Below are 50,081 nucleotides of genomic sequence, written 5' to 3' on the forward strand. Positions count from 1 at the left end.
TGGATATACTATACAGATTTTTAAACAAAATAAGCATGACTTTCTTCAAGCCAATAAAATGTAGTAAGAAATAAAAACGCCCCCCATCTTACGATGGAGGGCGTTTTATTTTCCGGCTATTGGGTCAGAGCGACCCAATTGTCAGCTATTACAGGGACTCTGCGGTCGCAACCACGTTTTCCACGGTAAAGCCGAATTCCTTGAACAGCAGCTCGGCCGGTGCAGACTCACCGAAGGTGGTCATACCGATGATCTTGCCGCCGAAACCAACGTACTTGTACCAGTAGTCGGCGATGCCGGCTTCGATGGCCACACGCTTGGTGACGGAGGACGGCAGGACGGACTCCTTGTACTCGGCAGACTGGGCGTCGAACACGTCGGTAGACGGCAGAGAGACCACGCGCACGGCACGGCCCTTGGCAGTCAGCTGCTCATAGGCGGCAACGGCCAGTTCCACTTCGGAACCGGTGGCGATCAGGATCAGCTCCGGAGTACCGGCACAATTCTTCAGCACGTAGCCACCCTTGGCGGTGTCGGCCAGCTGCTGGGCAGTACGGTCCATCTGGGCCAGGTTCTGACGAGAGAAGATCAGAGAGGTCGGGCCGTCGGTACGCTCGATGGCGTGTTTCCAGGCGATGGCAGATTCAACCTGGTCACACGGACGCCAGGTGCTCATGTTCGGAGTCAGACGCAGGGAGGCGATCTGCTCAACCGGCTGGTGAGTCGGGCCATCTTCACCCAGACCGATGGAGTCGTGGGTGTAAACGAAGATGGAACGCTGCTTCATCAGGGCGGCCATACGCAGGGCGTTACGGGCATACTCCATGAACATCAGGAAGGTAGCGCCGTAGGGGATGAAACCACCGTGCAGGGCGATACCGTTCATGATGGCGGACATGCCGAACTCGCGTACACCGTAGTGGATGTAGTTGCCGGAGGCATCGTCGTTGGTCAGGGACTTGGAACCGGACCACATGGTCAGGTTGGACGGAGCCAGGTCAGCGGAGCCGCCCATGAATTCCGGCAGCAACTTGCCGAACGCTTCCAGTGCGTTTTGGGACGCTTTACGGGTTGCGATCTTGGCCGGGTTGGCTTGCAGGGTTTCGATGATCTTGGCGGATTCAGCAGCCCAGTTGGCCGGCAGTTCGCCAGCGGTGCGGCGCTTGAATTCGGCAGCCAGAGTCGGGTGAGCGGCTTCATAGGCAGCGAATTTGGCAGCCCAGTCGGCTTCCAGTTTGGCGCCCTTCTCCTGACCGTTCCACTCGGCAGCGATGTCGGCCGGGATAACAAACGGTGCGTGATCCCACTTCAGGAACGCGCGAGCCGCGGCGATCTCGTCGTTGCCCAGCGGTGAGCCGTGGCAGTCGTGAGAACCGGATTTGTTCGGAGAACCGTAACCGATGATGGTGCGGCAGCAGATCAGGGTCGGCTTGCCGGTCTCGGCCTTGGCGGCTTCGATGGCAGCGTTGATCGCTTCCGGGTTATGGCCGTCAACAGCCGGGATAACGTGCCAGCCGTAGGCTTCGAAACGCTTGACGGTGTCGTCGGTGAACCAGCCTTCTACGTGACCGTCGATGGAGATGCCGTTGTCATCCCAGAACGCGATCAGTTTGCCCAGTTGCAGGGTACCGGCCAGAGAGCAAGCCTCGTGGGAGATACCTTCCATCAGGCAGCCGTCGCCCATGAAGGCGTAGGTGTAGTGGTCAACGATGTCGTGACCCGGCTGGTTGAACTGGTCAGCCATGGCCTTCTCGGCGATCGCCATACCCACGGCGTTGGTGATGCCCTGACCCAGCGGGCCAGTGGTGGTTTCAACGCCCGGCGCGTAACCGTACTCCGGGTGACCCGGGGTGCGAGAGTGCAGCTGGCGGAAGTTTTTCAGATCGTCGATGGAGAGGTCATAACCGGAGAGGTGCAGCAGGGAGTACAGCAGCATGGAGCCGTGGCCGTTGGAGAGGATGAAACGGTCGCGGTCGGCCCACTTGGGGTTGTTCGGGTTATGTCTGAGGTGGCTGCGCCACAATACTTCGGCGATATCCGCCATTCCCATGGGGGCGCCCGGGTGACCGGAGTTGGCTTTTTGAACGGCATCCATACTCAATGCACGAACGGCATTGGCAAGCTCTTTACGAGAAGGCATCTGTATCTCCTGCGATTGCTTCATTTGATGGCCAAGATTAAGGCGCGTTATTGTCCCAGCAGGGCGCGCGGCGTGCAAATATTATCTGGACGAATAAAGTGGCTTTGGGAGGACAATCGCTTTTCTTGGCGACGTTTGACCAAACAGAACAACAGCAAACGTTTGATTTTCATCCCCTTGGGGATAGTAAGGAGCCAATAGTGGCCTTCTTGCGACACCGCGACAAAATAGTGCTGGCAATCGGGGGGGGCGCTAACTAAAATAGACGTCCAGATGTAGATACCTCTACACCATCCTATTCATCCGGTTATTGCCGTGGCGATAACCCAGACAAGCTGAGACTCTTATCATGGCAAAGCTGTTTACTTCCGAGTCGGTCTCCGAAGGCCATCCCGACAAGATTGCGGACCAGATCTCCGATGCGGTGCTGGACGCCATCCTCAAGCAAGATACCAAGGCACGCGTTGCCTGCGAGACCCTGGTCAAGACCGGTATGGTCATGGTGGCCGGTGAAGTAACCACCTCTGCTTGGGTTGATATCGAAGAGATCGTGCGTGATACCGTACGTGAAATCGGCTACACCCACTCCGACATGGGCTTCGATGCCGACTCCTGCGCCGTGCTGAACGCCATCGGCAAGCAGTCCCCGGACATCAACCAGGGCGTTGACCGCAGCGATCCGCTGGAGCAGGGCGCTGGCGACCAGGGCCTGATGTTCGGCTACGCCACCAACGAAACCGACGTGCTGATGCCGGCCCCCATCACCTACTCTCACCTGCTGGTGAAGCGTCAGGCTGAAGTGCGCAAGAACGGCACCCTGCCGTGGCTGCGTCCGGATGCCAAGAGCCAGCTGACCTTCGCCTACGACGACGCAGGCAAGATCATCGGTGTGGATGCCGTGGTGCTGTCTACCCAGCACGCTGAATCCATCAGCCACAAAGATCTGGTTGAAGCGGTACGCGAAGAGATCATCAAGCCGGTGCTGCCGGCCGAGTGGGTCAACAAGGACACCAAATACTTCATCAACCCGACCGGTCGTTTCGTTATCGGCGGCCCGATGGGTGACTGCGGTCTGACCGGTCGCAAGATCATCGTCGACACCTACGGCGGCATGGCCCGTCACGGTGGTGGCGCCTTCTCCGGCAAGGATCCTTCCAAGGTTGACCGTTCTGCTGCCTACGCCGCCCGCTACGTTGCCAAAAACATCGTTGCCGCCGGTCTGGCCGATCGCTGTGAAATCCAGATCTCCTACGCCATCGGCGTGGCCGAGCCGACCTCCATCAGCGTTGAAACCTTCGGTACCGCCAAAGTCGCCGAAGATCTGCTGGTCAAACTGGTACGGGAGCACTTCGAACTGCGCCCGTATGGCCTGATCCAGATGCTGGATCTGAAGCGCCCGATCTACCAGGCCACTGCTGCCTACGGTCACTTCGGTCGCAACGAGTTCCCGTGGGAGCAGACCGACAAGGCCGAGCTGCTGCGCTCTGCCGCTGGCCTGTAAGGTTCACGGTTGTGATAAAAGGGGAGCCTGGCTCCCCTTTTGCTTATCCGCCATTTGACGAGAACTCGATGTCTGCCACCGCTACCCGCCTCGATCCCGCCCTGCATCAACAGCTGCTCGCGCGCGTCGACGCCTGCTTTGCACAGGCCGAAGCGCGCCTTGGCCGCACCTTCCCCCGCCCGCAAGTCCATTGCAACATGCGCGGTCGGGCGGCAGGCTCGGCGCGGCTGCAAACCTGGGAGCTGCGCTTCAATCCCGCCCTCTGTCAGGCCAACCAGCAGGCATTTCTGGCCGAGGTGGTGCCCCACGAAGTGGCCCATCTGCTGGTCTATGCCCTTTGGGGTGAACATAGCGGGGAAGGACGCGGCAGATCGCGGGTGCTGCCCCACGGCCGCCAGTGGCAATCGGTGATGCGGGAGGTGTTCGGCCTCGAGCCCAGAACCACCCACAGCTTCGATCTGGCAGTTCTGGCCCAGCGCACCGTGCCCTATCGCTGCCTCTGCCAGCAGCATCAGCTGTCGGTACGCCGCCACAACAAGGTGGTGCGCGGCGAAGCCCGCTATCACTGCCGCCGCTGCAAGCAGCCGCTGGAACGGGAACGGCCGGAGCCCGAACAGTAAGCCAGCCGGTGTCGCGCTCTTGTGGTAGGGTGCCCGCCATCGTTCGTCAATCATCCCGTTTGCAAGGAATCCCATGCGTTTCATCTCCTCCCTCGCCCTGACCCTGCTGGCCGGTTTGCCGCTGCTCAGCGCCCCCCTGCACGCCCAGACCTTTCGCGAAGCCAAGCAGGATCTTGTGAAGCTCTACCGCAGCCAGCCCAATGCCACCACCTTCTACTGCGGCTGCGACATCAACTATCAGGGCAAGAAAATGAGCCCGGATCTCGCCAGCTGCGGTTACGAGCCGCGCAAGCAGCCCAAACGCGCCGCCCGCATCGAGTGGGAGCACGTGGTACCCGCCTGGGAGTTCGGCCATCAGCTGCAGTGCTGGCAGGATGGCGGTCGCAAGAATTGCGAGAAGGTGAGTCCGGAGTTCAACAAGATGGAGGGGGACATGCACAACCTCTTCCCCGCCATCGGAGAAGTGAACGGCGATCGCGCCAACTACCGCTTCTCTGACTGGAACGGCAAGCCGGATCAGTACGGCCAGTGCCAGATGCTGGTGGATTTCAAGGATCGTCGGGTGCAGCCGCCCAAGGGGCCGGTGCGCGGCCAGATCGCCCGCGCCTACCTCTACATGAGCGAGCAGTATGGGCTGCGTCTGGCTGCGCAACAGCGTAAACTGTTCGAAGCTTGGGATCGCCAATACCCGGCAGAGGGCTGGGAGTGCGAGCGCAACCGCCGCATCGGCACGCTGCAGGGCAATACCAATCCCTTTATTGAAAAGCAGTGCCAATAACCCCATTTGACCAGAGAGGGGATCGCCCCCTCTTATCATGAAGCCCTTCCCTACTGCCGCGTGAGCCTTGCTCACCGCCTCGCAGCAGGATATGAAGGGTTTCCAAGCAAGAGATTGACAAGCAGCCATGCGCATTCCACGTATCTATGAACCGGCCACCCTGCAAGTTGGCCAGACCATCGCCCTGTCGGAAGACGGCGCCAACCATATCGGCCGGGTACTGCGCATGCAGCCGGGCCAGCAGCTCGAGCTGTTCAACGGCGATGGCAATCAATATCCCGCCACCATCGCCAGCGTCGGCAAAAAGTCGGTGGAAGTGACCATCGACAGCTGCGATACCCAATCGGTGGAGTCACCGCTGGCCATCCACCTCGGTCAGGTGATCAGCCGTGGCGACAAGATGGACTTCACCATCCAGAAATCGGTAGAGCTGGGCGTCACCTGCATCACCCCGCTCTTCTCCGAGCGCTGCGGCGTCAAGCTGCCGGCCGATCGGCTGGAGAAGAAGCGCGAGCAGTGGCAGAAGGTGGTGATCAGCGCCTGCGAACAGTGCGGCCGCAACGTGGTGCCCATCGTTCGCATGCCGATGGAGCTGGATGCCTGGCTGGCGGAAGAGACCAAGGAGCTCAAACTCAACCTGCACCCGCGCGCCGAGTACAGCATCAACACCCTACCCGTTCCCGAGCACGGCGTGCGCCTGCTGATTGGCCCGGAAGGGGGATTGTCGAGCGACGAGATCGCCCGTACCGTGCAGGAAGATTTCAAAGAGATGCTGCTGGGGCCGCGGGTGCTGCGCACCGAAACCGCCGCCCTGACTGCGATAACTGCGCTGCAGTGCCGCTTTGGCGATCTCGCTTGATACTATCGGCTGCATCGATGCAGCCTCAAGCGGCCGATTACGCTGCGCTAATCGACCCTACAACCCTATCGAGCCATTAAGAAGGAACAGCGGATGACCATTAAACTCGGCATCGTGATGGACCCCATCTCGGCCATCAATATCAAGAAAGATTCCAGCTTTGCCATGCTCGAAGAGGCGCAAAAGCGCGGCTATGAGCTGTTCTATCTGGAGATGAAGGATCTCTACATGGAAGCTGGTCGCGCCTTTGGCACCATGCGCCCGCTCACCGTCAAATATGACTATGCCGACTGGTACACGCTGGGCGAGGTGGTCGATCAGCCCCTCTCCAACCTCGATGTGATCCTGATGCGCAAGGATCCGCCGTTCGACACCGAATTTATCTACGCCACCTACATGCTGGAGCGGGCCGAGGATGAGGGTTGCCTTATCGTCAACAAGCCGCAGAGCCTGCGCGATGCCAACGAGAAGCTCTACACCGCCTGGTTTGCCGAGCATACCCCGACCACGCTGGTGACCCGCCGCGCCGACAAGCTGCGCGCCTTCCACGCCCAGCACAAAGACGTGATCCTCAAGCCGCTGGACGGCATGGGCGGCGCTTCCATCTTCCGCATGAAGGAAGATGACGCCAACGTCGGCGTTATCATCGAAACCCTGACCGCCCATGGCAGCCAGTACTGCATGGCGCAGACCTATCTGCCCGCCATCAAGGATGGCGACAAGCGGGTGCTGGTGGTGGACGGTGAACCGGTTCCCTACTGCCTCGCCCGCATTCCGGCGCAGGGCGAGACCCGTGGCAATCTGGCGGCCGGTGGCCGCGGCGAAGCGCGTCCCCTGAGCGAAGCCGACTGGGCTATCGCCCGTGCAGTGGGCCCGACGTTGAAAGAGAAGGGGCTTATCTTCGTCGGCCTCGACATCATCGGCGACCGCCTGACCGAGATTAACGTCACCAGCCCGACCTGCATTCGCGAGATTGAAGCGGCCTTCGACGTGCACATTACCGGCATGCTGATGGATGCCATCGAGCGCCGGCTGGCCAAGGCCTGAGCCAGCCACAGTTAAATTGCTGCTCGCTGTAGCGAGCGAGTGTTAATGCAAAGAGGCGGCCCCGGGGCCGCCTCTTCTATTTCATGCCTTGCTCATTGGTATGAAGGCTTAACAGCGGAACTGCCCCACCTTCAGCTTGAGATCGCTCGATAGCTGCTCCAGCTCGTGACAACTCTGGTTCATCTCGGAGGCGGCCGCCGTCGACTCGGTCGCTATCTGGGCGATATTGACCACGTTGCGGGTGATATCCTCAGCCACCTTGCTCTGCTCCTCGGCGGCGGTGGCGATATGGGTATTGAGTTCGTTGATCATCTCCACCGAGGTGACAATCTCGCCGAGCGCCTTGCCACAGGCAAGCACGGTACGGTTGGACTCCTCGACCTGCTCCAGCCCGTGCATCATGCTGTTGGCAGCCTCGCTCGCCCCCTGCTGCAGCTTGATAATGGTCTTGCCAATCTCTTCGGTCGAGCGCTGGGTACGTTGGGAAAGCGTGCGCACCTCATCCGCCACCACCGCAAAACCGCGCCCCTGATCCCCTGCCCGCGCCGCTTCGATGGCGGCGTTGAGCGCCAGCAGGTTGGTCTGCTCGGCAATGCCGCGAATGGCATCCATCACGCTGCTGATATCGCGGCTGTCATCGGCCAGCTGGGTGATCATCGCCGCCGTGGTCTGGATATGGGAAGAGAGGGAGGACATGTGCTGGATGGCATCTTCAACCACCTGATGACCGTGACGGGCACTCTGGTCGGCCACCCTGGCCGCATCGGCCGCCCCGGACGAGCTGTTGGCCACCTCGGCCACGGTCGCGCTCATCTGGTTCATGGCCGTCGCGCTCTGATCGGTCTCGGCTTGCTGCTGGGCAAAGCGCTGGCGGCTCTCGACCCCAATATGGGCAAGACGGGCCGACTCTCTGGCCAGATGCTCGGCCATCTCGTTGATCTGGTTCAGCAGGTTGCGAAAATGGCGGATCACGTCGTTAAGGGAATTGGCCAGCGACCCCATCTCGTCCTTGCGCAGCACAGGTGCCTGCTGGCTCAAATCAAGATCGGTCTGCATACCACGCAGCACCTGACTCATGGCCGCCAGCGGCTGGCTCACGCTGCGACCGGTCCACATGCCGAAGAAGAGCACGCAACCGCCCCCGATCAGAAACAGCAGGAGAAAGAGCTGGAAGAGGCGATCCTTGAGCTGGGTCAGCTCGGTCATGCTCTGTTCGGCAGCGGTCAGCTGATACTGCACCAGACCGCTGACCGTATCACTGAGGGGATCGATCGCGCCATAGAGGGGCATGATCCGGGCGCCAAGGTGAGCACGTACCTCATCCGGCCCGCCATCAAGCACCTGCAACACGGCGGCAATCTGCTGATCGGCCGCAGCGAAGAGCATCTGAACCCGATCCGCCTCCTGCGTCTCCCCCTGATCCATCGCCATGTTGCGGTAGTGCTGCCAACTATCTGCCACATCACGCTGGGCCTGAGTGATGGCCGCCTTTGCCTTGTCCGGGGTAAAGCCCCCCACATTGGCCTTGTTGGTCGCATCAATGACGTTGACGGCGTAGAGATCGGCAATGTGCTTGAGCTCCTTCAGTTGCACCACCTCCCCCTGATACATGGCGTTCATGCCCGCCATCAGCTGGGACATCGCCTGAGTTGCCCCCACCAGCAAGGCCAACAGTGCCAGCAGAGGCACCACGCACCCCAGGATCAACTTCTGTCTGATTGAAATCCCTTCCATGGTTTTCTCCCTACCCGGATAAATGGCGGGCCTGCGCGCCTTCGATAAAAAGCGGTTTTGCCTACAGAGTCGAGCTGCCATAATTGCCGCAAATACCTTTGCAATATCTGGCCCATATGCAAACACTGCAAAATCACTTTCTTCTTGCCATGCCAAGCCTCTCGGACCCCTACTTCGAGCGTTCGCTGGTCTACTTGTGCGAACACAACGAAGAGGGCGCCATGGGGCTGGTCGTCAACATCCCGGTCGACATGTCCGTTGAGGCCATGCTGACCCAGCTCAAGCTCACGCCCCCGACCGTTGCGGAACTCAAGCAGCCGGTGGTTCAAGGGGGGCCGGTGCACGCCGATCGTGGCTTTGTACTGCACAGCTTCCGCCCCGGTTTCGGCTCTACCCTGCAGGTTGGGGACGAAATGATGGTGACTACTTCAAAGGATATACTGGAAACCCTGGGTACGAGTGAGGCTCCCGATCACTGGCTGGTGGCGCTTGGCTACGCTGGCTGGAGTGCCGGACAGCTGGAACAGGAGCTGGTTGATGGCGCCTGGCTGGTGATCCCGCCCAATCCTGACCTTATCTTCAAAACCCCCATCCACAAGCGTTGGCAGCAAGCGGCCGCCAGCATAGGGGTTAACCCGATCCACTTATCCAGCGACGTCGGCCACAGCTGAGCCGCTGGCGAACCCCGTTTTATTTCGAGGATTTTTTCATGTCATCACGCAGCATCATGGGCTTTGACTACGGCACCAAGAGCATTGGCGTTGCCATCGGCCAGGAGCTGACCGGCACTGCCCGCCCCTTGCGCGCCCTCAAAGCCAATGACGGCATCCCCAATTGGGACGAAATCGAGAAGCTGCTCAAGGAGTGGCAACCGGACTTGCTCATTGTCGGCCTGCCCCTGAACATGGATGGCACCGATCAGGAGATCACAGTTCGTGCCCGCAAGTTCGGCAACCGCCTGCACGGCCGCTTCGGCAAACCGGTCGAGTTCAAGGATGAGCGACTCACCACCACGGACGCCCGCGCCCGCCTCTTCGAACAGGGTGGATATCGAGCTCTGGAGAAGGGCAGCGTGGACGGCGTATCGGCGCAGCTGATCGTCGAAGCCTGGATGGAAGAGCAGTACAACTAAGCCATAAACAACAAGGCAGGGGCTGTGCCCCTGCCTTGTTTGCATCTATCTCCCCGTCACGCCTGTGACTGCGGCGCCAGCAACCCCTCTTCCTCCTGTGGTGTGGCATTCATCATCCGGTTCAGCCAGGGCACCATCAGGCCCATCACCACGGCGATAATCAGGGTCGCTATCCCGATCTTGCCAAACACGCCAGTATAGATGGGCAAGGTCAGCAGCGGATCCGTTACCCCTTGCGGTACGGCGGTGAAGGTGGCGACATAACCCCCAAGCAGCGATGCCATCGCCTGGGTCAGGAACCACATCCCGAGGATAAAGCCCATCAGGCGTTGCGGCACCAGCGCGGCCACCATGGCCAGCCCCAGCGCACTGATCATCAGCTCGCCGATGCTCTGGAACAGGTAAATAAGCACCATAAACCAGGGGGAGGTGAGCCCCTGCTCATCGGCAAACCACCAGCCGGAAGCAGCGGCGGTCAGGAAACCGAGCGAGCAGAAGAACATCCCGAGGGTAAATTTGAGCGGCATGGTGAGATCCCGCCCCTTGCAGCCCATCCGGGTATAGATCACCGCCAGCACCGGGCTACCCACCACCACCCAGAAGGGGTTGAGCGCCTGGAAGCTGACCGGGTTGACGCTCATGCCCAGCATCTCGTGATGCATGTTGTTGATGGCAAAGAAGTTCAGTGAAGTCGGCATCTGGGCGTACAGCACATAGAAGAGCACCGCCTCCAGCATCAGCACGAAGGCCACATACATCTTGTTGCGACCCACGGTGTCGAGCTTGAACGCCTCGCGAAAGAAAAAGATCACCACGGCAATCGTCACCGTCATCAGCACCATGTTGGCGATCACCACGTGGTGCATCAACCAGGCACAGAAGAAGACCATGACCACCGAGCCAGCCAATACCATCAGCAACTTACCGTAGTTGAGGGGCAGATGATCAGGCTCTGAGCCGATATCTTTCACCATATTGCGGCAGGCAAAGAAGGTGAGCAGCGCAATAATCAGTCCCACCCCGCACAGGTTATAAGTCACTGTATAGCCATAGTGATCGGCAATCACCGGTGCCAGCGAGAGGGAAATAAGGGAACCGATATTGATCGACATATAGAACAGGGTAAAGGCACCATCCAGCCGCGGATCCTTCGGGGCATAACATTTGGAGAGCAGACTGGCCGGGTTGGCCTTGAACAGGCAGTTGCCGACCGCGATGGTACCGAGCGCATAGAAAATCAGGTCAGGATTGTAGATCGACATGCCGGTCATGAAATAGCCGATAACCAGTACAACCGCCCCCAGCACCATGGTGCGCTTGGTACCGAGAATATGGTCGCCGACATAACCACCGATCGAGATAAGGCCATACACCAGCGCCGAGAAGGCGCCGAAGGTGATAAACGACTGCTCCTGGGAAAAACCCAGTTGCTGTACAAAGAAAACTGCCAGGATCCCCTGCACGCCGTAATAACCGAAGCGCTCCCAGAGTTCGACAAAAAATATCATGAAGAAGGGTTTGGGCTGTTGTAACAACCCGGTCGGTGCTGTTGCTGGACGCATAGTAACCTGCCTTGATAGCTGCTTATTGTTATTAATCTGATGGCGGTGAGCCCATGGGATGAAATACCTGCCAAGCCACCCGAACTGCGACCTTGCCCTGTGCCGGCAAGCCGCCGCTCGATATCTGGCAACAGATGTTTCATTCGTCATCTTCAAGGTGATGAGTGGGGCAAGAAGCGACACTGATGCACCGCAAAGGGGCTAGCAGAAATAAGGGGGGTATGCCCCGTTATTTCAAGGTTAGGCATGTTATGTCACTGGTAATCAACTGACTTAATGGTTGATCACACTTTAAAATCCAACTTTCATGATGTTTTCTAATGAAACAGGATTACAATTTCTCTTGCGAAGAGTGTCACTCGAGACGTGATTTATCTTCAATTCTGTGTATTAAACGACAGCAAATGGCTCTCTTCGCTGCTCTCGCAGACTCAGGACAACTGGCAGGTACAAAAAAGCCGGCGCAGATCCGCCGGCTGAATTCAGGTAGCCCCTTGGGCTGGCGCTCGCTGATAGAGCCGCCTTATCTCGTTGCGCAGCCACATTACCTTGGCATCCTGATTGTGCCGCTTGTGCCAGAGCAGGATAAAAGCGATCTCCAACTGCTGATAGAGCTTCTCCGGTAGCGGCAACGGCATGGCGATCAAGTTGTCATGGTGTCTGGCCGCATAGCCACCGCAATAGGAGGGGGCTACCGCGATCAGCTCGTGACTTGACTGGGCGGCAATGTGCAACGCCTGTTCAAAGCTGGAGACCATGATGGGCACCTGCCGCTGCAACCCCTCCTCATCCAGCAAGTTGTCGAGTGCCCAAGTATCGTTAGCCTCCCACACCATGCTGACCTGGGGACATGCCAAAAAGTTCTCCAACGACCACTTCTGCTGGAGCAGGGGGTGATCCTTGCGCAAGAAAGCGACTGGCCGATCGCTGAACAGCACTTCGTGATCGATGTAATAGGGCAGCCGGTTGACCTTGGCCCGGGAGCGGGAATAGGTCTCCCGGGCACAGAAACCGAGATCGGCATCGCCGTTGACGATGTCGTTGAGGGAGTGATGATCCCAACCCAGCATTCTGACCACAGAGTTGGGGTACTTTTCGTAGATGGTCATCGGCAGATCGCTCAGGAAGCTGATGTAGAAGGGGGATTCCATCACCAGACTGAAGCGGGCGCCATCAGGGATCGCCTCGCTATTGAGCGAGGTGATGCTGTCGGTCAGCTGATACCAAACCTTCAGCTCCTCTTCCAGCGTCAGGGAAAGATTGGTCGGCTGCAGCCCCTGCCGTACCCGGACAAAGAGGGGATCGTCAAACCACTCCCGCAGCTTGGCGAGGGACTTGCTCACCGCCGACGGGGTGACACAGAGCTTTTTCGCCGCCCCAGCCACACTGCGCGCCTGCATCAGATACTTGAAGACAATCAGCAGGTTCAGATCGAGCTCAACCAGCGTACGCATATCCCTCCTCATTCCCGTTTATCCCCGCGATTGCGCTTCGCGAACAGCAAACCATGGTACCAGCCCTTTCACCCCTAGGTAACTGAGCAACGTCAGCAGCAGGGAGCAGAAGAGCATAGCCAGCGGGGAAAAGCCCAACTGCCCCATCAGCCAAATATAGAGACCGGACAGGCTGATCTGCATGACGCAGAGCACCGCGCTGGCGAAGGCCACATTATGCTGACAGCCATCCAGCGCTTTTCCCATGGCCACCCCGAACCCGCAGGAGAAGCCGACACAGACCAGTGCAAAACCGGCCAGCAGCAGCGCGACATCATTGCCCCGCAACCAGCAGCCCAGCAGAAGGCATGCCGCCAGCAGGTAGGCAAGATGGGAGAGCGCCAGCACTCTCTGCTTGCCCAGCCAGCGCAGCAGCAGTGGCGTCAGAAAGGAGGTCGACATGCTCACCCCCGCCATCACCATCATGACGACGGAGTACTGCTCGGGTGAAAAACCATACTCCTGCATCAGGATCAGGGGAGAGACACTGACGTAGACCAGAATGGCGGTCACGCTGGTGCTGGTCAGCAGAGAAATCAGCATAAAGCGCGGGGAGCGCAACAAGGCAACAGGCAAGCCACTAGCACCGCCCAGCCTGTTTTCCGGCCGGGTCTCCTTGAGCCGCAGGAAGTTGATCAGACCGGTCAATGCCGCCACCAGTGCCATCGTGACGAAGATCCCCTGCCATTGAAAACGGGAGAGGATGAGGTAGCCCAACACCGGCGCCAGCACCGGAATGACGCAGATAACCCCGTTGATCATGGAGAGGGCCATCGCCAGCCGCTCTTCGCTCAGCACATCCCGCAACACGGTAAAAGTCATGATATAGAGCGCCCCCGCCCCGACCCCCTGCCAGAATCGCCCCAGATAAAACTGGGTGACATCGGCTGAATGGGCCGCCACCAGCGAGGCGGCAAGAAAGATGATGGCGCCACCCAATACCACGGGGCGACGGCCATAACGATCGGCAATCATGCCTCCCAACAGGACTGTCGCTGCCATGCCGAAGAGATAGATGGAGAAAGCGGTGTGGATCTGAGCCTCGTTCGCCTGCAGGCTCTCGGCAATCCGGGGGACGGCGACCAGATAGAGATCGATGCCGACCGGATAGAGGATGATCATCAGAAAGGCGCACAGCAGAAAAGTTCTCATGGAGGCTCCGTAACAAAAATCTGGCCCCTGTTCTGCCAAAAGTGCGGCAAACAGCAGGCAAGCGGGTGACTATGCGGAGCACTATAGGGGGGGGCTACCACCACACCTAGTGAAGAGATGGCGATCGATACATTCCAAAATGGAAATATTGTTTCTACCGGTGTGCGATTAAGGCAACTGGATGGACAAGCCGCCAGGCAGAAGAACACCGTGAGCTGAGTAAAAATAAACGCAATAAAAGTGCGCCGGGCAATCCCGGTGCACTTGCTTTCAGTAAAACGCTACGCCCGTGATTAGTCGGCCAGCTTGCTCAGAATGGCGTAGGCCGCCTTGACCCGGACATCGTTGGGATAGTTGCGGTTGGCCAGCATGACGATGCCAATACCCTTGGCCGGGACAAAGGCGACATAGGCGCCAAAGCCGTTGGTCGATCCCGTCTTGTTGTAGAGTCGCTGTTCCCCCATATCTTTGGGCGCGGCAAAGCGTTCCACCGGATTGGCCTTGTAGCTCACCGCCGGCGAGTTCCCCGCCAGCAGCACCTGTTCGGTCACCGGATAGGCATAACTCTCCCAGCCCAGCCCCTGAGTCATCTCTCCTACCGAGAAGAAACCGGTATGAGTCATGGCAATGGCCTGCTGCATGGCGGCATCACCCCGCTTGGTCATGTTGGCCTCGACAAACTTGATGAAATCCGCCGAGCTGGTCTTGATGCCATAGGCCTCGTCCGCCAGCACTCCCGGATTGACCCGGATCGGTTTCTCCTCTTTGGCATAGCCGTAGGCGTAATCGCCCATGGCTGCCGCAGGCACCTTGAGGTAGGTGTGGGCAAGGCCGAGCCCCGGCAACAGAGTCTGGCTCATCAGTTGCTCGAAGGGTTGGCCCAGAGAGCTCGCAGCCAGATAGCCGAACAGACCTATGCTGGGGTTGGAGTACTCCCGTTGGGTACCGGCGGCAAAGAGCGGCGTCCACTGGCGGTAGTAGACTTGCATCTTCTCTGCCGAGTCTACCGCATCGGGGAACTGCAGTGGCAAGCCCCCTGCACTGTAGGTGGCAAGATCGGCCATTGTCACACCATCAAAGGCAGACCCTTTCAGCCAGGCTGCGTGCTGGCTCACCTTGTCATCCAGCTTGAAGCCCCCCTTGACCACGGCGTAGGCACCGAGGGTCGCGGTCAAAGTCTTGCTGACCGAGCCGATTTCAAACAGGGTCTGCTCGCTGACGCGCTGACCGCTCTCGCGGTTGGCAACGCCGTAGTTGAAGTAGTGGGCCTTGCCATCTTTCAGTACGGCGACCGCCATCCCCGGGATCCGGTACTCCTTGAGCACGGGTTGAATGGCGCCATCCACGATGGCGGTAAGAGGAGCATCCTGCTCGGCAGAAGCGAATGAAGAGATCAGCAGGGAACCCAGCGCCAACCGCGAAAGAGTTGTTGGTTGTTTCATGACATCTGTCTTTTGATGAGTTGAGAAGTGCATCATAAGGAAGCTTGGTGAGCTGAGCGTGAACAACCGTGAAGTCGGTGTGAAGTCATTGAAAAAACGGGCCATTTCAATGGTTTTACGGCGTACTGAGCCCGCCCTGAGTGACTGGCGTATAAGCTGTAGGTGCCAAAAGAGAGAAGCAAGATACGGACAAGCCGAAAGCGGGAGGAATAGTGAAATCACAGGAACAGATCACGGCGGTGCTGACAGCGCTGGAACAGGTGATTCTGGGTAAACCACTGCAGCTCAAGGTTGCACTGGTAACCCTGCTGGCCCGTGGCCACCTGCTGATCGAGGATCTGCCCGGCATGGGCAAGACCACTCTGGCTCAGGCGCTGGCGCAGGTATTGGGACTGAGCTGCCGCCGGATGCAGTTTACCGCCGATCTGCTACCCGCCGATTTGCTGGGCCTGCAGATCTTTGATCCCCGCCAGCAGCACTTCACCTTTCACCCCGGCCCCATCTTCACCCAGGTACTGCTGGCCGACGAGATCAACCGCGCCAGCCCCAAGGTGCAGAGTGCGCTGCTGGAGGCGATGGCCGAACAGAAGGTGAGCATCGAGGGCCACACTCACCCGCTGCCAACCCCCTTCTTCGTCATCGCCACCCAGAACCCGGCCGATCAGGCGGGCACCTATCCCCTGCCCGAATCCCAGCTCGACCGGTTTGCCGTACGGCTTTCACTCGGTTTCCCTCCTCACGAGGCGGAGCGCCGACTGCTGCGCGGCCAGCAGCAGAGCCAGCCCCTCCCCTGCCTGCTGGACGCAAATATCCTGGCCCTGTTGCAAGCCGAAGCCGAGGCCATTCACCTCTCGGATGCCACCCTCGACTACCTGCTGGCACTGGTACAGCAGAGCCGTTTTGATGGCGAGCTGCCGCAGCCCCTCTCCCCCAGAGCGGCCCAAACCCTGCTGGCGGTGAGCCGGGCCTGGGCGCTGGCGGCGGGACGACGCTTCGTCACGGTGGAAGATGTGCAGGCGGTCTTTCCCTATGTGGCGGAGCACCGGTTGCGGGGCAGTTTTGGCGTGCAGCACGGCGAAGCCTGCCCCCTGAGCCAGCGGCTGCTGGCCAGCGTCGATCCGGATCGGCCATGACTGGCTGGCGCCAGCTAAGGGATCGCTGGCAGTTGCGCTGGCTTGATCGCCGCATCCCTCCGGCGCGCCAGATCACGCTGGGGCCGCGCAGCCTGTTCATCCTGCCCACCCGCATGGGGTTGCTCTATCTGCTGGTACTGCTCGCCATCTACCTGCTCGGCACCAACTACCAGAACAATCTGGTGCTGCTGGTTGCCTACTGCCTCGGCAGCCTGTTTATGACGGCCATGTGGCTCACCCATCGCAACCTGCTGGGTCTGGCCTTGATGGGAGGGCCCACCGCCACCGGCGAGGCGGGCAGCCAGCTCCCCATCAGAATACGGGTACAAAGCCCGCGCCCGATCTACGGCGTTCAGTTCACCCTGGGCGATAGCCCGCTCTGGCATGCCGAGATAGGCTCCACGCCCCTCGACCTGCTGTTGCCGGTAACGGGTCGGCGCCGCGGTCGCCTCCCCCTTGGCCGGCTTAAAGTCGAGAGCCGCTATCCCCTCGGCCTCTTTCGCTGCTGGTCGCTGCCGGATCTGCAACTGGAGGGATGGGTCTACCCCAAGGCTGTCTATGGCCCGCTGCGGGAGGGTGAGAGCACCACAGCCGACGAGCAGCAGAGGGATATGTTGCCCGCCGCCATCGGCGATTTTGATACTCTGCGGGCCCACCAACAGGGCGAAGCCATGAGCCGGATCGCCTGGAAGCAACTGGCACAGGGGCGCGGCCTGCTGAGCAAGCAGTTCTGTGAACCGCATCAGGCTGGCCGCCATCTCAGTCTGTCGCGGGTAGCAGGTGGCGATCTGGAACAGCGGCTGGCGGTACTAGCCTGGTGGTGCTGCGACTATGGCAAACAGGGGATCCCCTTCTCCCTGACGCTAGCCCGGGAGACGCTGGGGCCTGATAGCTGCCCCGCATTTGTGCAGCGCTGCCTGCTGGCACTGGCACAACTGGATAACCCGGCAGACGAGGGCAGAACGGATGTTGCTCGATAACCGGCGTCTGCTGCCCCTTATCGCCCTGCAACAGCTGCTGCTCATTGCCGCACTCTGGCCCCAGCTACAGCTCTGGGTCATGGCAGTGGGCGCCATCACCCTGTTTACCCGCGCCATGATGCTGTGGCGGGGCTGGCGTCCTCCACCAGCACGAGTGCTGGCGATACTGGCCATCGGTTGTGTGCTGATGCTCCTGCTGCAGTGGCGAGGATTGGGCACCCTGCCTGCGCTGGTCAACCTGCTCTGGCTCGGCTACAGCCTCAAGGTCATCGAGGTTAGGCGCGATCGGGATGTCGAACAGGTGCTGCTGCTCGCCTTCTTTCTGATTGCGCTGGCACTGGTGCAGCGTCAGAGCATCGGCTGGGCGCTGTTGCTGGCGCTCTCGCTCTGGCTGGCGGTCACTGCACTGGTCAATGCCGCGGTCCCACAACAAAAGCACCCATGGCGCAGCGCAGGCGGCGCACTGCTGCTCGCCCTTCCCCTGCTGCTGGCCCTCTTTATCGTGCTGCCAAAGTTGCCACCGCTCTGGCAGATGCCGACTGCCAACCGCGCCCTGACGGGCCTCTCGGAAGAGGTGGCCCCCGGCGACATCAGCGAGCTGGTCAGCTCCTCCGAGCTGGTGTTTCGCGTCACCTTTGCCGATGGCCCGCCGCCGGCGCACGAGCGTTACTTTCCGGTCATGCGGCAGGAGTATTTTGACGGACGGCGCTGGCAATTGAGCGCTGAGGTGAAAAGATGGCAGCAAACCATCCCACTGCTTGGCGTGGCATCCACGCTATCAGATAGCCCGCTGCCCGCAGGGAGCTATGAAGTGCTCGCCGAGCCGCAGCGCCATCGCTGGGCCTTCGCCATGACGGCTCCACGCGTGGTGGAGGGGCCGGTACAAGCCACTCCGATCGCTACCCTCTACCGACAGGGGAGCAACGAGCTGGCCATCCGCTATCGGGTCAGCACAGCAACTCTCCCCGACGCAACAGAGCGTGAACGGCAGCGCAACCTCCAGCTACCTGTCGAGGGCAATCCACAGGCGCGGGCCTATGCCCGGGAGCTTGCCACCCGTTATCCCGAACCGAGCGCGCTGGTCGGCGCCCTGATGACCCTATTTCGCAGCCAACCTTACACCTATACCCTGACACCGCCGCGGCTTGGCCCGGATGGGGTGGACGATTTTCTGTTCGATACCCGGCGGGGATTTTGCGGCCACTACGCCATGGCGACTGCCTTTGTGCTGCGCGCAGCCGGTATTCCGGCACGACTGGTGACCGGCTATCTCGGCGGCGAGTGGAATCCGCAGGGCAGCTATCTGGCGGTCCGCCAGTTCGATGCCCATGCCTGGGTGGAGTATCTCGACCGGCAGCATCATTGGCAGCGCCTCGACCCGACCGCTGCCGTCGCGCCGGAGCGGATAGAAGGTAATATGGCGCAGGCGCTCGGCGAGCAGTTTGCCACCGCCGATCCCCTCTCTTTGCAGCGCTATCGCAGCTGGGCCCTGCTCAACCAGTTGCGTTGGTGGGGCAACAATCTCGACTACCAGTGGAGTCGCTGGGTATTGGGGCACGATGCCAGCCAGCTCTGGCAACAGGTTGCACTGCGCTGGCCATCGCTGGCCGGGCAGACCCCCTGGCTTATCCTGCTCAGTTTGCTACTGGTCGCTCTGATGGTCAGCCTGCCGCTCCTCTGGCCTACCCGCGAACCCGCAACCCTGCGGATCTGGCAACCACTGCTGCACCGGGGAAAAGCGGTCGGCTGCACAGTGCAAGCGGGCGAGACGCTGGGCCAGTGGTGTGAACGACTGGCAACGCTGCGCCCTGATCTATCCCGCCCCTTGCTGCAGGCGGCCTGGATCTACCGGCGCTGGCGTTACGGGCCGCTCACCGCCCATCAGCAGAAACGCTGCCAGCGACAGCTGAAACGGCGAGTGCGCCAGATTTGCCAGAGCTGGGATCGCCAGCCATAAGCGCATCACACAAGGCATAAAAAGAGAGGGGAGCCACCGGCTCCCCTCTCTTTCACATCATGCAACACGGATTACTTTTTGACGGGATTATCCCAAATACCCTCTTCCAGCTGGGAGCGGATCTCGGGGTACTTGTTGGCATCAAAGGTGGGCACTTTGCCCAGCCTGAGCTGGTCGTTGTAATCCTTCGCCAGCTTGATGGCGACGCCGGAGAGCAGCAGGATCGCCACCAGGTTGACGATGGCCATCAGCCCCATGGAGACATCCGCCATCGCCCAGACGGTCGGCAGCTCTCCTACCGAGCCGAACATCACCATCCCCAGCACAAACATCCGGAACAGCATCAGGCCGCCCTTGTGGTTGTGCTCGAGGAACACCAGGTTGGTCTCGGCATAGGAGTAGTTCGCCACAATGGAGGTGAAGGCGAAGAAGAAGATGGCCGCCGCGATGAAGATATTGCCGCCATGACCAATCTGGGAGGAGAGCGCCCGCTGGGTCAGCTCCACACCGGTCACACCGGAGCCCGGCTCAAACTGGCCTGACATCAGGATGATGGCCGCGGTACAGGTGCAGATGATGATTGTGTCCATAAAGACCCCCAGCATCTGCACATAGCCTTGGGAGGCCGGGTGCGGCGGATAGGGAGTAGCGGTGGCCGCTGCGTTGGGAGCCGAGCCCATGCCCGCCTCGTTAGAGAAGAGACCGCGCTTGATGCCGTTGATCATCGCCTGGGAGATGGCATAGCCGAGCGCTCCCGAACCCGCCTGTTCAATGCCGAAGGCGGATTTGAAGATCAGCATCATCACGTGGGGCAGCTCGCTGATATTCATGGCCACGATGACCAGCGCCAGCAGGATGTAGGCCAGCGCCATGAAGGGCACCACCAGCTCGGCAAAACGGGCGATGCCGCGAATGCCGCCGAAGATGATGAGGCCGGAGAGCAGCACCAGCGCCAGTCCACTGACCCAGTCAGGAATACCGAAGGCAACCTTCATCGCCAGACTGATGGAGTTGGCCTGCACCGCGTTGAACACCAGACCAAACGCCAGAATGAGGCAGAGCGAAAAGAGCACCCCCATCCAGCGCATGCCAAGCCCCTTCTCCATGTAGTAGGCAGGGCCGCCACGGTAGTTGCCATCCTCATCCTTGACCTTGTAGAGCTGGGCCAGAGTGCTTTCAACGAAGGCGGTCGACATGCCGATAAAGGCGATCAGCCACATCCAGAAGATGGCGCCGGGGCCACCCAGATAGATGGCAACGGCCACACCGGCCAGATTGCCGGTGCCGACCCGGGCTGCAAGGCTGGTGCAGAGTGCCTGGAAGGAGGAGATGCCGGCGTTGTCCGATTTACGGCTGTTTTTCAGCACGGAGAACATGTGGCCGAAGTGGCGGATCTGGATAAAACCCAGGCGGAAGGTGAAGAAGATACCGACCCCGATGAGCAGGTAGATGAGCACGGCTCCCCACATCAGGTCGTTTAGCATCGCAATCAAGGTGTCCATAATTCTCTCGTTGTTATTCACATCCATGGCCAGTGCAAATCTGCGTACACAGGCCGCTTTCTGTCTGTTGTTTAATTATCGTGTCGCTAAAGGGGCGGAATCTAGCACAGCGGAAGAACCCGGAATAGTGATCCCGATCACTCTGGACACAAAAAACGAACGGAAAACGCCACTAAAGCTCCATTTAAATCGCAAACTTTCAACAAATCCAATAATTTAATCAGACAAACGCGAATATAGCTCCATAGGAGTATTTTTCTGTCGGCCTATTTCTCTCCGTCAGAAACAGGCAAACGCTTGCATGAAACGGCTTTCAAGAGGGGATATTTCGCAAAACGTTTTCGCTGTAAGAAAATTTCAAGTATGCAACTCAATAATTTATGTGATCGGCCACGCAAATATGAATATTGGCTAAAAAAAATAGCTTGGCCGCAAACCGGAAACACTCTGCCGAAAACATAAAAAAACCTTATAAATCAGTATGTTTTTCACATTAAAACGGAATATCTCAACAGCCTGAATATTTAACAGCCAAGTGCCCCTATTGCAGGAAGCACCACATAAGTATTAATTAGGCAGGCAATGACGATGGGTCATACCCATCGCGCTTTTTTGAGCCTGAGGCATCAAGATCCTGTAATTTTATTTCAGAACCACCGTCTCAAGCCCGCAACCCAGGGATTACTCCCTCATTAAGAGATGACATTCGCTATGGCCGATAAATTAACCCAGCTGAAAGCCCTGACCACTGTTGTTGCCGACACCGGCGATATCGAAGCGATCAAACGCTATCAGCCCATCGACGCCACCACCAACCCCTCTCTGGTTCTGAAAGCCTCCGAGATCCCCGAGTACGCACCGCTGATCGAAGACGCCATCAAGTGGGCCAAATCCCAGAGCCAGGACAAGGCACAGCAAATCATCGACGCGGGCGACAAGCTGGCAGTCAACATCGGTCTGGAAGTGCTGAAGATCGTTCCGGGCCGTATCTCCACCGAAGTGGATGCCCGTCTCTCCTTCGATACCGACGCCAGCATCGCCAAGGCCCGCAAACTGATCCGTCTCTACAACGAAGCCGGTATCAGCAACGACCGCATCCTGATAAAACTGGCCTCAACCTGGGAAGGGATCCGTGCCGCCGAAGTGCTGGAGAAAGAGGGTATCCAGTGCAACCTGACCCTGCTGTTCTCCTTCGCCCAGGCCCGCGCCTGTGCCGAAGCCGGCGCCTTCCTGATCTCCCCGTTCGTGGGTCGCATCCTCGACTGGTACAAGGCCAAAAATGGCCGTGATTACACCGCCAGTGAAGATCCGGGCGTGGTCTCCGTTACCTCCATCTACAACTACTACAAGCAGCACGACTACCCGACCGTGGTCATGGGCGCCAGCTTCCGCAACACCGGTGAGATCCTGGAGCTGGCAGGCTGCGACCGCCTGACCATTGGCCCGGCCCTGCTGGAAGAGTTGAGCAAGGCTGAAGGCGCGGTGGTACGCAAGCTGGACTACACCGGTGAGCGCAAGGCCAAACCGACCCCGATGACCGAGGCAGAATTCCGCTGGGAGCTGAACCAGGACGCCATGGCTCACGAGAAGCTGGGCGAAGGTATCCGCATGTTTGCCATCGACCAGGGCAAGCTGGAAACCATGCTGGCTGGCCGCCTGTAATCGGTTAATTTTTCTACGAAAAACCGGGCTCCCCCAGGGGAGCCCGGTTTTTTTGTACCCGACTTTTAGCACGGTCATAGAGCTGTAACGAAAACGTTTTATTTTTAACCTCGTTATGTTATACGGATGGTGAAAACGATAAAAACCAAGGAGGGAGCCATGGAAATGTTCAACTTCGATTATGACGAGGTAGTTGAGCTCGGTTCACGTAGCCGCGGGACAACGGGAAAAAAACGCAAATGGCGCGAGATTGAGGCGTTGAAAGACAAGCACCGCCTGCAGAAGGAGCTGCAATCAATCGATATCGCCTATGAAGGTCTGACCGACGAGATTGAGCTGTAATCGAGTCAATCTTGGCAAAAGCGCCCCGCTCACCCGGGGCGCTTTTTTGTTGCCTCCAACCAGTGCTCAGAAACACGCCTGACTGCTTGTTAAAGGGCCATAAAACAAAAGCCCCCGTATCGACGGGGGCTTGGTGCAGAGCAGAGCAAGTGGACTTAGCAGTAGCCGTAGCCCAGCAGACGCTGGTAACGCTGCTCCAGCAGCTGCTCGCTATCGAGCGGGCGCAGGGCATCCAGATCCTGCTTGATGCGCGCCTTGAGGTTTTTGGCCATCTTGGCGACATCGCGGTGAGCGCCACCAAGCGGCTCCTCGACGATGGAGTCGATGAGCTTGAGCTCTTTCAGGCGCTGGGCAGTGATGCCCATGGCATCGGCCGCCACGGAGGCCTTGTCGGCACTCTTCCACAGGATGGAAGCACACCCTTCCGGCGAGATGACGGAGTAGGTGGAGTACTGCAGCATGTTGACGCGGTCACCCACGCCGATAGCCAGTGCGCCGCCGGAGCCGCCTTCACCGATCACGGTGCAGACTACCGGCACGGTCAGACCGGCCATCACTTTCAGGTTGCGGGCAATCGCTTCGGACTGGCCACGCTCCTCGGCACCCACGCCCGGGTAGGCGCCCGGAGTGTCGATAAAGGTGATGATCGGCATCTTGAAGCGCTCGGCCATCTCCATCAGGCGCAGGGCCTTGCGGTACCCTTCCGGGCGCGGCATGCCGAAGTTGCGCTTGATCTTCTCCTTGGTCTCGCGACCCTTCTGGTGACCAATCACCATCACCGGCTCGCCGTCGAGACGGGCGATACCGCCGACGATGGCCTTGTCGTCGGCATAGGCGCGATCGCCAGCCAGCTCGTCAAAATCGGTGAAGATATGCTCGAGGTAGTCGAGGGTGTAGGGGCGCTGGGGATGACGCGCCATCTGGGATACCTGCCAGGCACCCAGATCACCGAAGATCTTCTTGGTCAGCTCTTCGTTTTTCTTCTCCAGCCGATGGATCTCGTCTTTAAGATCCACGGCACGATTGCCTTCACTCACATGCTTGAGTTCATCAATCTGCGCCTGCAACTCGGCAATCGGCTGTTCAAAATCCAGAAAAAGACTCATAGGGCCTTAGAACCTCTAATCAAAAACCAACTCGACCCGCTCTCGCCCAAGCAGGACGCGCAAGTCATCTAACAGTTGATCGGTGGGCGTCACCCGCCACTCGGTACCGAGCGTCAATCGCACCCGGGAACCGGGGCGACGATAGTTTACCTGAACCGGACAGACTCCGGCACGGGCGGGCTCCAAAATCTCGCACAAACGCGGAAAAAAACGATCATCGATACGCTGTTCATCAAGGGAGATGCGAATTGCTCTGGCAAAACGCTCCCTCGCATCGTTGATATCCAGTAATTCACGGGCCGACATTTTAAGGCCACCGGAGAAGTCATCAAAGCTGACCTGTCCAGAAACCACCAAAATACGGTCTTTTTGCATCAACTCTTCGTACTTTTCCAGCGCTTCGCTGAAAAGTGTCACATCCAGACGGCCGGAGCGGTCGTCCAAAGTGAAGATCCCCATCTTGTTGCCGCGCTTGGTCACCATGCTGCGGGCGGCAATCACCAGCCCTGCCGCCGTGGTTACCGTATCGCGGGAAGTAGGATGCAGGTCGCACAGGCGACCCGAGGTATAACGACGCAGTTCGCCGCTGTACTGGTTGATAGGGTGACCGGTGAGATAGAGCCCTAGGGTCTCGCGCTCCCCTTCCAGCCACACCTTGTCAGGCCAGTGCGGCACATTGGCGAACGCCTTCTTGACGTCGTCAATCTCCTCGGTGAGCACGCCGAACATGTCGACCTGCCCCACCGCCTGCGCCTTGGCGTGCTGCTCGGCGGCGCGCATCGCCTCCTCCAGGGTCGCCATCAGGGCGGCGCGGTGGGGGCCGAGCCGATCCATGGCGCCGGAGAGAATAAGCTTCTCCATCACCCGCTTGTTGAGCTTCTTGATGTCGACCCGGTTGCAGAAGTCGAACAGATCGCGGAACGGGCCGTCCCGATCCCGAGCGTCCAGAATCGCGTCGATGGGGCCTTCACCGACCCCTTTCACCGCGCCGATACCGTAGACGATGTGACCGTCTTCATTGACGCTGAAACGATAGCGGCCGGTGTTCACGTCCGGCGGGATCACGGTCAGCCCCATCCGCTGGCACTCGTCCACCAGGGTCACGATCTTGTCGGTGTTGTCCATATCGGCGGTCATGACCGCCGCCATGAACTCGGCCGGGAAGTGAGTCTTGAGCCAGAGGGTCTGGTAGGAGACCAGCGCATAGGCAGCGGAGTGCGACTTGTTGAAGCCGTAGCCCGCAAACTTCTCCACCAGATCGAAGATCTTCATCGCCAGTTCGCCGTCGACGCCATTCTTGATGGCGCCCTCTTCGAAACCGGCCCGCTGCTTGGCCATCTCCTCGGGCTTTTTCTTACCCATCGCCCGGCGCAGCATGTCCGCGCCACCGAGCGTGTAGCCCGCCAGCGTCTGGGCAATCTGCATCACCTGCTCCTGATAGAGGATGATGCCGTAGGTGGGCTCAAGGATGGGCTTGAGGCTCTCGTGCTGCCACTTTTCGTCCGGATAGGAGATGGCTTCATTACCGTGTTTACGGTCGATGAAGTTATCCACCATGCCTGACTGGAGCGGGCCCGGTCGGAACAGGGCCACCAGTGCAATCATGTCTTCGAAGCAGTCGGGCTGCAGCCGCTTGATGAGATCCTTCATGCCGCGGGATTCAAGCTGGAATACCGCTGTGGTCTCGTAGCGCTGCAGCAGGTCGAACGAGCGCTTGTCATCGATTGGGATGGCGGCGATGTCGACCGGCGGCTTGCCCTCTTTGGCAAGACGCGGGTTAATCATGCCGAGCGCCCAGTCGATGATTGTGAGCGTTCGCAGACCCAGGAAGTCGAACTTCACCAGACCGGCGTATTCCACGTCGTTCTTGTCGAACTGGGTGACCGGGTGATGACCCTCGTCATCGCAGTAGAGCGGCGCAAAGTCGGTGATCTTGGTGGGCGCGATCACCACGCCACCGGCGTGTTTACCGGCATTGCGAACTACCCCTTCGAGCCGGCGGGCCATGTCGATGAGGTCTTTGACCTCCTCATCCTGCTCGTAGAGCTCGGGCAGCTTGGGCTCGGCCTCGAACGCCTTGGCCAGAGTCATGCCGGGATCCGGCGGAATGAGCTTGGAGATGCGATCGACAAAACCGTAGGCGTGACCCAGCACCCGGCCCACATCCCGCACCACCGCCTTGGCAGCCATGCTGCCGAAGGTGATGATCTGCGACACCGCCTCCCGGCCATACATGTCGGAAACGTGCTCGATCACCTCGTCGCGCCGATCCATACAGAAGTCGACGTCGAAGTCGGGCATGGATACCCGCTCGGGGTTGAGGAAACGTTCGAACAGCAGGTCAAATTCCAGCGGGTCGAGGTCGGTGATCTTGAGGGCGTAGGCCACCAGAGAGCCTGCACCGGAGCCACGGCCCGGGCCAACGGGGATGCCGTTGTCCTTGGACCACTGGATAAACTCCATCACGATGAGGAAGTAACCCGGGAAGCCCATCTGGTTGATCACTTTCAACTCGATGTCGAGACGCTCGTCATACTCGGGACGGCGCTCGGCCCGCACCGCCGGATCCGGGAACAGGAACTCGAGACGCTCTTCCAGACCCTCTTTCGATTTGGCCACCAGAAAATCTTCGGTGGTCATATCGCCGGTCGGGAAGTTGGGCAGGAAGTATTCGCCGAGACGCACCGTCACGTTGCAGCGCTTGGCGATCTCCACCGTGTTCTCCAGCGCTTCCGGGATGTCGGCAAACAGCTCGCACATCTCCTCCTGGCTGCGCAGATACTGCTGCGGGCTATAGCGACGGGGACGGCGCTTGTCCATCAGGGTATAGCCATCGTGGATGGCGACCCGGATCTCGTGGGCGTCGAAGTCATCGGCGTTGAGGAACACCACCTCGTTGGTCGCCACTACCGGCAGCGCGAACTCGGTGGCAATCGCCACCGCCATGTGCAGATAGACTTCCTCGTCGGAGCGGCCGGTGCGCAGCAGCTCGAGGTAATAGGCATCGGGGAAGTGGGTCTGATAGAAGGCGACGCACTGCTCGGTCATCTGGCGGTTGCCCTTGAGCAGGAACTTGCCAACATCCCCCTCGCGCCCGCCGGAGAGCACGATCACCCCCTTGGCGTGTTCGGCAAGCCAGGCCTTGTCGATGACCGGACGCCCCTGCACATGGCCGCGCTGATAACCGCGGGAGATGAGCAGAGTGATGTTCTGGTAGCCCTCGTTGTCCATGGCAAGCAGGGTGAGGCGGAACTGCTCATCACCGAGTTCCTCGCTCTGCACCCAGAAGTCGGCCCCGACGATGGGTTTGATCCCCTTGCCGTGGGCGGCACCATAGAAGCGCACCAGACCGCACATGTTCATCTGGTCGGTCAGGGCAATCGCCGGCATGTTGTCGGCCGCGGCAGCCCCGACGATCGGGTTGATCTTCTGCAGTCCATCCACCATGGAGAAGTCGGTGTGGACTCGCAAATGGATAAAACGGGGGTCAGCCATCGTCATGCCCTCTCATTACGCAAGCAGAACCAGCCAAGGCAGAAATCGTTCAGACAGATCCGCATGGATTATTCGAGCCCCAGTGCGCGGCGCACCGGCTTGAAGCTTTTGCGATACTCCGGCAGCGGGCCGCGCTCGGCCAGAATGGCGAGGTGCTCTGCAGTCGGATAACCCTTGTGGCGGGCAAAACCGTACTCGGGATGACGGCTGTCCAGCTCGGTCATCTCCGCATCACGGGTCACCTTGGCGAGGATCGAGGCGGCGCTGATGGCGGCCACCAGACTATCGCCCTTGACCACGGCGCGCGCCTCCATCGGCAGAGCCGGGCAGCGGTTGCCATCGATAAAGACCAGCTCGGGCGTCACCTTCAGCCCCGCCACGGCACGCTGCATCGCCAGCATGGTGGCATGCAGGATGTTGAGCTCGTCGATCTCCTCCGGAGTGGCTCGGCCGATGGCGAAGGCCAGCGCCTTCTCCCTGATCTCGTCAAACAGGGCGAGGCGCTTCTTCTCGGAGAGTTTTTTGGAGTCCGCCAACCCCGCGATCGGATTGGCCGGGTCGAGAATGACCGCGGCAGTGACCACATCGCCCACCAGGGGGCCACGGCCCACTTCGTCCACACCGGCAACCAGCTTGTCGTCAGGAATATCGATCATCATCTTGTAGCCTTGAATCAAAACAGGCCCCGCAGGGCCTGACGTCGCGTTGGCACAGCCCCTGCGGCCGCCCGGGCACTATCTGCCGAGCAGCTCTGCTACCGCCTCGGCAGCCTGCAGATCGGCGTTGCAGCGAATGAGTTGATGGAGCTCGGTGAAGGTGTTGACCAGCGCACTGTTGTCGTGCTCGAAATACTTGCTCACCTCTTCCACCAGATTCTCCGGGGTGCATTCGTGCTGGATCAACTCCGGCACCAGCATGCGACCGGCGAGCAGGTTGGGCAGGGAGACAAATTCGGTCTTCACCAACCGCTGGGCCAGCCAGTAGCTGAAGGGCTTGAGCTTGTAGCCCACCACCATAGGCTTTTTCACCAGCATGGCTTCGAGCGCCGCGGTACCGGAGGCGAGCATCACCACATCGGCGGCGATCATCGCCTCGCGCCCCTGCCCTTCCAGCAGCACCATCTCGAGATCCGGTGCCACTTCAGCCTTGATGGCCATGAACTGCTCACGCCGTTTCTGGTTGACCAGCGGCACGATAAAACCGAGATCCGGATAGCGTACCGTCAGGTGTTTGCACGCCTCGAGAAACAGGGGGGACATAAAGCCCACTTCCGCCGTGCGGCTGCCCGGCAGTACCGCCAGCCAGCGGCGGTTGGCATCGATGCCCAGCTGGCGACGCACGGCGGCCTGATCCGGCACCAGCGGAATGTCATCCGCCATGGTGTGGCCGACAAAACGGCAAGGGGCCTCGAAACGGTCGTAAAAAGCTTTCTCGAACGGCAGGAAGGCGAGCACCATGTCGGTGGCGGCCTTGATCTTGTGAATGCGGTTCTGACGCCATGCCCACACCGAGGGGCTGACATAGTGAACCGTCTTGATACCGGCGCGGCGCAGTTTCAGCTCCACCCCGATATTGAAATCCGGTGCATCCACGCCGATGAAGATATCGGGCGGATTGGCAATAAAGTGGCGCAGCAGTTCGCGACGAACCTTGAGGATACGCGGCAGACGCCCCAGCACCTCGGTGATCCCCATGACGGAGAGCTCTTCCATCTCGAACAGGGCCTTGACGCCCAGAGCCTGCATGCGCGGCCCGGCGATCCCTTCGAACTGTGCATCCGGGTAGCGGACTTGCAGCTCGCGCACCAGACCGGCAGCCAGAATATCGCCGGAGACTTCTCCGGCGACGATACCGATACGAACCGGATCAGGCACGGATGATCCCGCGCTCGTTGTCTTTGAGGAAGTCCACATAGAGCTGGACGGCCGGTTCGGTTTGCGCCATCTCGATCAGCACCGGCAGCACCTCTTCGATGGTCTTGCCAGAGCGGAAGATCTCTTTGTAGGCACGCTTGACGGCAGAGATGGCCTCCGCGCTGAAACCGCGGCGACGCAGACCTTCGGAGTTGACCCCGAACGGCTTGGCGTAGTTGCCGGCAGCCATCACGTAGGGCGGCACATCCTTGTTCAGGGCGGCGCAGCCACCGACGAAGGCGTGGGAGCCAACGCGGCCGAACTGGTGAATGGCAGAGAGACCACCGAAGATCACGAAATCGCCGATCACCACGTGGCCCGCCAGGGTCGCGTTGTTGGCGAAAATGCAGTTGTCACCGATGATGCAGTCGTGGGCAACGTGAACGTTGACCATGAACAGGTTACCGCTGCCCACCTTGGTCAGGCTCTGATCCTGAATGGTGCCACGGTGTACGGTGCAGTTCTCGCGAAAGACGTTGTTGTCGCCAATCTCGAGGAAAGTGCGCTCGCCGGCGTACTTCTTGTCCTGGCAATCCTCACCGATGGAAGTGTGCTGGAAGATCTTGTTGCCACGACCAATCTTGGCCGGCCCCTTGATCACCACGTGGGAGCCCACCCAGGTGTTGTCGCCGATTTCTACCTCGGCGCCGATGACAGAAAAGGGGCCGATTTCAACCCCTTTACCGATCACGGCAGACTCATGGACGATAGCAGTATCGTGAATGGTGGCAGTCTGGTCGATCACGTGTGTTAAACCTCGCGTTTGGCGCACATCAGCTCGGCGGTACAGACCACTTCACCATCGACGGTGGCGACACCGGTGAACTTGGCAATACCGCGACGCTCTTTCAGGAACTCCACGTCGAGCACCAGCTGGTCACCGGGGCCGACTGGACGCTTGAAGCGAGCGTTGTCGATTGAGGCAAAGTAATAGAGTTCATTGGGGGACGGCTTGCCCACCATGGTAAAGGCCAGGATACCGGTGGCCTGTGCCATCGCTTCCAGGATCAGTACGCCCGGAAACACCGGCTTGGCCGGAAAGTGCCCCTGGAAGATCGGCTCGTTGAAGGAGACGTTCTTGATGGCGCGCAGGGTTTTGCGCTCATCGCTGATCTCGTAGTCGTCTACACGATCCACCATCAAAAACGGATAACGGTGGGGCAGCAGATCCATGATTTCCTGGATGCCCAGGCTCTTCTTTTCAGTAGTCAAAACAGTACCCTATACCAATCGTGATTATTCTTGATCCAGCTTCTTCTCAAGCTTGCTTAACCGCTTGTGCATCTCTTCGATACGCATCACCCGGGCGGCGGTCTTGCGCCACTCTTTATTGGTTTGCAGAGGGATGCCGGAAGAGTAGACACCGGGCTCGGTAATGGGTCGCATCACCATGGCCATACCGGTGACGGTGGCCTGGTCGCAGATCTCCATATGCCCGTTAAAGACGGAAGCGCCGCCAATGATACAGTATTTGCCGACCTTGAGACTACCTGCCATCACGGTGGAGCCCGCCACGGCAGTGCCGTAGCCGATCTCGACGTTGTGGGCGATCTGGCACTGGTTGTCGATGATGACGTTGTCAGCGATGCGGGTATCTTCCAGCGCACCGCGGTCAATGGTGGTACAGGCACCGATCTCGACCCGGTTGCCAATGGTCACACCGCCGAGCTGGGGGATCTTGATCCACTCGCCACGCTCGTTGGCATAACCGAAACCATCGGCCCCGATCACTGTGCCGGATTGAACCAGACAGTCGGTGCCCATGGTCACATTGTGATAGAGGGTGACGTTGGCCCACAGCCGGGAGCGGGCTCCCAGCCGGGTATGCTTGCCAACAAAACAGCCCGGGCCAATGCGTACATCGTCACCCAGCACTACGCCGGATTCGATCACTGCATTGGCGCCGATGGCCACTCTCTCGCCCAGTTGCACGTCAGCCGCGATAACGGCGCTAGGATGGATATCCGTGGCCGGCTGCGGGGTGGTGTCCAGCAGTTGGGCTACCCGGGCAAAACCCACGTAGGGATCCTTGAGCACCAGCGCATTGGTGGGACAGAAAGGGAGATCCGCCTCTGTGATGAGCACAGCAGTCGCCTTGCTCTGCTCCAGATAAGAGCGGTACTTCTTGTTGGACAGGAAGGTAATCTCACCCTCCCCGGCCTTTTCCAGTGTCGCTACCTTGCGGATTTCCAGGGTTCCGTCGCCATGGACCTGGGCCCCCAGTTGCTGGGCCAGCTGTGCGAGAGTAAATGCCATCAATTAGTTGCTCTTGCTTACCTGAGAAATAACCTGGCCGGAAATGTCCAGCTTGCTGGCGGCATACGGGGCGGCGTTACGCTCCAGCACCAGATCGTAACCATTGCTCTTGGCGATGGAGTCGATGGCAGCTTGCACCTTGGTCAGGATCTTGTTGCGCTCTTCAGACTGACGACGGCCGTTGTCCTGCTCGAATGCCTGGCGCTTCTGGTTAAACTCCATCTGCAGCTTGGCCAGCTTCTCCTGGCTCTGCTTCTTCTGCTCGGCGCTCATGAAGGCTTCATCCTTGCGGAACTTCTCGACCAGCTTCTGGCCTTCCTGTTCCAGCTTCTGCAGCTCGCGCATGCGCGGCTCGAATTCGCCTTTCAGCTTGGCGGCAACGGCTTCACGCTGGGGCAGCTTTTGGAAAACTTCGCCCATGTCGACCACTGCAATCTTGGTCTCAGCGAAGGCAGAACCCATGCCGGCAGCCATCAGTGCAAAGCTCAAACCAGCTACTTTCAACGCTTTATTCACACTTACTCCTTGTTCCCTCATGGCGAGGGCTACCTGATTTACCCGATTATGCAAGCGGCATTGACACCGTCTTGTTACCTGGTGAGGCACGCAAGCTGCGCGTCCCATCATTGAATACCCCCACCGCATGGGTGGGGGTGAAACACTCATCAGAAGGTACGGCCGATGTTGAACGAGAAGAACTCGGTACGGTCACCCTCATATTTCTTGATCGGCTTGGCCAGTGCGAATACCAGCGGGCCCATGGGCGAGAGCCACTGCAGGGAGACACCGGCAGAGACCCGGATGTTGCCCGGGCTGGAGTAGTCCTGGCTCAAGTAGTTGCAATCTGCCCCGGCGGCACAGGGGTAGGCACCATTGGCAAAATCGGTGCTCCAGACAGTACCGGCATCGATAAAGGCGGTAGAGCGGATCTGCGGACGGTAGGTCTCGGAGACGAACGGAGTCGGGAAGACCAGTTCGAACGAGGCCACAGCCAGCGCGTTGCCACCGACCGAGGTGTCGGAACCTTCGTACAAGCAAGAACCGTCAGCATTTGTCTGACAGGTCGGACTTTGTCCAGCAACAGTTGGCTTGTTATAGACCTTGTAGATCGCCTTGGGACCAATGGTATTGCTCTTGAAGCCACGCACCGTATCGAAACCACCAGCGTAGTAGTTTTCGAAGAAGGGGAGCATGGAGTCATTGCCATAGCCATTGCCGTAGGAGACGCGCCCCTTACCGATCATTACCCAGTTGTGATCCGCATCGAGCGGGAAGTAGTGGGCATCTTCGGCGGAGAGCTTGTAGTACTGCAGCTCCATGCCCGGCACAGTCACCTTGGCGTTGACCCGCTGGCGATCACCGGCAGTCGGGAACATCCCCTTGTTGAGGGTGGAGCGGGTCCAGCCTGCAGTCAGGTCGACAGTCACGAAGTCGAGGTTGGAGCCATCCTGCGAATAGAGGTTCCAGAACTGATCCATCTGCACCGACTGGCGATTGTCGTTCCATTGATCCCAGCAGTAGGTGTTGCCATTGGTATCCGGGTTGTCTTTCAGACACTCCTGATAGTTCTGGGCATTAAATGACGGACGGCTCAGCTTGGTGCTTTCAACACCGGTACTGAAGTCGAGACGGTTGAACTCGTTGACCGGGAAGCCGCTTGAGAGACGGAAACCGATGGTTTCGTTTTCGTAATCAACGATATCCGCATCATCGGCGCGGAACTGGTTGTAGTAGACCCGGCCACCCAGGCTGACGCCATCGACGGTGAAGTAGGGGTCGTTATAGCTCAGATCAACGTTCTTGGAGTAGTCGTTGGTACTGGCGTTGATGGCAACCCGCTTGCCGGTTCCCATGAAGTTGTCCTGGGAGATACCGGCCTGCAGACTCAGGCCCGATTCGGTACCGTAACCCACACCCGCGTTGATGGAGCCGGCTGGCTGCTCTTTGACCTTGAAGTCGAGATCGACCAGATCCTCGTTGCCCGGTACCCGCTTGGTATCCACTTCCACGCTCTCGAAGTAACCCAGGCGGTTGAGGCGGCTCTTGGACTGCTCGATGTTGTCGGAGGAGAGCCAGGTACCCTCCATCTGGCGCATCTCGCGGCGCAGCACCTGATCTTCGGTGGTGGCGTTGCCGGTGAAGTTGATGTTGCGCACGTAGACGCGCGGACCCGGCTCAACGTTGACGATGAGCTCGACTTCCTTGGTCTTGTCGTTGATCTGCGGGAAAGTGACCACTTTCGGATAGGCGTAACCATAACGACCGAGGAACTTGGAGAGCACCTCTTCAGTGTGGGTAACCTGGCTCGCAGAGTAGGTGCTGCCCGCTTCGATGGGGATGAGCCCCTTCATCTCGCCGCCGCGGTCGATCAGATCGCCCTTGAGCTGGACGCCGGAGACCTTGTACTGATCCCCTTCCTTGATGTTGAGGGTGACGTAGACGCCCTTCTTGTCCGGGGTCATGGAGACCTGAGTGGACTCCTGCTGGAAGCGGATATAACCGCGGTCCATGTAGTAGGAGCGCAGGGTTTCGATATCACCGGCCAGCTTCTGCTTCTGATAGCGCTGATCCGCGGTGAAGTTCCACCAGGGCACCTCGTCACGCAGGGAGAGCTGGGCGATCAGCTTGTCTTCCGGGAAGACGCTGTTGCCGACGATGTTGATCTGCTGGATCTTGGCGGCCTGACCTTCGACGAAGGTGAACTTCAGGTCGACCCGGTTGCGCGGCAGCGGAGTGACAATGGCCTTGACCTTGGCGGAGTACTTGCCCACGCCATAGTAGAAATCTTCCAGCCCTTTTTCGAGGGAGGTAAGCACGGTGCGATCCAGCGGGTCGCCGACACGGATGCCGGAGGACTCCAGACTCTGAGTCAGCTGCTCCTCTTTGATATCCTTGTTGCCGGAGAACTCGATACTGGAGATGGTCGGACGCTCCTTGACCATCACCTGCAGCACCTGACCATCGCGATAGACCTTCACATCCTCGAAGTTGCCCGAGGAGTAGAGCTTCTTGATGGCATTCGCCAATGCGACGGAGTCGACAGAGTCGCCAACCCGGATCGGCAGGTTCAACAGTGCCGCACCCAGGGTCACCCGTTGCAAACCTTCGACCTGGATATCTTGCACCACAAAAGAGGCAGGGGCCGCCTGGGCCAGGAAACTGGCGCCCAGCAGGCAACTCAACACCAATGCTTTTTTAACAGCCATTTTGTTCTTATGTGTCCTTGTTGATGCTCTGGCCTCAGAGGCGAGCGAAATCGTTAAACAGCGCAATGCCCATCAATAACATCAGAATGGCGGCACCGATCCTGAAACCCACTTCCTGAATTCTCTCCGACACCGGTTTGCCAGTGACCGCTTCGATAAGGAAATAGACCAGATGGCCACCATCGAGCACCGGCAGGGGGAACAAGTTGATGATCCCCAGGTTGACGCTGATCAGCGCCAGAAAACTCAAGAAATAGACCAAACCGTAGTCGGCACTGCTGCCCGCCCCCTTGGCAATGGAGATGGGGCCGCTCAGATTGTCCAGCGACACTATGCCAGCAACCAGCTTGCCGATCATGTCAAAGGTGAGCGTGATCAGGCTCCAAGTCTTCTGGGCTCCCTGCCACAGGGCCTGCAAAGGGCCATACTGTAACAGAATTCGGTATTCATCCGGTAATGGAACCAGTTGCGGCGAGAGGCCGACAAAACCAACCAGTTTGCCCTGCACCTTTCTGGTATCCGGGGTCAGGGTCACATCAAGGTCGCGGTTGTTGCGCTCGACCACTACCTGCAGCGGCGCACCCGGTGCGTGCTGTACCAGTTCGACGAACTGGGCCCACTCGGTGATCTCCTGTTCGCCGACCCGCTTGATGCGATCGCCAACCTGCAAACCCGCCTTTTCACTGGCACTCTTGGCTACCACGGCCGACACCACTGGCAATACCTTGCCACCAAGGGGCACGATCCCCAAGCTGCCGATCGGGGATTCCCGGTCCGGATCAAACTTCCAGCTATCCAGCGACAGATTCTTGTCGGTGGCATAGCTGGTCTGAGGGGCTTTCACCTTGAGGGTGACCGACTGATCGCCCAGATGGCTCAGCAGGGCATAAGTGACGCTCTCCCAGTCGCCGGTCTGCTCATCACCGACCCCGACAATCTCCATGCCCGGCAGGATGCCAGCCTCGGCCACGATGGAAGCAGGACGTACCTCACCAATCACCGGTTTCACTGCCGGCACGCCGATCATGAACATCAGCCAGAGGGCAAACAGGGCAAAGACGAAGTTGGCTATGGGGCCAGCCGCAACGATGGCCATCCGGGCCCATACCGATTTGTGGTTGAAGGCATACTGCTCGTCACCGGGTTTGAGCTCATCCACCCGGCCATCCAGCATCTTGACGTAGCCACCCAACGGGATCAGGGCCAGCACGTATTCGGTGCCGTCCTTGCCAAGGCGACGCCAGATCGCCTTGCCAAAACCGATAGAAAAACGCTCAACCTTTACCCCGCAACGGCGGGCAACCCAGAAGTGGCCAAACTCGTGCACCGCGACCAGCAGGCCAAGGGCAACGACAAAGGCCCCGATATTCCACAACACACCGCCCATCAGCCAAGCTCCTCAATCAGGTGGCGAGCGCGAGCACGCGCAACTCCATCCAGGGCAAACAGATCGTCGAGGGAGCTCACGGCACTGCTCTCCAGCGCCAGCATAACCGCCTCGTTGATCCGGGCAATATCCATAAAGCCAATCCGCTCGGCCAGGAAGGCGGCAACCGCCTCTTCATTGGCCGCATTGAGCGCAGTGGTCGCAGCCTGTCCCTTGTGGCAGGCATTGATGGCCAGCGCCAGGCAGGGATAGCGATCGTAATCAGGCCGGATAAAGCTGAACTCTCCGACACTGAAGAAATCCAAAGGTTCCACGCTGGAAGGGATGCGATTGGGATAAGCCAGCGCATGGGCGATAGGAGTGCACATATCGGGGTTGCCGAGCTGCGCCAGCACGGAGCCATCCTTGTACTGCACCATGGAGTGGATCACCGACTGCGGGTGGATCACCACCTGGATCTGCTCGGGCGCCGCGTTGAACAGCCAGCGCGCCTCGATATACTCCAGCCCCTTGTTCATCATGGTGGCGGAGTCGACCGAGATCTTGGCCCCCATCGACCAGTTGGGGTGAGCGATGGCTTGCGCCGGCGTGACATGGGCCAGCTCGTCGACCTCGGTATAACGGAACGGGCCACCGGAACCGGTCAGCAGGATCTTGCTGATCCCCGCTGCAGCCAGATCGCAGAAACCGGGCTGGCGCTGCACGTGGGTCGGCAGGCACTGGAAGATGGCGTTATGTTCGCTGTCGATGGGCAGCAACTCGGCACCATGCTCACGCACGGCCTCCATGAAGAAGGCACCGGACATCACCAACGCCTCCTTGTTGGCCAGCAGAATACGCTTGCCGGCACGCACCGCGGCCATGGTGGGGGCGAGTCCGGCAGCACCGACGATGGCCGCCATCACACTGTGAGCATCGGGGTGAGCGGCTACGTCGCAGAGGGCGGCGGCACCAGACATGACCCGAGTCGCACTGCCGTGCGCTTGCAGACGATCGGCCAGCTCACGGGCAGCCTTTTCATCGACCATCACGGCAAAACGGGGGGAGAATTCGAGACAATCCCGCAACATGGCATCCACGTTGCGGGCGGCGGTCAACGCCAGTACTTGCCAACTGCCCGAGTTGTGGCGCAGCACCTTCAGGGTACTCTGACCAATGGAGCCGGACGCTCCCAGAATAACCAGAGACTTATGCATCAGAACTCCTGGCTGAGTAGCAGATAGCTGAGCAGGAACACCGGCAGGGCGGCCGTCAGGCTGTCGATCCGGTCGAGGATGCCGCCATGACCCGGCAGCAGGGAACCTGAATCCTTGATGCCAGCTTCACGCTTGAACATGCTCTCGGTCAGATCGCCTAACACCGAGGCCAGGACCGCCAGCAGCGAGCAGAACAGCACGATCCCCATCTTGGCGGGTACGAAGCCCATGAACCAGGTCACTCCCACCGCCAGCAGGCTGGCAGTAAAGAGACCGCCACACATCCCTTCGATGGTTTTACCCGGGCTCACGGATGGTGCCAGCTTGTGTTTACCGAACGCCTTGCCGAAAAAATACGCGCCAGAATCTGCCGCCCAGACCAGTCCCATGACGAACAGCAGGATCCAAGCCCCCATCATGGGGTCGTGATAGAAGTTGTAACCACGGATGGCCACCAGTGACCAGAAGAAGGGAACCAGAGTCACCAGACCAAACAGGGACTTGAGCCAGACCGACTCTTTCCACAGCTTGGCGCTTTGGGGATAGCGCAGCACCAGCAGCAAACCGAGCAGCCACCAGCTGACGGCAGTCCAGAGTACGCCCATCACCAGCGGATGCAAATGGGGAGTCCAGAGCTGCTCCACCGGCAGCCAAAACAGGCTGGCACCGAGCAGCAGGCAGAATACGATGGGTAACCATTGTTGCGGGGCGGCAGAGACAAAACCGCTCCATTCACGGCTGGCCAGCAAAAAGACCAGCGCAGCCAACAGGGCAAAAAACTTCAATGGCAGAAAGAAAAGCGCCCCCAATACCAGGGGGATCAACATCAAAGCAGTAATAATTCGTTGTTTTAGCAAAAGAAACCTCTCTCTTGGGAGCGGGGTTTAGCCGGTCTGCTGCTCGGCGATCAATTCCCGGATCTGTTCACCCGTACAGCCGAAGCGGCGTTCGCGGGCAACAAAGGAGGCAACGGCCTCACTGAACTCGGCCTCGTTGAAATCGGGCCACAACACCGGGGTAAAGTAGAGCTCGGCATAGGCGAGCTGCCATAAAACAAAATTGCTGATGCGATGGTCACCACCGGTACGGATCAGAAGATCCACCGGGGGCAGATCGGCCATGCATACCTCGCGGCCAAGCATGGACTCATCAATCTGGTCGGCCGACAATTCACCGGCCGCCACGGCAGTGGCCAGCTTGCGGGCCGCCTGGGCTATATCCCACTGGCCGCCATAGTTGGCCGCAATGTTCAGGGTCAAACCCTTGTTGTTGGCGGTCAGCGCTTCCGCCTTGGCAATCTTGGCCTGCAGCCGCTCGCTGAAGCGGGCGGTATCGCCGATCACCTTGAGCCGGATGCCGTTGCTGTGAAGCTTGCTCACTTCACGGCCCAGCACGGTAATGAAGAGCTCCATCAAGGCACTGACCTCCCCTTCCGGGCGACGCCAGTTCTCGCTGGAGAAGGCGAACAGGGTCAATGCTTCGATCTTGGCCCGGGCGGCAAAGGTCACCGCCTCACGCACCGACTTGACGCCAGCCTTGTGCCCATAGACCCGCATCTTGCCACGGTTCTGGGCCCAGCGGCCGTTGCCATCCATGATGATGGCGACGTGACGGGGCAAAGAGGTGTTGGCGCAATCACCCAACGCAGCCAAAAGCGACATGGTTTTCTCCCACAAAGACAAAAGCGCCGTGCAGGGGCACTACACGGCGCTCGTAATATACCTTTCAGGCGCTTAGATTTCCATTAGCTCCTTCTCCTTTGCAGCAAGGGCCTCATCGACCAGCTTGATGAAGGAGTCGGTCAGTTTCTGGATCTCTTCCTGGGCGCGACGGTCGTCGTCTTCGGAGATCTCTTTGTCCTTCAGCAGCGCTTTCAGATCGGCGTTGGCATCGCGACGGATGTTGCGCACGGCGACACGGGCGTTTTCCGCTTCACCACGAACAACCTTGGTCAGGTCGCGGCGACGCTCTTCGGTCAGCGGCGGCAGCGGCACACGCAGGCTCTGGCCGTTGCTGGAGGGGTTCAGGCCCAGATCGGAAGTCAGGATCGCTTTCTCTACCGCCTGGATCATGGAGCGGTCAAACACGGAGATGGAGAGGGTGCGAGAGTCTTCGGCTACCACGTTGGCCAGCTGCTTCAGCGGAGTGGCCGCACCGTAGTACTCAACCTGGATACCGTCGAGCAGGCTCGGGTGAGCACGGCCGGTACGGATCTTGGACATCTGGGTCTTGAGTGACTCGACACTCTTGCCCATGCGCTCCTTGGCGTCGTTTTTAATCTCGTTGATCACAGCGGTTTTCCTTTTGGCGAACGAGCCGCCACGCGGCTCGCATCTATCTTATTTGCTGACGTGATGGATCAGGGTACCTTCCGGCTCACCCATGATAACCCGGCGCAGGGCACCCGGTTTGTTCATGTTGAACACGCGGATCGGCAGATCATGGTCACGTGCCAGAGTAAAGGCAGCAAGATCCATCACCTTGAGCTCTTTTTCAAGAACTTCATCATAACTCAATTCATGATGCAGCACGGCATCCGGATTCTTGACCGGATCCTCGTTGTATACACCATCGACCTTGGTGGCTTTCAGCACCACGTCGGCTTCGATCTCGATCCCGCGCAGACAGGCCGCAGAATCGGTAGTAAAGAAGGGGTTGCCAGTACCGGCAGAGAAGATCACCACTTTGCCTGCACGCAGCTGGCTGATGGCTTCAGCCCAGACGTAGGAGTCACAGATCCCCTGCAGGGAGATGGCAGACATCAGACGGGCATTCACATAAGCACGATGCAGGGCATCACGCATGGCCAGACCGTTCATCACGGTTGCCAGCATACCCATGTGGTCGCCCACCACGCGGTTCATGCCCGCTTTGGCAAGACCGGCACCACGGAACAGGTTGCCGCCACCGATGACCAGACCGACCTGAACACCCAACTCAACCAGCTCCTTGATCTCTTGGGCCATCCGATCCAGCACCGCCGGATCAATGCCGAAACCCTCGGCGCCTTGCAGGGCTTCACCACTCAACTTCAGAAGAACACGTCTGTATGCAGGTTTGGGATTGGTACTCATGTCACTGATTCCTGGTCATATAAAGACCGCGACATAAGTCGCGGTCTGGGGAAACGGAAAAACCGGTTCGATTAGGCCTTCTGAGCGGCCGCGATTTGAGCTGCAACTTCAGCAGCGAAATCGGTCTCTTGCTTCTCGATGCCTTCGCCCACTTCGAAACGGGTGAAGGAGACAACGTCAGCGCCTTCTTTCTTCAGCAGCTCGGCAACAGTCATGGAAGGATCTTTCACGAACGGCTGACCAGTCAGGGAAACCTCACCGGTGAACTTCTTCATGCGGCCTTCAACCATCTTCTCGGCGATCTCTTTCGGCTTGCCGGAGTTGATGGCGATGTCGATCTGGATTTCGCGCTCTTTGGCAACGACGTCAGCGGAAACATCTTCCGGCTTGACGAACTGCGGGCTGTTGGCAGCTACGTGCATGGCCAGATCTTTGGCCAGCTCGTCGGTACCGCCAGTCAGCTTGGTGATAACACCGATGCGGGAACCGTGAACGTAGGTACCCAGGTTGTCACCTTCAACCAGCATCACGCGACGCAGGTTCATGTTCTCACCGATCTTGGCGATCAGGTTGGTGATGGTCAGCTCTACAGACTCACCGTTGCCGAAGTCAGCGGCTTTCAGCGCGTCAACGTCAGCAATTTTCTGGGTAGCAGCGATCTCGACGATCTTCTGACCCATGGCCAGGAAACCAGCATCCTTGGAAACGAAGTCAGTCTCGCAGTTCAGCTCGATCATGACGGCAACGTTGCCTTCGGTACGGGCGAAGATCACACCTTCAGCGGCGATACGGCCAGCTTTCTTGGCGGCTTTGGCCTGACCGGATTTACGCATGTTTTCGATGGCCAGCTCGATATCGCCGTTGGCCTCTTCCAGTGCTTTTTTGCAATCCATCATGCCAGCGGCGGTGCGCTCGCGCAGTTCTTTTACCAGGGCGGCAGAAATGTTTGCCATGTCCAGTATCCTCGGTCTTGAATTGACAAGAAACAGGGGCCACAAGGGCCCCTGCTAACCAATTACATCAGCTTGGTTAATAAGGGCTTTGCAGTCCTTATCAATTACTCAGCTTCAACGAAGCCATCTTGTTCAGCTTGAACAACGATGTCCTGAGCGCGAGCTTCCAGTACGGTGTCAGCAGCAGCATTCAGGTACAGCTGAACAGCACGGATAGCGTCGTCGTTACCCGGGATGACGTAATCAACGCCGTCCGGGTTGGAGTTGGTATCAACGATGGAAACTACCGGGATACCCAGGTTGTTGGCTTCTTTGATAGCGATGTGCTCGTGGTCGGCATCGACAACGAACAGAACGTCAGGCAGGCCGCCCATGTTCTTGATACCACCCAGGCTCTTCTCCAGCTTTTCCATTTCGCGAGTACGCATCAGCGCCTCTTTCTTGGTCAGCTTGTCGAAGGTACCGTCTTGGCTCTGGGTTTCCAGATCTTTCAGGCGCTTGATGGACTGACGAACGGTTTTCCAGTTGGTCAGCATGCCGCCCAGCCAGCGGTGGTTAACATAGAACTGGTCGCAACGTTCAGCGGCTTCTTTTACGGCTTCAGACGCGGCACGCTTGGTACCTACGAACAGTACCTTGCCTTTCTTGGCAGCTACGGAGCTGATGAAGTTCATGGCATCGTCAAACATCGGAACGGTTTTTTCCAAGTTGATGATGTGAACTTTGCTGCGGGCACCGAAGATGTAGGATTTCATTTTCGGGTTCCAGTAACGAGTCTGGTGACCGAAGTGAACGCCGGCTTGCAGCATGTCGCGCATAGAAACTTTAGCCATTTTATACCTCTATTGGGGTTAGGCCTCCACACATCCCATATAACCGACCCGTTAAGGCACCCCGGCATATGTGTCGATGTGTGTGTGTTGTTTAAGTAAGGGTGATGAAATCGGGACGCAAGTTCCCCATTCCGGCGCGCTTTATATCATAACTTTGGCCACGACACCACCGGAGCGAGGCTAAACGACTGCTAAATATGGATCCCGTCAACGGAGGTTGCGACTGCCATTTGACGTTGTGATGACAATCACACTGGAAGTACGAAGGGGTTGCGGATAAAATTTTGGCCTGATTGCAAACGCATCTATTTTTCATTACCTGTCCAGCCTGCCCTCGCAGGCCCGGTGGCAGGCCGCAAGAGAGATCCCATGTCCATTAAAATCAAGACACCGGAAGAGATTGAAAAGATGCGCGTTGCCGGCCAATTGGCCGCCGATGTGCTGGTCATGATTGCGCCCCATGTCAAAGCAGGCGTCACCACTGACGAACTGAACACCCTTTGCCACAACTACATCGTTGATGTGCAGCAGGCCATCCCTGCCCCGCTCAACTACCATGGCTTTCCCAAATCCATCTGCACCTCGGTGAACGATGTGATCTGCCACGGCATCCCGAACCACAAGAAGCTGCGTGATGGCGACATCATCAACCTCGATATCACCGTCATCAAGGATGGCTACCACGGCGATACCTCCGCCATGTTCATCGTGGGCGAGACCACCCCGCTGCGTCGTCAGCTCTGCAAGGTTGCGCAAGAGAGCCTCTACGCCGCCATCAAGAAGGTGCGCCCGGGTGCCTGCATCACCGAAATTGGCGCTGTTATCCAGCCCATCGTCGAGAAGGCAAGCTTCTCCGTGGTGCGCGACTACTGTGGCCACGGTATCGGTGCCGAATTCCACGAAGAGCCGCAGATCCTCCACTACCGCAACGGCGGCAAGCTGGAGCTGAAAGCGGGCATGTGCTTCACCATCGAGCCGATGGTCAACAGCAAGAAGTACCACTGCAAGGTCAATCCGAAGGATGGCTGGACCGTCACCACCAAGGATGGCGGCGACTCAGCCCAGTGGGAACACACCCTGCTGGTGACCGAGGATGGCTGCGAAGTGCTGACCCTGCGTCCCGACGACACTATCGACCGCTTCATCAAACACAGCTAACATCGAACCCCGGCCCTTAGCGAAAAGCGCCGGGGTTTTTACTGCCCGTTTCAGCCATATGCCTGCCACTTGTGTGTGAGATGCCATGGACGCCAGCCTGCTTTCCCCCCATCTGTTACCCGACGACCAGCTCACCCGCGACAACTGCAAAGAGTACCTGAGCCGCTTTCTCGGCTGGCTGCACGCCCGCTTCGATGCTGGTGACAACATCATCGAGCTGGTTGCCACCCGCTCCGAATACATGGATCAACTGCTCTGCCGCCTCTGGCAGAAGTTTGGCTTCGACAAGAGCGATCTCACCCTGATCGCGGTGGGGGGTTATGGCCGTGGCGAACTGCACCCCCACTCCGATATCGACCTGCTGATCCTCTATGACGGCGACGAGCTGGACGAAGTGCTGGGGCTGCGCATCGGCGAGTTCATCACCCTTTTGTGGGATCTCAAGCTGGAGGTGGGTCAGGCGGTGCGCAACGTGGCGGAGTGCATCGAGCAGGGCAAGGCCGACATCACGGTGGCCACCAACCTGATCGAGGCGCGCTACATCACCGGTCGCAAGGAGGGTTTCCGGCAACTCAAGGAGGCTACCGGCCCCCAGCACTTCTGGCCGAGCGAAGCCTTCTTTCGCGCCAAGCGCCAGGAGCAGGCGGAGCGACACCAGCAGTTTCTCGGTACCGCCTACAAGCTGGAGCCGGATCTCAAGTGCAATCCGGGCGGCCTGCGCGACATCCAGACCCTCGCCTGGGTCGCCCGTCGCCACTTCGGCGCCACCACCCTGTTCGAGATGACCAGTCACGGCTTCCTCAACCGCGCCGAGTACCGCGAGCTGCTCGACTGCCAGAATTTCCTCTGGAAGGTGCGCTTTGCCCTGCACATGGCCATCAACAAGGGCGACAACCGCCTGCTGTTCGACCGCCAGCGCACCGTGGCCCAGATGCTGGGCTTCGAGGGGGAAGGTAACGCGCCGATCGAGCAGATGATGAAGCGCTTCTACCAGACGGTGCGGCGGGTTGCCGAGCTCAACGAGATGCTGCTGCAACTGTTTGACGAGGCGATTCTTGGCAACAGCGCCATGGATGTGCGCCGCCTCTCCGACGAGTTCCAGCTCCGTGGCCGCCTCATCGATGCAGTAGATGCTGAGCTGTTCGCCCGCGAGCCCGCCGCCATCCTGCGCCTCTTCTACCAGATGGCCCAGCATCCCGAGATTGCCGGTATCCACTCCGCCACCCTGCGCCAGCTGCGCGAAGCGCGGCGCAAGCTCAACTGCTGGCTGCAGGATCTGCCGGAGTGCCGCCGCCTGTTCATGGCGCTGCTGCGCCACCCCAACGGCATCGGCCTGCCGATGAGCCTGATGCACAAGTACGGTATTCTGGCGGCCTATCTGCCGCAGTGGAACCTGATCGTCGGCCAGATGCAGTTCGACATGTTCCACGCCTACACGGTCGATGAGCACACCCATCGGCTGCTCAAGAACATTCACGGCTTTCCCAACCCGGCCAACCGCCAGAGTCACCCGCTCTGCCACGAGGTGTTCACCCGGCTACGCAAACCGGAACTGCTCAGTATCGCCGCCCTGTTCCACGATATCGCCAAGGGGCGACGTGGCGATCATTCGGAACTTGGCGCCGTCGATGCGCTGGAATTCTGCCAGCTGCACGGCCTCGATCGCTACGAGAGCCGGCTGGTCGCCTGGCTGGTGCGCCACCATCTGCTGATGTCGGTCACCGCCCAGCGCCGCGATATCTATGACCCCGATGTGGTTACCGACTTTGCCCAGAAGGTGCGCGACGAGCAGCATCTCGACCTGCTCTACTGCCTCACCGTAGCCGATATCTGCGCCACCAACGACACCCTCTGGAACGACTGGAAGGGCACCCTGCTGCGCGAGCTCTACTTCGCTACCCAGAAGGCGCTGCGCCAGGGGCTGGAGAATCCGCCCGACATGCGACTGCGCATTCGCGAGAACCAGCGCCAAGCCAAACAGCTGCTGGCGCAGCGCGACGTGCCGGAAGAAGCCATCAACCAGCTCTGGGGCGACTTCAAGGCCGATTACTTCCTGCGCCACAGCCCGGAACAGATCGCCTGGCACTGCCGCCACATTGTCGAGCATGGCGATAACCCGGCACCGCTGGTGCTGATCGGCAAACACCCGACCCGCGGTGGCAGCGAGGTGTTCATCTACTGCCGCGATACGCCGAACCTGTTTGCCACCGTCGCCTCGGCGCTGGATCAGAAGAACCTCAACATCCACGACGCCCAGATCATGAACTCGCGCAGCAACTTCGTGCTCGATACCTTTGTGGTGCTTGAGCCCAACGGCGAACCCATCAGCCCCAACCGCACCGCCACCATCAAGAAGGCGCTGGAGAAGGCGCTGCAGGAGCCAGGCAAACTGGTGCTGCGCAACAAGCCGCTGTCGCGGCGCCACCGCCAGTTCAGCGTGCCGACCCGGGTGGTCTTCCTGCCCCATAAAGGGGAGAGCCGCCACACTTTGATGGAGCTGACCGCCCTCGATACTCCCGGCCTGCTGGCGCGGATCGGTGCAGTATTCCAGCAGTGTGGCCTGTCGCTGCACGCCGCCAAGATCGCCACCTTCGGCGAACGGGTCGAGGACTTTTTCAGTCTGACCAGCCTTGATGGCGAGCCATTGACGGCGGAGCAGCAACTGCAGCTGGAAGAGCGGCTGGTACATCAGCTCAATCCGCAGCAATTTGTCATGGAGTGAGTGCAATCTGATTCGAAAGAGGCTGTTTTCACCTCCGTTTTCCCATACCAAACAAATGGTTGGCTGGGAAATATGAAAGAAATGGTCGCTGGCCGGAAGAATTCCGGTCAGCCACTTAAAAACAGTCGGAAAAGTGTGATACAACAAACAGAATTTTTTAAAGGAAACCTGTCATGACCGAGTTGCAACAGATCATTGAAGCGGCCTTCGAGCGCCGCGACACCATTACCCCGAGCACTGTGGACAGCGCTACCAAATCCGCCATCCTGCAAGTCATCGAGCTGCTGGACTCCGGCAAGGCCCGGGTTGCCGAGAAGATCGCCGGTGAGTGGGTTGTTCATCAGTGGCTGAAGAAGGCGGTACTGCTCTCGTTCCGTATCAACGACAACGGCATCATCAAGGGCGACGACGCCCAGTACTACGACAAGGTTCCCCTCAAGTTCTCCAACTACACCGAAGAGCAGTTCAAGGCTGCCGGTGTACGCGTGGTGCCGCCGGCGACCGCCCGCAAAGGCTCCTTTATCGCCCCCAATACCGTGCTGATGCCCTCCTACGTCAATATCGGCGCCTACGTTGACGAAGGCACCATGGTCGACACCTGGGCCACCGTCGGTTCCTGCGCCCAGATCGGCAAAAACGTGCACCTCTCCGGCGGTGTCGGCATCGGTGGTGTACTGGAGCCGCTGCAGGCCAACCCGACCATCATCGAAGACAACTGCTTTATCGGTGCCCGCTCCGAAGTGGTTGAAGGGGTTATCGTCGAGGAAGGTTCCGTCATCTCCATGGGCGTCTTCATCGGCCAGTCCACCCGCATCTATGACCGCGAAACCGGCGAAATCCACTACGGCCGCGTACCGGCTGGCTCCGTGGTCGTCTCCGGCTCCCTGCCCTCCAAGTGCGGCAAGTACAGCCTCTACGCCGCCGTGATCGTCAAGAAGGTGGATGCCAAGACCCGCGCCAAGGTCGGCATCAACGCCCTGCTGCGCTCCATCGACGAGTAAGCCGTTTTGCTGTGAGTTAAAGGGCGCCTGATGGCGCCCTTTTGATTTTGGCGCCGCTGTCACAGGCAAGCACCACAAGCTCGGTTAAGATAGATGGGACAGGATCGTTTCAAACCGAGGAAGCCTGATGTACGAGAATCTCAAGAGCCTGGGGATCCAGGATCCCGCCTCCGTCGACAGCTACACCCTGCGCCAGGAGGCCAACCACGACATCCTCAAGATCTACTTCAAGAAGCAGAAGGGCGAGTTCTTCGCCAAGAGTGTCAAATTCAAATACCCGCGCCAGCGCAAAACCATGCTGGTCGACTCGGGCACCCACGAGTACAAGGATGTCACCGAGATCAACGCCAACCTGAAATACGTGGTGGACGAGCTCGACAGCCTGACCCAGGGCGTTCATGTTCATGCCGACCCGGACATCAAGCAGAAGATCCTGCGCGACTTGCGCCATCTGGAGAAGGTAGTGCAGAACAAGATCAGCGAGATTGAGCGGGATCTGGAGAAACTCTAACCCTCCCCCATTGCTTAAAGAGCGCCCGATGTGGCGCTCTTTTTATTGCCGCGTACCAGCAATACCTGTCCACAGCTTCACGATGGACTCATTGACCTGCGCCCAAACTGAATACAAAAAGAAGAGGGAGGCTTGCGCCTCCCTCTTCCGGAACCTGATGTCAGGCAACTGAATTAGTTGCTCTTCATCCAGATGTCCATATCGGTTTTCAGGTTGTCGGACTTGGTACCGAAGATGGCTTGTACGCCGGAACCAGCCACTACCACACCGGCAGCACCCAGTTTCTTCAGACCAGCCTGGTCAACCTTGGCTACATCTTTCACGCCAACACGCAGACGGGTGATGCAGGCATCCAGAGAAGCGATGTTCTCTTTACCACCGAAGGCAGCAACCAGAGCGGCAGACATTTCGTCCTTGCCTTGACCAACAGTGGACTCGGTGCTCTCGTCTTCACGACCCGGAGTTTTCAGGTTCATGGCACGGATAACGAAGCTGAATACCACGTAGTAGATGGCAGCGTATACCAGACCCAGACCAACCAACAGCATCATGTGGCTGGCACGCGGGGACTGAACAACGAAGTCGATGAAACCGTTGGAGAAGGTGTGACCGTGTACGATACCCAGAGTGTTGGTCAGCACGTAAGCCAGACCAGCCAGTACAGCGTGGATGGCGTACAGAACCGGAGCAACGAACAGGAAGGAGAACTCGATCGGCTCGGTAATACCGGTCAGGAAAGAGGTCAGGGCTGCAGAGGCCATGATACCCACTACCTTGGCGCGGTTTTCCGGCTTGGCAGCGTGAGCGATGGCAAACGCAGCAGCAGGCAGACCGAACATTTTGAACAGGTAGCCACCAGCCAGCTGACCGAAGCCGTTACCGGCAGCGCGGGACGCGTCATCAGCGGTCAGGAAGCAGGTCATGATACCGTGAACAGTTTCACCGGCACCGTTGACGCAGGTACCAGCCTGATAGAAGAACGGTACGTTCCAAATGTGGTGCAGACCGAACGGGATCAGAGAGCGCTCAACCACACCGTAGATACCGAAGGCCAGTACCGGGTTCTGGTTGGCAGCCCAGTCAGAGAAGGCACCGATAGCGCCACCTACAGGCGGCCAAATTACGGAGAGGATGACACCCAGACCGATAGAGAGGAAACCGGTGATGATGGGTACGGCACGCTTGCCGGCGAAGAAACCCAGATACTCGGGCAGCTGGATCTTGTAGAAGCGGTTGAAGGCCCAGGCAGCGATACCACCGGCCAGGATACCACCCAGCACACCGGTCTCGATGGTTTCAACACCCATCACAGGTGCCATTACCTTCAGAGTCGCGACCATGATGCCGTAGCCAACGATGGCAGACAGACCGGATACACCGTCGTTATTGGTAAAGCCAAGGGCTACACCCACTGCGAACAGCAGGGCCATCTGGCCAAATACGGAACCACCGGCCTGTTCCATCAACTGGGAAACAATTTCCGGCATCCAGCTGAAGTGGGCAGCACCCACCCCCAACAGAATACCTGCAACTGGCAGGACTGATACTGGCAGCATCAGCGCCTTACCAACCTTTTGCAGATTAGCGAAAGCATTTTTCAACATTGTGTGCGCTCCTGAATGGATTGTCGTCCCTGAACGATTTATTAGGATGAACTAACGACTCTTCATCGAAATATTATCGAATGGGGTTTGCTTATTTTGACCATCAGAATATAACCCAGCGGGTCGTAAATTTCTGCTTTCGATGCGAGAGGAATATTGATTTTGGAGGGGAGATCACAACTTGTTCTGGAGGCGGAATTACATATATTTGGTGAACGCAGTTCGGCACAATTACTCTATTACACTTAAATATAAAATACAGTTTCGCTTTGTATTTTTATTATTCCAAACAATACACACAGAAACAGCATGTAACTCAATGTAACAAGCTCATTCTCTATTATTACAGTTTACCGATTAAAAAGGCCTCCAACAAGGGAGGCCTTAATAAATATAGTGCTCACTCAAATTTGCTTGAGCTTATTTTTGCGAGCGCTTCACCGCATCGACAAATACCTGTTTCGCTTTGGTCGACCCTGCACGTTCGGCTTCATTGACCAGCTGCATCGCCTTGTCGATATCGCCCGCTTTCACCGCCTTCTCGATCTGGGATTGATAGAAGGCTTCGGTTTCACTCAGCATGGCCGGAACCGGTTTGGCGGGGGCGGGGGCTGCGGCTCTTGTTGCAAC

At 58.9% G+C, this 50,081-nt stretch carries 41 protein-coding genes and 1 pseudogene; 16 read left to right on the forward strand and 26 right to left on the reverse strand.

Annotation, left to right across the window (positions count from 1 at the left end; translation table 11 throughout):
• Positions 1 to 148 precede the first annotated feature (148 nt).
• Complete coding sequence (tkt, locus tag LG31_RS0119490) at positions 149 to 2,140, reverse strand: transketolase (RefSeq protein ID WP_033116066.1); 1,992 nt, start codon at positions 2,138 to 2,140, stop codon at positions 149 to 151.
• Between the two features lie 349 nt (positions 2,141 to 2,489).
• Between tkt and metK the strand changes: the two genes are divergently transcribed.
• The 5 genes from metK (at position 2,490) to gshB (ending at position 6,945) form a co-directional block, all read left to right on the forward strand.
• On the forward strand, positions 2,490 to 3,641 hold the full coding sequence (gene metK / locus LG31_RS0119500; RefSeq protein WP_033116068.1) for a methionine adenosyltransferase: 1,152 nt from the start codon (positions 2,490 to 2,492) through the stop codon (positions 3,639 to 3,641).
• A 68-nt stretch (positions 3,642 to 3,709) separates the two neighbouring features.
• Positions 3,710 to 4,261 carry a SprT family zinc-dependent metalloprotease gene (locus LG31_RS0119505; protein WP_033116069.1) on the forward strand — a complete coding sequence of 184 codons (552 nt, stop codon included), beginning with the start codon at positions 3,710 to 3,712 and terminating at the stop codon, positions 4,259 to 4,261.
• Positions 4,262 to 4,334: 73 nt separating this feature from the next.
• Positions 4,335 to 5,039: an endonuclease gene (locus LG31_RS0119510; RefSeq protein WP_033116070.1), complete on the forward strand. Its 705-nt coding sequence runs from the start codon at positions 4,335 to 4,337 to the stop codon at positions 5,037 to 5,039.
• A 127-nt stretch (positions 5,040 to 5,166) separates the two neighbouring features.
• Positions 5,167 to 5,898: a 16S rRNA (uracil(1498)-N(3))-methyltransferase gene (gene rsmE / locus LG31_RS0119515; RefSeq protein ID WP_033116071.1), complete on the forward strand. Its 732-nt coding sequence runs from the start codon at positions 5,167 to 5,169 to the stop codon at positions 5,896 to 5,898.
• A gap of 93 nt (positions 5,899 to 5,991) precedes the next feature.
• Positions 5,992 to 6,945: a glutathione synthase gene (gshB, locus tag LG31_RS0119520; RefSeq protein WP_033116072.1), complete on the forward strand. Its 954-nt coding sequence runs from the start codon at positions 5,992 to 5,994 to the stop codon at positions 6,943 to 6,945.
• Positions 6,946 to 7,053: 108 nt separating this feature from the next.
• On the opposite strand, the gene LG31_RS0119525 is transcribed toward gshB, so the two are convergent.
• A complete protein-coding gene (locus LG31_RS0119525; protein ID WP_033116073.1) occupies positions 7,054 to 8,679 on the reverse strand; it encodes a methyl-accepting chemotaxis protein in 1,626 nt (541 codons plus the stop codon).
• Between the two features lie 116 nt (positions 8,680 to 8,795).
• Between LG31_RS0119525 and LG31_RS0119530 the strand changes: the two genes are divergently transcribed.
• Together LG31_RS0119530 and ruvX are read left to right on the forward strand one after the other, a co-directional pair.
• Positions 8,796 to 9,350: a YqgE/AlgH family protein gene (locus LG31_RS0119530; RefSeq protein WP_033116102.1), complete on the forward strand. Its 555-nt coding sequence runs from the start codon at positions 8,796 to 8,798 to the stop codon at positions 9,348 to 9,350.
• A 38-nt stretch (positions 9,351 to 9,388) separates the two neighbouring features.
• Positions 9,389 to 9,811: a Holliday junction resolvase RuvX gene (ruvX, locus tag LG31_RS0119535; RefSeq protein WP_033116074.1), complete on the forward strand. Its 423-nt coding sequence runs from the start codon at positions 9,389 to 9,391 to the stop codon at positions 9,809 to 9,811.
• A gap of 56 nt (positions 9,812 to 9,867) precedes the next feature.
• Here ruvX and dtpB read toward each other — a convergent pair whose 3' ends face one another.
• The 4 genes from dtpB to ampC all read right to left on the reverse strand — a co-directional run bounded on the left by dtpB (position 9,868) and on the right by ampC (position 15,460).
• Complete coding sequence (gene dtpB, locus LG31_RS0119540; protein ID WP_033116075.1) at positions 9,868 to 11,373, reverse strand: dipeptide/tripeptide permease DtpB; 1,506 nt, start codon at positions 11,371 to 11,373, stop codon at positions 9,868 to 9,870.
• A 482-nt stretch (positions 11,374 to 11,855) separates the two neighbouring features.
• Entirely contained in the window at positions 11,856 to 12,827 is a 972-nt protein-coding gene (gene yidZ / locus LG31_RS0119545) for an HTH-type transcriptional regulator YidZ (RefSeq protein ID WP_033116076.1), read from the reverse strand.
• A gap of 18 nt (positions 12,828 to 12,845) precedes the next feature.
• Positions 12,846 to 14,018 (reverse strand): MdtL family multidrug efflux MFS transporter, encoded by a 1,173-nt coding sequence (locus tag LG31_RS0119550; RefSeq protein ID WP_033116077.1) that lies wholly within the window; start codon positions 14,016 to 14,018, stop codon positions 12,846 to 12,848.
• A 293-nt stretch (positions 14,019 to 14,311) separates the two neighbouring features.
• Complete coding sequence (gene ampC / locus LG31_RS0119555; protein ID WP_033116078.1) at positions 14,312 to 15,460, reverse strand: FOX/MOX family class C beta-lactamase; 1,149 nt, start codon at positions 15,458 to 15,460, stop codon at positions 14,312 to 14,314.
• Between the two features lie 212 nt (positions 15,461 to 15,672).
• Between ampC and LG31_RS0119560 the strand changes: the two genes are divergently transcribed.
• Genes LG31_RS0119560 through LG31_RS0119570 form a run of 3 tightly spaced genes read left to right on the forward strand, consistent with a single transcriptional unit; the run spans position 15,673 to position 19,530 of the window.
• The gene (locus LG31_RS0119560) at positions 15,673 to 16,593 is read left to right on the forward strand and encodes an AAA family ATPase (RefSeq protein WP_033116079.1); all 921 of its coding nucleotides are present in this window, start codon (positions 15,673 to 15,675) and stop codon (positions 16,591 to 16,593) included.
• The gene (locus LG31_RS0119565) at positions 16,590 to 17,573 is read left to right on the forward strand and encodes a DUF58 domain-containing protein (protein WP_033116080.1); all 984 of its coding nucleotides are present in this window, start codon (positions 16,590 to 16,592) and stop codon (positions 17,571 to 17,573) included. The genes LG31_RS0119560 and LG31_RS0119565 overlap by 4 nt, the downstream gene beginning before the upstream one ends.
• Entirely contained in the window at positions 17,560 to 19,530 is a 1,971-nt protein-coding gene (locus tag LG31_RS0119570; protein WP_033116081.1) for a transglutaminase TgpA family protein, read from the forward strand. Before LG31_RS0119565 ends, LG31_RS0119570 begins: the two co-directional genes overlap by 14 nt.
• Positions 19,531 to 19,601: 71 nt before the next feature.
• Here LG31_RS0119570 and LG31_RS0119575 read toward each other — a convergent pair whose 3' ends face one another.
• Positions 19,602 to 21,032, reverse strand: a complete 1,431-nt coding sequence (locus LG31_RS0119575) for an alanine/glycine:cation symporter family protein (RefSeq protein ID WP_033116082.1) — start codon at positions 21,030 to 21,032, stop codon at positions 19,602 to 19,604.
• A 711-nt stretch (positions 21,033 to 21,743) separates the two neighbouring features.
• Between LG31_RS0119575 and tal the strand changes: the two genes are divergently transcribed.
• Complete coding sequence (tal, locus tag LG31_RS0119580) at positions 21,744 to 22,694, forward strand: transaldolase (RefSeq protein ID WP_033116083.1); 951 nt, start codon at positions 21,744 to 21,746, stop codon at positions 22,692 to 22,694.
• A 159-nt stretch (positions 22,695 to 22,853) separates the two neighbouring features.
• Positions 22,854 to 23,036: a DUF3545 family protein gene (locus LG31_RS0119585; RefSeq protein ID WP_005338547.1), complete on the forward strand. Its 183-nt coding sequence runs from the start codon at positions 22,854 to 22,856 to the stop codon at positions 23,034 to 23,036.
• A 155-nt stretch (positions 23,037 to 23,191) separates the two neighbouring features.
• Here LG31_RS0119585 and accA read toward each other — a convergent pair whose 3' ends face one another.
• From accA to rpsB, 17 genes are all read right to left on the reverse strand, one after another.
• A complete protein-coding gene (gene accA, locus LG31_RS0119590; RefSeq protein WP_033116084.1) occupies positions 23,192 to 24,142 on the reverse strand; it encodes an acetyl-CoA carboxylase carboxyl transferase subunit alpha in 951 nt (316 codons plus the stop codon).
• A gap of 15 nt (positions 24,143 to 24,157) precedes the next feature.
• The gene (dnaE, locus tag LG31_RS0119595; RefSeq protein ID WP_033116103.1) at positions 24,158 to 27,637 is read right to left on the reverse strand and encodes a DNA polymerase III subunit alpha; all 3,480 of its coding nucleotides are present in this window, start codon (positions 27,635 to 27,637) and stop codon (positions 24,158 to 24,160) included.
• Between the two features lie 68 nt (positions 27,638 to 27,705).
• A complete protein-coding gene (rnhB, locus tag LG31_RS0119600; protein ID WP_033116085.1) occupies positions 27,706 to 28,296 on the reverse strand; it encodes a ribonuclease HII in 591 nt (196 codons plus the stop codon).
• Positions 28,297 to 28,371: 75 nt separating this feature from the next.
• Positions 28,372 to 29,511, reverse strand: a complete 1,140-nt coding sequence (gene lpxB / locus LG31_RS0119605; protein ID WP_033116086.1) for a lipid-A-disaccharide synthase — start codon at positions 29,509 to 29,511, stop codon at positions 28,372 to 28,374.
• Positions 29,504 to 30,295, reverse strand: coding sequence for an acyl-ACP--UDP-N-acetylglucosamine O-acyltransferase (gene lpxA / locus LG31_RS0119610; RefSeq protein WP_033116087.1), 792 nt, complete (start codon positions 30,293 to 30,295; stop codon positions 29,504 to 29,506). Before lpxA ends, lpxB begins: the two co-directional genes overlap by 8 nt.
• 5 nt (positions 30,296 to 30,300) lie before the next feature.
• Positions 30,301 to 30,762: a 3-hydroxyacyl-ACP dehydratase FabZ gene (gene fabZ / locus LG31_RS0119615; RefSeq protein ID WP_005338559.1), complete on the reverse strand. Its 462-nt coding sequence runs from the start codon at positions 30,760 to 30,762 to the stop codon at positions 30,301 to 30,303.
• Positions 30,763 to 30,786: 24 nt separating this feature from the next.
• A complete protein-coding gene (lpxD, locus tag LG31_RS0119620) occupies positions 30,787 to 31,806 on the reverse strand; it encodes a UDP-3-O-(3-hydroxymyristoyl)glucosamine N-acyltransferase (RefSeq protein ID WP_033116104.1) in 1,020 nt (339 codons plus the stop codon).
• Between the two features lie 3 nt (positions 31,807 to 31,809).
• Positions 31,810 to 32,322 carry an OmpH/Skp family outer membrane protein gene (locus tag LG31_RS0119625; protein ID WP_033116088.1) on the reverse strand — a complete coding sequence of 171 codons (513 nt, stop codon included), beginning with the start codon at positions 32,320 to 32,322 and terminating at the stop codon, positions 31,810 to 31,812.
• 149 nt (positions 32,323 to 32,471) lie between these two features.
• A complete protein-coding gene (bamA, locus tag LG31_RS0119630) occupies positions 32,472 to 35,012 on the reverse strand; it encodes an outer membrane protein assembly factor BamA (protein ID WP_033116089.1) in 2,541 nt (846 codons plus the stop codon).
• A 34-nt stretch (positions 35,013 to 35,046) separates the two neighbouring features.
• On the reverse strand, positions 35,047 to 36,399 hold the full coding sequence (gene rseP, locus LG31_RS0119635) for a sigma E protease regulator RseP (RefSeq protein WP_033116090.1): 1,353 nt from the start codon (positions 36,397 to 36,399) through the stop codon (positions 35,047 to 35,049).
• Complete coding sequence (gene ispC, locus LG31_RS0119640; protein WP_033116091.1) at positions 36,399 to 37,595, reverse strand: 1-deoxy-D-xylulose-5-phosphate reductoisomerase; 1,197 nt, start codon at positions 37,593 to 37,595, stop codon at positions 36,399 to 36,401. Before ispC ends, rseP begins: the two co-directional genes overlap by 1 nt.
• Entirely contained in the window at positions 37,595 to 38,452 is an 858-nt protein-coding gene (locus LG31_RS0119645; RefSeq protein ID WP_033116092.1) for a phosphatidate cytidylyltransferase, read from the reverse strand. The genes ispC and LG31_RS0119645 overlap by 1 nt, the downstream gene beginning before the upstream one ends.
• Positions 38,453 to 38,479: 27 nt before the next feature.
• Positions 38,480 to 39,256, reverse strand: coding sequence for a polyprenyl diphosphate synthase (uppS, locus tag LG31_RS0119650; protein ID WP_033116093.1), 777 nt, complete (start codon positions 39,254 to 39,256; stop codon positions 38,480 to 38,482).
• A 72-nt stretch (positions 39,257 to 39,328) separates the two neighbouring features.
• The gene (frr, locus tag LG31_RS0119655; RefSeq protein ID WP_033116094.1) at positions 39,329 to 39,886 is read right to left on the reverse strand and encodes a ribosome recycling factor; all 558 of its coding nucleotides are present in this window, start codon (positions 39,884 to 39,886) and stop codon (positions 39,329 to 39,331) included.
• A 48-nt stretch (positions 39,887 to 39,934) separates the two neighbouring features.
• On the reverse strand, positions 39,935 to 40,669 hold the full coding sequence (gene pyrH, locus LG31_RS0119660; RefSeq protein WP_033116095.1) for a UMP kinase: 735 nt from the start codon (positions 40,667 to 40,669) through the stop codon (positions 39,935 to 39,937).
• Between the two features lie 71 nt (positions 40,670 to 40,740).
• The gene (tsf, locus tag LG31_RS0119665) at positions 40,741 to 41,622 is read right to left on the reverse strand and encodes a translation elongation factor Ts (RefSeq protein WP_033116096.1); all 882 of its coding nucleotides are present in this window, start codon (positions 41,620 to 41,622) and stop codon (positions 40,741 to 40,743) included.
• 104 nt (positions 41,623 to 41,726) lie between these two features.
• Complete coding sequence (gene rpsB, locus LG31_RS0119670; RefSeq protein ID WP_005303470.1) at positions 41,727 to 42,455, reverse strand: 30S ribosomal protein S2; 729 nt, start codon at positions 42,453 to 42,455, stop codon at positions 41,727 to 41,729.
• Between the two features lie 369 nt (positions 42,456 to 42,824).
• On the opposite strand from rpsB, the gene map reads away from it, so the two are divergent.
• From map to LG31_RS0119690, 4 genes are all read left to right on the forward strand, one after another.
• Positions 42,825 to 43,613, forward strand: coding sequence for a type I methionyl aminopeptidase (map, locus tag LG31_RS0119675; protein ID WP_033116097.1), 789 nt, complete (start codon positions 42,825 to 42,827; stop codon positions 43,611 to 43,613).
• An 85-nt stretch (positions 43,614 to 43,698) separates the two neighbouring features.
• A complete protein-coding gene (gene glnD / locus LG31_RS0119680; protein WP_033116098.1) occupies positions 43,699 to 46,335 on the forward strand; it encodes a bifunctional uridylyltransferase/uridylyl-removing protein GlnD in 2,637 nt (878 codons plus the stop codon).
• Positions 46,336 to 46,508: 173 nt separating this feature from the next.
• Entirely contained in the window at positions 46,509 to 47,336 is an 828-nt protein-coding gene (gene dapD, locus LG31_RS0119685; RefSeq protein WP_033116099.1) for a 2,3,4,5-tetrahydropyridine-2,6-dicarboxylate N-succinyltransferase, read from the forward strand.
• A gap of 127 nt (positions 47,337 to 47,463) precedes the next feature.
• Positions 47,464 to 47,847, forward strand: a complete 384-nt coding sequence (locus LG31_RS0119690; protein WP_033116100.1) for a DUF3461 family protein — start codon at positions 47,464 to 47,466, stop codon at positions 47,845 to 47,847.
• 173 nt (positions 47,848 to 48,020) lie between these two features.
• Here the strand turns inward: LG31_RS0119690 and ptsG are convergent, their stop codons facing one another.
• Complete coding sequence (gene ptsG / locus LG31_RS0119695) at positions 48,021 to 49,451, reverse strand: PTS glucose transporter subunit IIBC (RefSeq protein WP_033116101.1); 1,431 nt, start codon at positions 49,449 to 49,451, stop codon at positions 48,021 to 48,023.
• Between the two features lie 420 nt (positions 49,452 to 49,871).
• Positions 49,872 to 50,081 (reverse strand): annotated as a pseudogene (locus tag LG31_RS20675) (MalM family protein); the annotation flags it as partial.

This window comes from Aeromonas lacus (assembly GCF_000764665.1).
GTDB classification, from domain to species: Bacteria; Pseudomonadota; Gammaproteobacteria; order Enterobacterales; family Aeromonadaceae; genus Aeromonas; species Aeromonas lacus.

Excerpts from the sequence above, each read along its gene's own strand:
- accA (WP_033116084.1), bottom strand. The coding sequence starts at position 24,142 with ATGAGTCTTTTTCTGGATTTTGAACAGCCGATTGCCGAGTTGCAGGCG.
- LG31_RS0119525 (WP_033116073.1), bottom strand. The coding sequence starts at position 8,679 with ATGGAAGGGATTTCAATCAGACAGAAGTTGATCCTGGGGTGCGTGGTG.
- LG31_RS0119565 (WP_033116080.1), top strand. The coding sequence starts at position 16,590 with ATGACTGGCTGGCGCCAGCTAAGGGATCGCTGGCAGTTGCGCTGGCTT.
- LG31_RS0119690 (WP_033116100.1), top strand. The coding sequence starts at position 47,464 with ATGTACGAGAATCTCAAGAGCCTGGGGATCCAGGATCCCGCCTCCGTC.
- map (WP_033116097.1), top strand. The coding sequence starts at position 42,825 with ATGTCCATTAAAATCAAGACACCGGAAGAGATTGAAAAGATGCGCGTT.
- dapD (WP_033116099.1), top strand. The coding sequence starts at position 46,509 with ATGACCGAGTTGCAACAGATCATTGAAGCGGCCTTCGAGCGCCGCGAC.
- dtpB (WP_033116075.1), bottom strand. The coding sequence starts at position 11,373 with ATGCGTCCAGCAACAGCACCGACCGGGTTGTTACAACAGCCCAAACCC.
- LG31_RS0119570 (WP_033116081.1), top strand. The coding sequence starts at position 17,560 with ATGTTGCTCGATAACCGGCGTCTGCTGCCCCTTATCGCCCTGCAACAG.
- yidZ (WP_033116076.1), bottom strand. The coding sequence starts at position 12,827 with ATGCGTACGCTGGTTGAGCTCGATCTGAACCTGCTGATTGTCTTCAAG.
- ptsG (WP_033116101.1), bottom strand. The coding sequence starts at position 49,451 with ATGTTGAAAAATGCTTTCGCTAATCTGCAAAAGGTTGGTAAGGCGCTG.
- glnD (WP_033116098.1), top strand. The coding sequence starts at position 43,699 with ATGGACGCCAGCCTGCTTTCCCCCCATCTGTTACCCGACGACCAGCTC.
- pyrH (WP_033116095.1), bottom strand. The coding sequence starts at position 40,669 with ATGAGTACCAATCCCAAACCTGCATACAGACGTGTTCTTCTGAAGTTG.
- rseP (WP_033116090.1), bottom strand. The coding sequence starts at position 36,399 with ATGGGCGGTGTGTTGTGGAATATCGGGGCCTTTGTCGTTGCCCTTGGC.
- uppS (WP_033116093.1), bottom strand. The coding sequence starts at position 39,256 with ATGTCGCTTTTGGCTGCGTTGGGTGATTGCGCCAACACCTCTTTGCCC.
- lpxD (WP_033116104.1), bottom strand. The coding sequence starts at position 31,806 with ATGGCATTTACTCTCGCACAGCTGGCCCAGCAACTGGGGGCCCAGGTC.
- rsmE (WP_033116071.1), top strand. The coding sequence starts at position 5,167 with ATGCGCATTCCACGTATCTATGAACCGGCCACCCTGCAAGTTGGCCAG.
- ampC (WP_033116078.1), bottom strand. The coding sequence starts at position 15,460 with ATGAAACAACCAACAACTCTTTCGCGGTTGGCGCTGGGTTCCCTGCTG.
- LG31_RS0119505 (WP_033116069.1), top strand. The coding sequence starts at position 3,710 with ATGTCTGCCACCGCTACCCGCCTCGATCCCGCCCTGCATCAACAGCTG.
- LG31_RS0119550 (WP_033116077.1), bottom strand. The coding sequence starts at position 14,018 with ATGAGAACTTTTCTGCTGTGCGCCTTTCTGATGATCATCCTCTATCCG.
- gshB (WP_033116072.1), top strand. The coding sequence starts at position 5,992 with ATGACCATTAAACTCGGCATCGTGATGGACCCCATCTCGGCCATCAAT.
- rnhB (WP_033116085.1), bottom strand. The coding sequence starts at position 28,296 with ATGATGATCGATATTCCTGACGACAAGCTGGTTGCCGGTGTGGACGAA.
- LG31_RS0119510 (WP_033116070.1), top strand. The coding sequence starts at position 4,335 with ATGCGTTTCATCTCCTCCCTCGCCCTGACCCTGCTGGCCGGTTTGCCG.
- tkt (WP_033116066.1), bottom strand. The coding sequence starts at position 2,140 with ATGCCTTCTCGTAAAGAGCTTGCCAATGCCGTTCGTGCATTGAGTATG.
- tsf (WP_033116096.1), bottom strand. The coding sequence starts at position 41,622 with ATGGCAAACATTTCTGCCGCCCTGGTAAAAGAACTGCGCGAGCGCACC.
- dnaE (WP_033116103.1), bottom strand. The coding sequence starts at position 27,637 with ATGGCTGACCCCCGTTTTATCCATTTGCGAGTCCACACCGACTTCTCC.
- ispC (WP_033116091.1), bottom strand. The coding sequence starts at position 37,595 with ATGCATAAGTCTCTGGTTATTCTGGGAGCGTCCGGCTCCATTGGTCAG.
- ruvX (WP_033116074.1), top strand. The coding sequence starts at position 9,389 with ATGTCATCACGCAGCATCATGGGCTTTGACTACGGCACCAAGAGCATT.
- LG31_RS0119585 (WP_005338547.1), top strand. The coding sequence starts at position 22,854 with ATGGAAATGTTCAACTTCGATTATGACGAGGTAGTTGAGCTCGGTTCA.
- rpsB (WP_005303470.1), bottom strand. The coding sequence starts at position 42,455 with ATGGCTAAAGTTTCTATGCGCGACATGCTGCAAGCCGGCGTTCACTTC.
- bamA (WP_033116089.1), bottom strand. The coding sequence starts at position 35,012 with ATGGCTGTTAAAAAAGCATTGGTGTTGAGTTGCCTGCTGGGCGCCAGT.
- LG31_RS0119575 (WP_033116082.1), bottom strand. The coding sequence starts at position 21,032 with ATGGACACCTTGATTGCGATGCTAAACGACCTGATGTGGGGAGCCGTG.
- LG31_RS0119530 (WP_033116102.1), top strand. The coding sequence starts at position 8,796 with ATGCAAACACTGCAAAATCACTTTCTTCTTGCCATGCCAAGCCTCTCG.
- tal (WP_033116083.1), top strand. The coding sequence starts at position 21,744 with ATGGCCGATAAATTAACCCAGCTGAAAGCCCTGACCACTGTTGTTGCC.
- metK (WP_033116068.1), top strand. The coding sequence starts at position 2,490 with ATGGCAAAGCTGTTTACTTCCGAGTCGGTCTCCGAAGGCCATCCCGAC.